Here is a 57671-nt window from a genome sequence, read left to right on the forward strand (position 1 = left end):
GATTGCAGAGATCAAATTGTCAAATTTAGACCCGTGTATGCCAAATCCGGGACAGACCTCTCCACCGCCCCGGTGTACCTATGAGTCCTGTATAATGATTACCGTTCCTCCAGGCAGTTATTCCACTGTACTCAGCGGGGTAAGTAACGGCACAGGAGTAGGGCTTGCAGAGGTTTTTGATATTGACGGCGGCACAATGCCAAAGCTAGTCAATATATCCACACGTGCCCAGGTGTTGACAGGATTCAACAGGATGATAGGCGGTTTCATCGTCGGTGCAGGGTCCGGGGACAAAAAGATCCTTATCCGTGCGCGGGGTCCCTCTATGAGCGGAGCGCCGTTTAACATAAGCAGCACTTTATCAAATCCAAATATAAGGCTCTATTCTTCGGGGGCTGAGGCCTATATAGCCCAGAATGACAACTGGGGAGATCAGAGCGATACGCTCTGTTCAGGCAGCGGATTTGTCTGCGGCACAGCGGCAGATATCACGGCAACGGGAATGGACCCATGTGTCCCGAATCCTGGTGAGACATCCGCACCACCAGGCTGTACAGATGAGTCTGCAATCCTGATAACAGTCCCGCCAGGCGCTTATTCAGCCGTTGTAAGCGGAGTAAACGACGGGACTGGTGTAGGATTGGTAGAAATATTTGACATAACTGAATAAAAAGAGAGAAAAGGGGCGTATCTCTTTCCCCTTTTCTCTCTTCCAATACGCATGTATGTGAACTTGATTTCCTTGTCCATCTCAGTGGATGATGGACGGATATATCCTTGCGGCGATTGCAATCAGCAGGACCAGGACGACCGACTGGATGCCAAAATCGGCGCCGAGTCCGAGGGCGCTCTCAGAACCTCTTATCATAAAAAATCTCAGCGCATCTACCTGATAACTGAGGGGGTTAACCCTGGAGACTGCATGCAGCCAGCCTGGCATGATGCTAAGCGGATAGATCGCATTGCTCGCAAAGAAAAGCGGCATGGTCAGCACCTGCCCGATACCCATGAATCGCTCACGTGTCTTTACGATGCAGGCGACTATCAGCGAGAACGTCGAAAAGACGGCAGAACCAAGTAGTACTGTCGCCAGTACACCGGCTATGGCCCCTGCGTCAAGACGCAGCTGCACGCCAAGGATAAGGGCCAGTATATAGATGGCGATTGCCTGTGTAGATGCCCTGATACCGGATGCCAGGGCGCGGCCAAGCACTAAGGCGACCCGGGAGGCAGGGCTGACCAGGTATTTGTGCACCACCCCGAGGTCCCTTTCCCATATCAGTGATATTCCATAAAAGATGGAGATGAACAGCATGCTCTGTGCCAGTATCCCAGGCGTGATAAAGTCAATATAACCCATTGAGCCAGTCGGGATGGTGCGGGCCCGTGCGAGCACCTGTCCAAAGATCATGAGCCACAGTGTGGGCTGTACGAGCCTGGTCAGAAGTTCTACCGGGTCATGCTTCAGCTTTCTAACGTCGGCTTCGGCTACAGCCAGGGTCTGTCTTAAGAACCCGGCGAGTCTTGTAACCTTATCCAAGCCTTTCAGCGGTCCTGCGGGTCCTGACTGCATCCTTAAAATCTCCTCTATCGGCAGCAACTGACACGCCGGTGTAATGAATGAATACGTCATCGAGGCTCTTATCCGGCCCCAGCTCCTTCTTTAACTCATCCGGTCTTCCAATTGCAACAATCCGTCCGGCATGCATGAAGGCAACGATGTCGCACAACTCATCTGCCTCATCCATGTCATGTGTGGTCATCAGCACGGTTGTCCCGAACTCCTCCCGGAGCAGCCGGACGCGTTGCCATACGGCACGCTTGGCGCCAGGGTCCAGCCCAACAGAGGGCTCGTCAAGGAACAGTATCTCAGGCCGGTGAAGCATCGCCTGTGCGATCTCAAGCCTCCGTATCATCCCGCCTGAATACTGATTGACCATCCTGTCCGCGTGTTCACTCAACTCCATCAACTCAAGGGCATCCTCTATCCTCTTTTTCCGCTGCACGCGCGGGATGCCGTAGAGCTTGGCAGAGATGAGCAGGTTTTCACGGCCAGTCAGCTCGCCGTCCGCAGATAGCATCTGGGCGACATATCCTATATGCCGCCTGACCTCTTCCGGCATCCGTATAATGTCAAACCCGACCACACGGGCTGTCCCGGATGTAGGCGGCAGCAGGGTAGTTATCATCTTGATGGTGGTGCTCTTTCCTGCACCGTTTGTCCCCAGGAGGCCGAATATAGCCCTGTCCTTAACTGCAAAACTGATCTGGTCCACTGCCACAAGCCCGTTGAAGCGGCGTGTCAGCAGCGTAGCCTCTACTACAGTGCGATCTGTTGGGATTGTATATCTCTCATCTGTTGTTGACGTTGCATTCAAGAAATGATCTTTCTGCCTGAGTAAACAATTATTACTTAGTTAAGCTGTAGAGTCAAGGAGAACAGGTCAACACAAACCTATTCCAGCGTATTGACAGCCGAAACTTATACTGCTAATTTGTAAATTAACCATATTTGTATTTTATATATCAGCCATCCTGTTGAATAGAAAGAAGAGGGTCCTATGTTATTAGAATATATTCAGGCAGCAATGGGTGAAACAGAATTTAAAAAATTAGAAGATGGAAGTGACAACTTCCTATGCATGTCATCAACCGTCACAAGAAGAGAGCTGATCAGATCCCGAATCCTCATGGAAGTGGGGACATAAGTATAAATCTTGTTAAAGAAATGCTACGGCAGGCAGGTATCAGTAGTGAAGCGTGGGAAAAGGCTTAACGGGATATTCGCAGATGACACAATATAACTTTACCCTCATAAGGGAGAGGCAGAATAAAAGCAGGTTTCAGAGGGCGCGGCGTGTTACAGAAAAACTCGTAAGAATCCTTTCTGAGAAATATAAGGTAAGCAAGATTGTTCTAATCGGCTCATGTCTTGACGAAGGACATTTTCATTCACGTTCAGACATAGACCTGTGCGTTGAAGGACTCTCTGATTCGGACTATTTTCGTGCGCTTGGGGACTTGATTGCAGAGTCTGAAGAGTTTGGTGTTGACCTGATACCTATGGAAGACGCCACTGAAAGGATGCGGGCCTACTGTGGGGAAGGAGAGATAGTCTATGAGCGGAAATGAAATACTTGTCAGGCGCATCGTATCGGAAATCAACGCGGAATTATCGAATATTCAGAGATTACTCAATGAATATAGTGAGTTTCTTAGTCAATATAAGTTGGTTAATAAGTATCTATTGAGGGCAAAGGCTTCATATTTGACTGACTTTTATATGGGAATAGAAAGAATCTTCCAGATAATTGCGACAGAGATTGACGGCGGTATTCCGCGAGGGGAAGAGTGGCACAAAAGGCTTTTGCTAAATATGACATTAGAGATTGAGGGGGTCCGTCCTGCAGTAATCTCCCCGGGCCTATGTAATAGTCTAAAGCCTTTTCTTGGTTTCAGGCATGTCGTTAGACAGGCATATGGTTTCCAACTTGAAGAGGCAAAACTTGAGGACCTTGCTGCGCAACTTGAAAAGACATCCAAGGGCCTTTCGTCTGAAATAGCGAACTTCTGCGAGACACTGAAGAGGCAGGTATCAGGTGAGCCGTCAAAGTAGACATCATGATTCACATCTTGCCAGCAATACCATAGTGCTGGTATAATTCTTGCTGTAATATTCCGTGTGATATTTTCACGGCCGCCCGCTGTTTGCGGCTTTTATTATGCCATGAGCGTTCATAATTTGAACGACGCAACTTCTGCAAGCCAAATGGCGGCAGCCTGCCTGACCCCTTAAACATTGTCAAGACGTAACATAGAATCCCGCCTTCTTACAGCATGAATTGTGAAATTCTTAATACTCTTTATGTAAAAAGTAATGGAGATATTCCGTGTAATTGTGATTTTGGTGAACAAATATTATTGGGAAAGGTTGCTCCTGATGAACCGTCATGGAACATTTTAAATGTCTTAACAAATGAGAAATATGCGCATATTAGAAAAACCCTTGCTTCAGGCACAATGCCATGGGGGGATATTTGCGGAAAGTGTGCTTTTATACGGGGAAATGAGTCGCTTACGGATTATTTGGCTCAAAAGAAAATCAGAAAAATTCAAATAGAACCTTCGCTTGCTTGTAATCTCAGATGTCCTTGCTGTAGTAACCAAACCCACAGGAAAACACGGCCAAAACAGCATTTGATGACTTTAGAAGTATTTAAGGTTTTAATGAGCAGTCTCACACAAAATTCATATCTAACTGAGTCAATCGAATATTGTGGCCAAGGCGATCCTTTGATGCATCCAAAATTTGTGGAATTTGTAAAAATTGCACGGTTATATTATCCGTCTGCTATTCAACGGTTGATTACAAATGGTAATTTTGATTATTGCAAGACTATGAATAACGAATTGATTGAACAACTATATGTATCTTGCGATGGAGTTTTCCAAGGCAGTTATGAGAAGTACAGAATTGGCGGAAGTGTTGATAAAGCGATTAAGTTTATGAAAGATGCAAAGAAGTCAGGAAATGTGCGGAAATTAATATGGAAATATATTTTATTTGAATTCAATGATAGTAATGAAGAGCTCATTGCTGCCCAGCATTTGGCAAATTCCATTGGTGTCGATCTATTAATGTTTGTGTTTACTCACTCTCAGTTTAAGTCAATAAAATACAAACCTGAAACGATCAGCGAGCTGCCGATCATATATCCAATTGTGACGACGAACCATACGAGCCAGATTGAGGAAAAAAATAGAAATAAAAGACAAAAAGCCTCTTTGAATTATGCTATCCGCTGTTATAAACGATTATTAGGGCTTGTTAAATAAACTGTTTCTGGAATTCACCCACATGAATTTTAATATTATGCCTTTAAAATATTTCAAAATGCTAATGCATTTCCTCCGACTTATTTTTCGCAGCAGCTACATGATCCGGAGCATGGTCATCCGTGACATCCGGCGGCGCTATGTCGGGTCATTACTTGGGATATTCTGGTCTGTAATACAGCCGCTTACACAACTATTAATCTATTATTTTATCTTCTCCGTCGTCTTTAAAATGAGGCTGGGGCCGGAATATGGGGAAACACATTATGCTGTATGGCTGATCTCGGGTCTATTGCCGTGGCTACTCTTTGCTGACGTGCTGAACCGTTCGCCCAATTCCGTTCTGGAGCAATCAAGCCTCATCAAGAAAATGGTATTCCCCTCTGAGATCCTGCCTATCGTGACCCTGTCTTCTGCCATTATCAGCCATCTCATTGGCATGGCCATACTAATCGGTCTGCTCGTGGCACTCGGAGGGGCGATTACTATAAAGATAATCCTGATCATCCCTTATCTTTTTGCACTCGGGCTTTTTAGCCTCGGTATCTCATGGATACTGTCATCCCTGAATGTCTATCTCAGGGATATAGGTCAGGTAATCAGCGTGTTTGTCACTATCTGGTTCTATTTAACACCGGTAGTATATTCACGCCAGTTCGTCCCGTTACGTCTTCAGAAAATATATGCCCTAAACCCAATGCTCCATATCATCGAGGGCTACCGGATGGCCCTTCTGGGAAAGACAGATATGGATATTGGAGGATTTGGTTATGCCCTGGCAGCAGGGGTGATACTTCTTGTCATCGGTGCGTTTACCTTCAGGAGACTTAAACCCGCATTTGCAGATGTACTGTAAGATAGATGGTTTTAAACAGAACGACGGATTTGCGCGAAGTGGCCGCAATCTGCTACGGATATGATATAATAATATGCAATATACCTTTAATGAAAAGGGAGGGAACGGTAATGGAAACTTTAAAGCAAGAGGCAATCAGAGTGATATCACAATTGCCTGACACGGCCAATATTGAAGATATTATGTATGAGCTTTACGTGATTGATAAAGTCAAAAAGGGAAGAGAGGCAGCAGAGCGGGGGGACAAGCCCCTCAACTGCAGTTCACCGGGAATTGCTGATCATGGCTTCTTAGAATAATTGATATCACAGAACTTGCTTTGCTAAAATTGGCTTGTTTTCCCCATGAAGATAATAGACCAGCACAAAATAACCGCGGTTGTAAAAGAAGGAAGCCTGGGTCTTATGAAAGAGAGGTTTTTATGTTGATTGAATATATTTATGCAGTAATGGAAAAGGCAGAATACAAAAAATTAGATGATGAGAGCTGGTTTGCAGAGATACCAGGATTTGATGGTGTCTGGGCAAATAGTAAGACAGTTGAAGAATGCAGGAAAGAACTTATAGAAGTACTGGAAGAATGGATTATTATAAAACTAAAAGATAAAGATACATTACCATTGGTAAAAGATATAGATATTAATATTAAGGAAGTGATTGCCACTTAATTATGTCGTCCACTATCTCTCGAAGAGAGCTGATCCGAAAATTCAGATCATTAGGATACGAAGGACCTTATTCCGGAGGGAAACATCAATTTATGAAAAAAGGGCAAAAGAAGATTCGCATCCCTAATCCCCATGGAACTGGAGATATAAATATAACTCTTGCTAAGGAGATACTTAGACAGGCCGGCATAGGTAAGGAAGAGTGGGACAAGGCTTAAGGCTTTTATCAGCTATGACTCGTAACCTTATATGAACGCCATTGAAGTAAACAATCTGACCAAGATCTACCGTCTGTATAAATCCCACAAAGACCGTGTGAAGGAAATCATCAGCCTGAATACGAAGAAATATCATCATGACTTCCATGCGTTAAATGACGTCTCATTTACAATTAATCAAGGAGAGACTGTAGGTATCATAGGACAAAATGGAAGCGGCAAAAGCACGCTTCTTAAAATCATATGCGGTGTTACTAAACCTACCAGTGGAAACCTAAAGGTAAACGGCCGTATTTCGTCTCTACTTGAACTGGGCGCCGGCTTCCATCCGGATTTTACCGGACGCGAAAATGTTTACATGAATGGCGCCTTGATGGGATTCTCTAAGGAGGAGATGGAGATGCGGCTTCCGGAGATTGAGGCATTTGCAGAAATTGGAGAGTTTATAGAGCAACCCGTAAAACATTATTCAAGTGGAATGTATGTGCGCCTTGCCTTTGCTGCTGCAATTAATGTAAATCCGGATATATTAATTGTTGATGAGGCGTTGGCCGTTGGGGATGCTGGTTTTCAATTTAAATGCTTTTTTAAGCTCCAGGAACTCCAATCCAAACAAAAAACAATATTATTTGTATCTCATGATATGAATACTATAAAAAAATATTGTTCTAAAGTTGTTCTACTTGATAAGGGGCAAATAAATTTTAATGGTAACCCTAACGAGGCAGTAAATATATATTCGAAAATACTATTTAACAGCGACAAGAAGAGCTATAGCCAGAATGACATAATTAATGAAGGAGCACAACTATCGTATTCTTCAACAGAAAATAAGGAATTCAGATATGGTTCCCGAGAAGGTGAAATCACAGATATCATGTTGTTTAATTCGAAGGACGAATCCGTTAATGTGTTTACATCGGGAGAGAAAATGACTGTCAGATTCCAGGTTTTTGCAAAACAGGATATTTCGAACCCGGTAGTAGCAATGACGTTTAAGGATATTAAAGGACAGGAGATTTATAGCACGAACAGTCATTTCAAGGGAGTGGATTTACCGAGTCTGAGGGAAGGAAGTGAGGTGGAGGTATCATTTTCCCAGGTGCTTAATTTAATTCCTAATACATATTTCATTTCTCTTGGTTTTGTACGCATGGAAAACGGCAAGATTATACCTATGGACCGCAGATATGATGTTATAGAAATAAAAGTAGTATCAAAAGATAATGATTTTAGCATTGGTATTGCAAATCTTGACAGCCAGATTGAAGTAAAAAGGATTAAAAAATGTGTTGATTAGCTGTCAGAGTCGTGTAGGTATTGCAGTAAAGTTTTGTTTGCAGGGTTGCTAATGTCGGAAATAGATAGGATGTTGAAAATAAATAGGAACAATATAAGCCGAGTTGAGAAGACTGGACAGGATTTATGGATTGAATCAGACTCTAACATTGAATATTCCGATGTAGGAACAGAACAAGAATCTAAAATCCTTGATGAACTGAAACGGACTTCATGGAGAAATGTTGTTGCACAAAGATTTGAACAAAAATCTCCATGGCTTTATAGAATTATTACTGACAAGGGAAGGAGTCTATTTCTGGATGTTCTTCCTATAAAAAAGGACGGATGTTTCCTTGATGTTGGTTCAGGCTGGGGGCAGGTAGCAATTCCCTTATCTCGGTATGGCAAAGTGTACTGTATGGATGTGACACAAACCAGGCTGAATATTTTGCGGGAGATTGCAAAACAGGAGAATTCAGGGCTCAATTATATTTGCGGTAATTTCTGCACCTTTCCTTTTGACGATGAACAATTTGATCTGGTGATCTTTAATGGGACATTCGAATGGCTTCCTTTGGGTGCCCCTCAAAAGGGCAATAAGGAAGCTCAGGAAGCTGCATTAGAAAAGACTTGTCGTATTTTAAATCCCGATGGAATAGTCTATATAGGAATTGAGAATTCTTTGGGTTTAAAATATATAATGGGTGCACCAGATGATCATACTGGCATCCAGCATATTACATTTCTTAATGAGTCCGATGCGGATGCAGCATACAAAAAAGTTACCGGCAAGAAAAGTTTGAGAGTTAGAACCTGGTCATTGGCGGAATATACTCAAATGCTTGTTGAAGCAGGTTTTGTGATTTTGGAGACATATGCGTGTTTTCCTGATTACAAGTTAATACGGCAAATGATCCCAATTCAGGAAGTCAATTCATATATTCTGGGAAATGGAGTGTGTGCACCAGAATATTCCGGCGTAGATGGTGCCCACCTCCCATTCATAGGGAAAATGGATTCTATATACCGGCTGTTAGCTAAGAACGGAGTTGCACAACTATTTTGTCCTTCGTATTCCTTTGTGGCAAAAAAACCAAAATGACCCTTATCAATCAACTTAAAGATTATCTTTTACATGAACGAGTTATTTCTGTTAAAGATAAGGACAGAATTAGCATTTCGTTATTGGTGGGTGATGCCCCCAAAAGAGAGGATGCACTTTCAAGACGCTATATTATATCGAAAGATTACAAACCGGTACTTTCCGTTAAGTTTCTTCCGGCGCCGTGGAGATTTTCTTATGATGATATATTGCAAACACGGGCGCTATATTCAAAACTCGAGTCGTTTAGGGTTCCTCAACTTGTAGGTCATTTTTCCAACACGGATGGTATTTTCTTCGTTGAAGAATATATTAATTCCGCTGTTACATTGGCGGACCTTATAAAAATCGGAGACCTTAATAGCAAGAAGGCAATTGAAGTAATTAGAAGTATTCTGTTTGAAATATGGTCGGTGTCTGAACCTGCAGGAAAGGAATTTATCATAAAGGAGATAAAAAATTATAAGAGTTACCTGCAATACTTAATTCAGGAAAGTTATCTGTTAGACAACATAATGGAGAGTATAGAAAGGTTAATTGAGGCTAATGCTGAGAACTTCCGGCAAGCCTGGTCTACAGGCGACATTATGGATAGAAATATTTTATTATCAGATAAAAACTGGTATCTTATAGATTTCGACTATTGTCATCAGACGTTATTCTTGTTCAAAGAGGCGTATAGAAATATTCTATATGCTAACTGGGCTGAGAATACTACAGTACATGAGATTGCCCCCTGGCTCGGGAAATTTCCAGAGGAGTTGGCCACAATACTTTCTCTTGCATGGGAAAAACACTTATATGCTGAAATATTAGACAAGCAGGCTAATAAAGTGTATGAAAGTTATTTAAGAAAGCTGGCATGGGATATTCTGTACCCACAAATAAATAAGATTGAGGAATCTTTGAAAGAGAAAGAACACGAAGTTGTGAAACTGCAAAAAGAGATAGGCCATATTAAGGAAAGTCCGGCCTGGAGATTGTTAAAAAAAACCAAGAGCATCAAAGATAAGATATTTTAACTAACCTGAAGATTTATGTGATCTTCAGTATTTAGTTCTGTTGCATGTATGCAGCAATAAAGGCACCTTATGTTGTTTCATAAACTTATTAATAAAATCGGAAATACCATATTGCCGGCTGGCTCTAATAAAAATCCATATGACTTGTGGATAGCTAAGAATGAGCCGGATGGGGTTAAGTTAAAGGCTATGCGGAGTGATTCACAGTCCTGGACGTACAGGCCGCTGGTAAGCATAGTAACACCGGTCTATAATCCCCAGCAATATGATTTAACGAAATGCATCAAATCTGTTCTCCATCAGGTCTACGATAACTGGGAACTTTGTCTGGTTGATGGCGGATCGGATAAGCCTTATGTCAGAAAGACGTTTGAAAGATTTGCGGCTGAGGACAGCCGGATAAAGTCGCAGTTTCTAACTAAGAACCTTGGCATTGCCGGAAATTCCAACGCGGCGCTGAAGCTTGCCACAGGGGAGTATGTCGCATTCCTGGACCATGACGATATGCTTTCGCCGTCTGCCCTTTATGAGGTGGTGAAACGGCTCAACGATGACCGGTCTGTGGATTTCTTCTACTCTGATGAAGATAAGGTACCGGCTGATAGTGGTGACAGATATTCTCCGTTTTTTAAGCCGGAATGGTCGCCTGATACCTTCATGTCATATAATTATCTCTGTCACTTCGCCGTCATAAGAAAGACGATTATAGAAAAGGCCGGCGGTTTCAGGGAGGGCTATGATGGGGCACAGGACTATGATTTGTTTCTTCGTGTTGTTCAAAATACGAACAGGATCAGACGGATTCCCAAAGTGCTGTATCACTGGAGGGCTGCCAAAGGCTCTGCTGCATCAGAGCTGATGGCAAAGCCCTATGCGCTCGATGCGGCGAAGAGGGCGATTAGCGGATATCTGACGCTAAAGGGCATGGAAGGGGAGGTCACTGACGGCCTATTTCCAACTTCATACAGGGTGAAGTACAGGATACGTCCGGGGCGGAAGGTCGCCTTTATTATTCCCACGAGGGATAGAGTGGACCTCCTGAAGAGATGTGTGAATTCGATCATCGGGAGAACGGATTACCGGGACTATGAGATCGTGGTCGTGGATAACGGGAGCGAAGAGCGTGATGCTATTGAATATCTGAAATCGCTTACCGATGTCCCCAGTCTGGATTCACGCTTGCGCGGGAATGACGTAAAAGTCCTCTCCTATGCCAGGCCCTTTAATTTCTCTGCGATCAATAATTTTGCAGCAAAGTCAACGGATGCAGAAGTTCTCCTCTTCCTCAATAACGACACCGAGGTCATCAGCGGTGAATGGCTTTCAGCCATGCTCGAGTTTGCCCAGCGTGATGATGTCGGAGCGGTGGGTGCAAAGCTGTACTATCCGAACGATACGATCCAGCATGCAGGTGTATTTATCGGTGTTCGTGGTCTGGCGGCCCATTGCCACAAAGACTTCCCCAGGTCAAGCAGCGGTTATTTCGGCAGGTTGAAGATCATCCAGAATGTGAGTGCTGTGACGGCCGCCTGTCTGATGGTGCGCAGAAAAGTGTTTGAGGAGGTGGGCGGATTTGAGGAGAGGCTGTCTCACGCCTTCAACGATGTTGACCTGTGTCTCAAAATAAGAGAGAAGGGCTATCACATCGTTTTTACCCCCTATGCTGAACTCTATCACCACGACTCAGCAAGCGGCGCAAGCAAGGGGCATGAAGTGGCGCCCACACCTGAGGGACAGGAGAGATTTTCAAGGGAAAAGGAGTTTATGAGGAGCAAGTGGAAGGATGTCCTGGCCGCTGGTGATCCCTACTACAACCCCAACCTGACACTTGAGAGATTGGATTTCAGTATTAAACTATAATTCATTATCCCTTGACAGGCAAGTTCAGCCCACATATAATACACATATATATACACATACTATAAGGATATTCTTAACATGAAAAGAACCAATATCTTGCTCACTGAAGACCAGCACAATATATTGAAGCGCTATGCCCGGAAGGAGACAAAGACAATGGGGGAATTAATCCGTGAGGCCGTAGACCACATTTATCAGGAAGAAGATGTGCTGGAGAAGAGGAGACGCATTGCTTTAGAGGCATATCAAGAGGGATTTCTCAGTATGGGAAGATTGTCCGAAATCCTGGGAATGTCTCCTGTGTCTGCAAGGGAATATCTGAATCAAAAAAAAATCCCATTACAGACACAAGATCAGGAGGAAATCCTGAGAGATGCCCGGAATGCCTGATATTATTCTTGATGCCTGTGTGCTTTCCAATTTTGCCTTGAGCCATTCTCTCCACATCCTGAGGTCCTGTTATAAAGACCATGCCTACGTATCTTCATTCGTGACAGTTGAAAATCTAAAGGGGATTCTGAGTGGATACCGTGAACTGGGAGAGATCAGAAAAGCTTTAGCTGATGAATGGCTCATTGAAGTTTCTCTCGATGATACGAAAGAGAAAGCGTTCTTCGAGAACTTGTCTGTTTCTCTTGGGGCAGGGGAGGCCTCCAGCATTGCGATTGCGAAAGTCCGGGGATTTGTGTTCGCCTCAGATGACCGGGTTGCCCGAAGAGAGGCTGAGCTTCTCGGAGTCCCTGTTACTGGCACAGTGGGTATCCTTTATAAAGCAGCAAAGATGAAATTAATCACGTTACGCAAAGCTGACAATATCCTGAACCGGATGATAGAAAAAGGTATTTATTCCCCTGTGAAATCGCTTAGAGAGCTAACTGAGTACTGATTATTTATGTAATCCAGTCATAGATAAGATTGAAGTAAGTCCTGTAGTGTATTTATTAAACAGGACTTCATAAAAGTCTTGACTATTCTTAAGTACTATTCATAATAGTCACATGGAAAGGTACTTAAATCCCTATATAAAAAATGACCTTAAAGACAAGATAATTATGCTTTCCGGGCCTAGGCAAGTGGGGAAGACAACTATTTCAAAGAGTTTAGTGTCCTCCTTCATGTATTTAAATTATGATTCAGCCGCAGATCGTAAGATTATAAGTGAAGGTGAGTGGCAAAGGGATGTTGAGCTTGTCTTCTTTGATGAGCTTCATAAGATGAAGGGCTGGAAATCATGGATTAAGGGAGTGTACGACACAGAAGGATTAAAACCTGAAATTTTAGTTACAGGTTCTGCGCGACTTGAGGTATTAAAAAAAGGCGGAGATTCACTTGCAGGAAGGTTTTTCCAATACCGCCTTCATCCATTGACGGTAAATGAACTTTGCAGCCTTTTGAATGAAGATCCCAAACAGGCCCTCGATAATCTTATGTTATTTGGGGGATTTCCGGAGCCATATTTAAAAGGTAATCAGACTTTTGCAAAAAGATGGAGACGATCTCACATTGATACCATCGTTCGGGAGGACCTCCTGGACATTGAAAAGGTCAGGGACATAAAATCCATTGAGATACTGATAGATTTACTCAGGGCAAGGGTCGGGTCACAGACTTCCTACAGTGCGCTGGCAAATGATTTACAGGTCTCGATACCTACAGTTAAGCACTGGCTGCAGATACTTGAAAATCTTTACGTGATATTTCCTGTCAGACCGTATCATAGAAATATCACCCGCAGTTTATTGAAAGAACCTAAATATTACTTTTATGATACAGGGGCAGTAGAAGGAGACATATCCGCTAAACTGGAGAATGTAATTGCCCTTGCGCTCATGCGTGAACTTCATTTATTGGAAGACACGACAGGAAGCAAGGTGGCCTTGCATTATTTGAGGGACAAGGACAAGAACGAAGTGGATTTCCTGACCCTGATTGATAATAAACCATCACTTATGATTGAAGTTAAAGTTAGTGATGATGAATTTTCAAAGGCCCTTTACAAATTTCATAGTTACCTTCCGGATGTAAAGCCGTTGCAGCTTGTATACAAACTGAATAAGAAAAAGGCAACTCCCAGGATGAAAATGTTGCCGGTGCATGAATTCCTCGCAAATATTGAGATGGATTAAATGGATAATTTCTTGAAATAGCACAGATTCCATCAGTCCAAAAACAAAGAATTTCTGGCTCCTTATTTTAAAACACCAAAATCACATATCTTCTCGTCAAGTAAATTCTGTATGATCAATCTGTAAAATGGAATTATCAATTCTAATTGTCAATTGGAACACAAAAGAGTTTTTAGAAGGTTGCTTGCAATCCATATATGGCTCTGTAAAAAACATCTCCTTTGAAGTCATTGTGGTGGATAATAATTCCGGTGACGGCAGCGCAGAGATGGTCAGAAAGAATTTTCCTGAGGCACGTCTTATCGAGAATAAAGATAATGCAGGATTTGCAAGAGGGAATAATCAGGCATATGCATTCTCAAAGGGGAAGACGATAGGTGTCCTGAATCCTGATACGATTATTTATCCGGGCACTTTTGAGAAAATGGTGGCCTACCTGAATAGCCACGCAGGTGTTGGGGCTGTAAGCTGTAAGTTCTTAAACCCAGACGGCTCCCTGCAACGGCAATACTACAGGCGATTTCCCACAATATCCACGGTCTTCTTCCGTTATACAGGGCTTGGCCAGAGGATAGACACGCGCTTTTTCCGTGGCAAGGCTTTAAGCTCCTTCTTCTACAGTGACAAGACATTTGAACAGACTGAAAAGATTGAACAGCCCGGAGCTACGTGTCTCGTGATGAGGCGCTCTCTCATTGAAAAGACCGGCCTATTTGACGAGCAGTTCCCGATACTGTTTAACGATGTAGACCTCTGCAAGAGGATATGGGATGCCGGCTATGAGATCCACGTCCTGTCAGACGCGCATATCACACATTATGGCGGGGCTAACATCGGGAAGATGCCCGGCGAAGAATTCTCCCGGATTGCCTTTGATGGGGTCTTGAATTATTTCAGGAAACATCGGGGATGGATACGATCCGCAATTGTTTACATTCTTATCAAGATGAATTATTGGGCAAAGATGTAGGCTCGCTTCCGTTTGGTCATAATTCTGCTATAGTGGCTTTAATATCAGATTAAACGTTATGAGCCTTGACTCACAGAGATTCATGGAAACGTCATTCCCGCGTAAGCGGGAATCCAGACCGAGGGCCTGGTTCTGGATTCCCACTTACGTGGGAATGACGGGTTAAAAATCTTGCGGGGACAGGTTCCGTGGGAATTACACGTACACAGGAGTATTTTCAGTTGAATATATGACATTGTTGAATACTAAGAGGTTATAAGTTATAATTGCCATGTAAAATTAACCTATCAGGTAATCCAAATGTTTAACCGTCTTATAAATCTTCCCGTTGGAAAACACAGCCTGTTTTTATTTGGGCCTCGTCAGACTGGTAAGACAACATTGGTTCAAACTCTTTTGTCTGCCGGCATTCCTCATTTTGCCATCAATTTGCTTGATACAGAAACGTTAATAAAATACAGTCGTGAGCCGGCCCTTTTTCTAAAGGAAATCGAATATTGGGTTAAGAAGCATCCCCGGGGGGTTGTGTTTGTTGACGAGATCCAAAAGATTCCCATCCTTCTGGATCAGATCCATACTATGATTGAAGCCTATAAAGGCCGTCTAACATTTATAATGACTGGTTCAAGTGCGAGAAAGATTAAACGGGCTCCCGCAAACCTTCTGGCAGGCCGGGCATGGACGTATAAACTGTTTCCGCTGACTTATCCTGAGATAGGCGATTACTTCCGCATCGAAGATGTATTGAGATATGGTTCGCTTCCTGTTATTTTTACAATGGAAGATGAAGATCGTGTAAGAACACTCAAGGCTTATGCGGATACCTATTTGAAGGAAGAGATACTTGCTGAATCTCTTATCCGTAATGTTCCAGCCTTCAGTCGTTTCCTGGAACTGGCTGCAGACCAAAGCGGCATGTCTGTTAATTACAATAACTTTGCGAGGGAGACAGGTGTTGCTTCAAAGACTATAAGGGAATACTACCAGGTGCTTGAAGATACCCTTCTTGCTTTTTCCCTTCAGCCATATTTGAAAAGTGCGCGTAAACGCCTTGTTTCCCACCCAATCTTCTACCTGTTTGATCTCGGGGTTATTAATACACTCTGCCGCCGTCTCACGGTTGAACCTGTAAAGGGGACTGAGTTATATGGCCGGTTATTCGAGCATTTCATTATTCTTGAGATTTACCGGCTGAATCACTACTCAGAAAAAGACTGGCCAATGTACTACTGGCGCACAGGGCAGGGAGCTGAGGTTGACCTTGTTCTTGAGACAGACAAAGGATTATTGGGAGTGGAAATTAAAAGCAAAGGCCGTGTTCGCCAGTCCGACCTTCGCGGGCTATTTAATTTTCTTGGAGATTATAAGGGTTCACGTGGGCTTTGCATCACTACCTCTGACCGTCCCTATGAAGCCGGTGGTATTGAATGCCTCCCATGGCAGAACTTTCTCCAGGAGTATTTTTTTACTCGATAAGCCAAAAGCCGGATAAATTAATTCCCGAAGGCCCTTCAAGTTTAAAGATGAATTTATCCATCAGCAAGTGGATCCGGGATGAAGGCTATTAGATTTGCGTCCTGACAAATGCGCATATCACACATTATGGCGGGGCTAACATCGGGCCACTGTCGCAGGAACGATTCTCCCAGATCGCCTTTGACGGCGTCCTGAATTATTTCAGGAAACATCAGGGATGGATACGATCCGCAATTGTTTACCTTCTTATCAAGATGAATTATTGGGCAAAGATGTAGGCTCGCTTCCGTTTGATCATAATTCTGCTATAGTGGCTTTAATATCAGATAAAACGTTATGAGCCTGGGCTCACAGAGATTCATGGAAACGTCATTCCCGCGTAAGCGGGAATCCAGACCGAGGCCTGATTCTGGATTCCCACTTACGTGGGAATGACGGGTTAAAAATCTTGCGGGGACAGGTTCCGTGGGAATGACGGGTGCGTAGGAGCGTTTTCAGGTGAATAAATAGTGACATGAAGTCTATTTGGCGGAATGATTCAGCAGATAAATTCTCTGGCTATAACCTCTGGATGAATAATTTTGCCTTCACAGATAAAAAGCGCAAGCACGTCCTGTCTGAGATCGAAGGATTTTCCTATAAGCCCTTAATCAGCATTGCAACGCCTGTCTACAATATTGAGGAGGTCTGGCTGGAGAAGTGCATTCAATCCGTTCTTGAGCAGACTTATGCGAACTGGGAACTCTGTATCGTGGATGACGCATCAACAAGGGGAGGTCTCCTGGAGACACTCCAGGGATATGCAGATAGGGATGCAAGAATCAGGCTGAAGTATCTTCCAAAGAATCTTCACATATCAGGCGCCACCAATGAGGCAGTCGGTATGGCCTCAGGAGAGTTCATAGCCCTTCTGGACCACGATGATGAGCTTCATCCTAATGCGCTGTTTGAGGTCGTAAATCTTCTTCAGTCCGAAAGGGATGCTGACATTATCTATACGGATAACGATATGATCAATACGGACGGTAAAAGATTCAACCCGAAATTCAAACCGGACTGGAGTCCGGAGCTCTTGCTGTCGTATATGTATATCAGCCATCTGATGGTCTGCAGGACAGCACTTTTAAGAGATGCGGGCGGCTACAGAAAAGGGTATGAAGGCTCGCAGGATCATGACCTTGCGCTGAGGCTGAGTGAGAAGACGGATAGGATACATCATATCCCAAAGATCCTCTATCATGCGCGTACCCTGCCGGCGTCTGTATCCGGTTCCGGTGATGCCAAGCCGTATAGCTTTTTATCTGGAATTAAGGCGGTTCAGGATGCTGTTGCCCGCCGTGGGCTCAATGCAACCGTTGAACGTCCTGATTTTGCAGTAAAGGCAGGCTATGGCATCTATAAGTTGAATTTTAATGATATTGGAAAAGAAAGGGTCGCGATAATAATCCCTACCAGGGACAAGGCGGATATGCTTAAGAGGTGTATTACAAGTATAGAGGAGAAGACCACGTATAAAAACTACGAGATTGTCATTGCTGATGATCAGAGCAGGGAAGAGGCGACCTTGAATTATTTTGGTGCAATCCGTCATAAGGTAATAAATACCGGCGATAGCGGGCATTTTAATTTCTCGAAGATTATCAACCGTGCTGTCAGAGGATTAGATGGCGATATTGAATACATCCTGTTCTTAAACAATGACACGGAAGTGCTTTCAGGGAACTGGCTTGAAGAGATGCTGGGCTGGATGCGGACCTCACGGATTGGGGCTGTGGGTACACGGCTCCTGTATCCGGACAATACGGTTCAGCATGCAGGCATAATCGCCCCGTTGCACGAGGGGCTCCCAGGGCATGCCTTTAAAACTCTTCCGGCATCTTCGATGGGGTATCTATCCTACGCTAAGGTGGTCAGGAACTATTCTGCTGTGACCGGCGCCTGTATGCTGACTCGGCGGAGTTATTTCGAAGAGGTGGGAGGATTCGACGAGGAGAAACTGTCTGAGTCTTATAACGATGTGGATTACTGTCTGAAGCTAAGAGAGAAGGGGTACAGGATCGTATTTACCCCTTATGCGGAGCTCTATCACTATGAAGGAAAGACGCGCGGCAGGAGGGTGCCTGTCAGGAATGAATATCATTTCAGGAAGCGGTGGGGCCATATCAGGATAGATCCTTATTACAATCCGAATCTTGAGGGTTGGCTATTCGATGTCAGGAAGGATATCCGGGAAGTCCTGCCTGTCAGCCGTAAGATCAGGGTCTTACTGATAACCAATAACCTGAACAGTGAGGGGGCGCCGCTCTCCCTCTTGTCCATTGCAAAGGGATTGGATAGGGAGAGATACGAAGTCCTTCTGTTTTCACCTGTAGATGGGGTGCTGAAGGAGGCCTGGCGGAATGAAGGGATAGAGGTACTGATCAGAGAATCAAAGGTGAAAGGGATTGCGGCCGACGAATTTGAGTCTGATATGAAGGGGCTTGCCGGTATGCTCCGCGAACAGGGGATTGATGTCATCTTCTGCAATACCCTCGACACATACTACGGGCATCATGTCGCAAGGGCACTGAACATCCCTTCTATATGGTGCATCCGCGAGAGTGTCAATATCAGGAAATATTTCAGGGAGTATTGCAAGAGCAGGACACTGTCAGGACTGGCTGTCAGGACATATGAGGTTCCGTCTCACCTGATCTTCGTCTCACGTGAGACAGCAAAACTGTACGGGGATCTGCAAACAAAGGGTTCAGTGAATGTGATCTACAATGGCCTTGAGATGGATGAGATAGAAAAGTACAAGATCGCCTGCTCAAGATCCCAGCTCCTGAGGGATTATGCGGTACCGGAGGGGAAAAAGGTTATAACAACCGTAGGCCAGACGATCCCGCGCAAGGGGCAGCATATCTTCATCGGGGCTGCTATTTCCCTCTTAAAGAAGAGGGACGATCTGCTGTTTCTAATTGTCGGAGGCAGAGATTACGATTACCGTGACAGGCTGGAAGAGATGATAAGGCAATCAAAGACGGGTGACTGTATCAGGATTATCCCTGAGACACAGGATGTCTATCCCTATTACAGGCTATCCGATATCTTCGTCTGCTCTTCCTTTGAGGAATCATTTCCCAGGGTGGTGCTCGAGGCGATGGCATTTGGCCTCCCGATTGTGGCGACGAATGTCTTTGGTATCAGGGAACAGATTGGAGATAAGAGAGAAGGGCTCCTGGTGCCGCCTGGCAATCCAGTGCTTCTTTCGAATGCCATAGAATCATTGCTGAATGACGAGGCCAGTGCCATTGAGATGGCAGAGAATGCCTATTACCGGGTTGTGAACCGCTTTACGTACCAGGACATGATTGCATCTTATGAGAGGTGTATCACAGAATGCATGTTTTTGACTCCAGAGCCTTATGACTTAAGGATCAATAGTAGAAAGACGTGGATAGCGATTGACAAGTCTCTCATGCTCCTTGATCAGTATGTGCGATCAGCAGGGAGAAACGGTTACAGGGAGGCGAGCAAGAGGGCGTTGAGACGGCTTTACCGTTCACTAAAAAAGGCGTGATGCAGGGTCCTGACATATCAATCGTGCTCCTTACGAGGAATGGAGGGAGACAATTCAGAGATTGCCTGCGTCAGATCTTCAGTCAGGAAATCCATGATTCAGTGGAGGTCGTGGTTGTTGATTCAGGATCCACTGACTCGACACTCGATGAAATAGAGAAATATCCGGTCAGACTGTTTCAGATCGAGCCAGGGGATTTTAGATTCGGGTTGACCCGTGATTACGGGTTTTCCCAGGCGCAGGGGCGTATCATCGTTACATTGTCTCAGGATGCGGTTCCATGCGATAAGTACTGGCTTAGGAACCTGATTGCGCCTTTTAAGAATTCAGACATCGCCGCTGTGCAGGGGGTGGATGTGGAACCAGATTCTCCTGATGTCTTCTTCTGGGAGAGAAAGGGGCGCTTCTATTTTACCCGGGAGACTAAAAGATGGTTGGATGCGCATGATGGGATAGGGCTCTCTTTTGTGAATGTCGCAATCAGGAGAGAGGTCTGGGAACGGCATCACTTCGGCGATGTGCCTATGAGCGAAGACAAGGTGTTTCAGAAGATGCTGAAGGAAAATAGGTACAGAGTCTATCTGGCAAGAGATGCAAGGGTCTATCACGGACATACGTATACTGTCCGGACACTGATCAACAGGTGTGAGAACGAAGGCCTCGGCTGGCGATATGCCGGAGTGGATTATCGCTTCTCTGATATGCTCCTGGATCTTCTGTCACCGGGAAAATTCAAGACACTTGCACGCGCGGTCATTCAGGGGGAATCACTGAATGCCTCCGGGCTCTTATTCCCGTTGATCCGCCCCCTCTGGCTGTTTAAAGGAAACCACTTCACAAAGGGATACAGGTTCTATTCATGAATATCAGCGCCATTGTCTGCACTCATAACCGCAGTGAATTGCTGGGAAGGACGCTTAAGAGCCTGGCAGAGCAGGAATACCCGTCCTCCGGCTACGAGATACTGGTGGTGGATAATCTGTCTACGGACAAGACTAAGGATGTTGTCCTTGAGTTTATGGCGAGGTTTAGAGGAAAGGTAATGATCCGGTATATTGTTGAGGATAAGATCGGACTGTCTCACGCGAGAAACCGCGGGATTGAGGAGTCAACCGGCGAGATTGTAGCATTTATAGATGATGATGCGAGGGCAGAGAAAAGGTGGTTATCGGCCTTGCGGAAGGTCTATGAGGATAAGGAGGATGCCATGTGTGTCGGGGGAAAGGTCATCCTTGAGTGGTCATCGCCAGGTCCATCCTGGTGGAGCAGTGAGATGGACACGCATCTAAGCGCTGTAGATTACGGGGATGCACTAAAGCGCCTCTCATATCCGGAATATCCTTTCGGGACAAATATCTCTTTCAGTCGCTCTGCAGTAAAGGGCGTCGGGATGTTTAACCCCGGGCTGGGGAGGATTGGAAAGATGCTACTGGCCGGTGAGGAAATAGATATCTGCCTCAATATCGAGAAGAAGGGCGGAGTGATCTACTACTGCCCGGACATGGTGGTGTATCACCTGGCTCAACCCGAACGTCTCAATAAAGGGGTAATCAACAAAAGGGCTTACTGGCATGGAAGGTCCTGCGCCCTTGTCGAGAAGCGGCACTTCGGGGCAAGGAGGGTATTTAATTCAGCAAGGTACATGCTCCGTAAGGCTGCCTTGTCTATGACAAGAATTTCCGGTGACCCTCAATCAGTTAGCTCCTTATATTACTGCCTCGGCTATCTGCAGCAGGCATGCCTCTTCTGGAAAGGCAACATCAGGAAAAATGCCTAAGGTCAGCGTCATCATCCCTGCTTACAACCGTGCAGGCTACATCATCCAGACACTGCAGAGTGTCTTTGCCCAGACGTTTACTGATTATGAGGTGATAGTGATAGATGACGGGTCTACTGATGATACTGAGGATGCGCTAAAGCCCTATTCTGGCAGGATTACCTATATCCGAAAGGCGAATGGCGGTCAGGGGAGCGCGCGGAATGTTGGGATCAGGATGGCGAAGGGAGAGTATATCGCTTTTCTCGATTCCGATGATCTCTGGCTGCCGGAAAAGCTTAAGACACAGGTGACATTTATGGATAACCATCCTGAATACGGGCTGACCTTTTCTGGATGTGAATTTATTGATGATGCCGGTAAGGTGATCGGGGAGTGGTCCAGTCCACTCGATTTCAGCTTTGACTCCATCCTCCTCCGCGGGAATTACATCATGATCCCTACTGTGATGGTGAGGAGGGATGTCTTTGATCAGGCAGGGCTCTTTAATGAGGCGAGAGAACTTATTAGTGTCGAGGATTATGACATGTGGCTTAGGATTGGCCTCACGTACAAGATTGGTTATGTGGACCCGGTCATGGCGAGGTACCGGTTTCACAGCGGGAATATAAGCCTGTCAAAGAAAAAGATGCATGGTAAATCAGTGAGCGTGCTCGAAAAGTTTGCGTTGTCGGATGCCATGCCCGACAGGGATATGCGGACAAGGGCGCTTAGGTCAGTTGCGATGTGGCTCTTTGAGCAGGGCTGCATGACAGGGGACAGGGCAAGCATGGAGAGGTCAAGGGATATGTTTTTAAGGGTGCTCAGGATGAGACCCTCATTTCTCTTGGGATACCTTTACGTATTCATGTCATTCCTTAATCTGAGATTTGTCAGGTTTCTCAAAGAGTGTGAATACAGGCTGAGGGGACGCCAGTCCGTCTTTAGATCATGAAAATCACATTTCTCCTTCCTGCATGGTGCGACTCTCCTATCGGGGGTTACCGCGTTGTCTATGAATACTCCAACAGGCTGGCAATGAAGGGGCATTCAGTCACTATAATCCACCCGGCAGGATATGACCCAAGGGTGATAAGCATAGGGCAGGTTGTGGCCCTGTTTATTGCCGGCGCAGGCAGGCGTCCGGCCCGGGTCAGACCCTCATGGTTTCCATTGGACAGTTCCGTTAATTCTCTGATAACCCCGGGATGGGAGGAGAAGTATATACCGGACAACGATGCTGTAATTGCTACGGGCTGGCAGACAGCGGAATGGATGAGCCGCTATCCGGACAGGAAGGGAAAAAAGTTCTACCTGATTCAGAGCTATGAGACATGGAGCGGGCCTGAAGACAGGGTGAGGGCAACATGGTCTCTCCCATATCACAAGATTGTAATCGCCAAGTGGCTTCTGGAGCTTGCAGAGGAGATGGGGGTAAAGGGGTTGTCCTATATACCGAACGGGATAGATTTTACAGTTTACAGGGAGACATCTCCAGTCAGAGAGAGGAATCCCCACAGGTTGTGCATGATCTATCACGTCAATCCGTGCAAGGGGTTTTCCTACGGGCTTGAGGCATTGGAGATGGTCAGGAGGAAATATCCGGAGTTAGAGGTGGATCTATTCAGCATCCACAGGAAGAGGAAGGAAGTCCCGGAATGGATGCGATATCATTTTAATCCTCCCCAGGGGCGGATCGTTGATATCTACAATTCCAGCAGCATCTATGTGAGCCCGAGCCTGATCGAGGGATGGGCCCTGCCGCCGGCAGAGGCAATGTCCTGCGGTTGCGCCCTGGTATCTACGGATATAGGCGGTGTCAGGGATTACGCCATTGATAAAGAGACGGCGCTACTCTCGCCGCCGCAGGATGCAGGGGCTATGGCAGAAAACATCATGGCCCTGATCAGTGACAATTCACTCAGGATCAGGATGGCCGAGAATGGTAAGAGGCATATCCGCAGGTATACGTGGGAGGCTGCCGCAGACCTGCTGGAGGCGTGTGTCAAATCAATGATATGAACAACAGGCAAGGTCAGAATAAACTGCCGAAGGTTTCTGTAATTGTCCTTAACTGGAACGGATACAGTGACACTGCGGAGTGTCTCCGCTCCCTTGAACGGCTTACCTACCCATCGTGTGAGGTTATTCTTGTTGACAATGGATCAACGGACGGTTCCGTGGCCCGCCTCCGGCAGGAATTTGAAAAGGTGTTTTATATCGAAAATGACGAGAATCTCGGATTTGCAGAGGGGAATAATATCGGTATCCGTTATGCCTTGCAGCATGGGGCAGGTTATGTATTTCTCCTGAACAATGATACTGTTATCTCCCCAGGGGCGCTTGATGAGCTGGTACGTGTTGCAGAAGGGGATAGGGCTATCGGTATGGCTGGGCCTGTCATCTATGATTATTATGATCCGTCAAGGGTCTGGTTTGCAGGTTCCCATATAGATTACAGGACAGGGCTTACGCCGCACTGGCACGAGGGTGAGAAGAGGGAGAAGGAGTGGCCTGAGAGCTGGGATGTAGAGCGTCTGAGCGGATGCGCCATGCTGGTAAAGAAAGAGGTGATTGAATCGGTCGGCATGCTCGATGCCGGCTACTTCCTGTATTACGAGGATACGGACTGGTGTGCGAGGGCAAGACAACATGGCTTCAGGATTGTATGTGCGGGCCATGCACGCGTATTGCACAAGCAGCAGGGCTCAACTGACCGCGGCGGCTCGCCACTGGTCCATTATTACTGCCAGAGAAACAGGCTACTATTTCTAAAGAAGAATGCAAACATACCGGTGCGCGTCCGGCTCCACAATGGCTATATCACTGGAGGATACATTTTGCACGCGCTTGGTAAATTACTGGGGATGCGGAATGTACAGTATGAGATCCGGAAGGCGAAATTTCAGGGGGTAAGGGATTTCTATCTGGGAAGGACAGGCAAACAGCGGGAGGACGCTAAATGAAATCCCTCCGTCGCCAGCGGATAATCATCATTCTGCTATGTGCAGGCGTAGTGCTGCTCAATTTAACTCAAATTGATAGTCTGTGGCAGGATGCCAGCCAGCACCGGGACTTTGCAACTTTTGCCATGAAACAACTCCGGCCGTTACAGGGCAGGCTTACTGCCGGACATTCAATCTCATACGTTGATAAATATTTTGGCGGAACAGCCGGCTCTTCACGTGAGCGTGAATTGGCGGAAATCAGATTCCGCGCTGTCCAGTATGCACTCTCACCGGTGGTCGTGAACTATAATGAACGTTCACGCCTCATGATAGGCTATTTTGCAAACGGCGAAATCCCTATGACACTAATAGTTGGACACAGGATAGGCAGGCTGGGCAATGGCCTGTATATCCTGTCAGGGCAGGAGGGCGGGTGACAGGGAGGACTTTGTGTCTTGTGGTAGATGACAGGGTTTTCAGTTGAATCATGTCTGCAGCATTACTCATATTGTCGCTTTTGTCTCTGTGGGGCGCAGGCAGGCTTGCTGTCTGTGCCCTTGACGGCGGATTCCGGACCGGTGCAGGCAGCGGAAGCCTGTCGCTTTCTCTGTCACTTGGACTTGGCTGCGGGATCACCTCCGCTGTATTTTTCTTAAGCCTCATTCTTGGCGGTCGTATTCCGCTTCTTCCAACTGATATTGCTGTGACCACCGTGACTGCCGCCGGCTTCTATCTCTTTTCCCGCTTCTCTGCTGCAAGTCGTCCCTTACCTGTTTCAGCAGAGCGGACACGCAGCGATCGGTGGATCATGGCCCTTGCTGTAATTATCATCGCGTCAGCGCCACTTCAATTTATGCTGCGTTCAATATCGAGTCAGGCCGGGGATGTTGATGCCTTTGTCATTTGGAATATGCGTGCACGGACCCTTTTTTCGGATGGCATGCTTTCGATGTCGGCTTTCGGCCCCCGGTTTAACCATGTTGACTATCCGCTTCTGCTCCCGCTCTCTATTGCGCGCCTTTGGAGTTATTATGGTAATGCGACGCCGCTGGTTCCCATTGGCGTTGCACTCTTTTTCACCGGATCAACTCTCCTGTTGCTCTATGGGGCAATCGGGTATTTACGCGATAAGGGCCATGCTGCGCTTGCCCTTTGCATGCTTCTTGCTGTGCCTTTTTTTATTTACCAGGGGGCGTCACAGTATGCTGATACAGCGCTCGGCTTCTATTTTCTCCTTACAATTGTCCTGCTGGCGATTGCTGAAAGGAATACCAGTATTCGGTACAGGTGTCTTTTTTTTGCAGGGATGGCCGCTTCGTTCTCAGCCTGGACGAAAAATGAAGGGTTGATGTTTTTAGTCCTGCTGGTGCTCTCGCGGTTGCCTGTATTTTCAGGCAGGGACGCCATGAGAAAGGCCTTGCGGGAAACGCTGGTAATTGTCTGTGGCGGTCTTCCGGTGCTGGCCGTGTTGTTTTACTTTAAGATATTTGTGGGTACGTCTAATGATGTGGTAACCCTGGCCCATGTCGCATCGTCGGGGATGCTTGTACTAAACCATGAGCGCCACATCTCGGTCTTAAAGGCGCTCGCCAGCCGGGTCTATGCCGGATGGTTTATTGCCGGAGCAGGGCTACTGTTTTACGCCTTATTCGCCAGGATATCCTTCGGGAACGAGAGGACGCTGATTTACTTCATGATACGGCTTCTTTGCCTCATTTTTTTGGGCTATTATACAATCTACCTGATCACACCTCATGAGATCCCGTGGCATGTTGCATCATCTGTTAACCGGTTGATTGTGCAGTTGTGGCCGATGATCATTTTCCTGTATTTCCTTATGATCGCACCCTATGGTTATGCTGAAGCTGATCCGGAGCAGGGACGCCCTGTCTGTACCATGAACGAAGGGAAAGACGTATAATGTATTCCCCCAGGAATATAGTTGTCCTGCTGTCTTTTTCAATCATCACTATTATCATGACCTATCCGCTGGTCCGCAACACCGGCAGCTCCATTCCCAATGACCTCGGAGATCCATTGTTAAATACATGGACACTCTCATGGGGGGCCCATAAGATTCTTGAGGGAGACATAAAAGGCCTTTTTAATGCAAATATCTTCCATCCCTATCACAATACTCTGGCTTATTCAGAGTCTTTACTCGGGAATCAGATCTTTTTCCTGCCTGCTACAGTGTTGTCCGGGAATCCTGTCTTCGCATACAATATTGTCTTTTTGGCTGGCTTCACCATTTCAGCTTTTGGAATGTACCTGCTGGCATATTATCTGACGGGATCCTGTCTGGCGGCTGTTGTGGCAGGGATGATATTTGGATTCTCGCCATGGAGGTTTGCACACCTTGGACATTTACAACTACAGGTGGCCCAGTGGATACCATTTTCATTTCTCTACCTCCATAAATTTATAGATACCAGAAGCTACAGGCATCTTATGCTGTTTACCGCCTTTTTCCTGCTTCAGTTTCTATCATGCGGATATTATGGCCTGTTCCTTTCCCTTTTCATCGGCCTTTTTCTGTTGATAGAATTTTATAAAGGACATCTGAGGGACAGGGATTCTTTAAATAAGCTGGGATTGTTCCTTCTGACCTCATCGGTTGTCTTACTGCCTGTGCTCTATCCATATATCAGGGCAAGACATGAGATGGGATTTACAAGATCAGTAAGAGATGCGATATTTCTATCAGCCGACATATTCAGCTATTTTAAACCCCATATACAGAATCATGTCTGGGGGTGGATTGGAAGATTACTGCCGCAAAGAGGTGAAAGCGAATTATTTACCGGTGTTACAGCAACTGTACTTGCCATAACCGGGATCACAAAAAATATACGGTTGATTTATCACGGGAAAGGTGACACCGGCAAATCATGGAAAAAATATTTGTGGTTAACCGGTTTCCTGACAGCGATCGGATTTGACATCCTTCTATATTTATTCCTGAACGGTGATGTTGACAATAACTTTTTTGGTATCAGTTTCAGGGTCAGGCGCCTTTATCTGCCCGTTATATTTACCTTTCACTATACCCTTATATGGCTTCTGGTGAAAACCAGGATCAGGTCATATGTTCGCCCTATAGTTTCAGGTATGACAAATGTCAGGGAAGGATTTTATCTCCTCGTACTTTTATTATCCATCTTATTATCACTGGGCCCCATAATCCATGTGTATGGCGGTGACAAGGTCATCCTGATAGGTTTAGGGCCTTATAGCATCCTTCATCAATTCTTTCCCGGCTTTGACGGACTCAGGGTGCCTTCAAGGTTTGCAGTCATGGTCGTTTTTGCAGTCAGCGTCCTTGCCTCATTTGGGGTGCTGAAGATACTCGGCTGTGTCAGAAGCTGCTCAGGAAAGGTTGTCTCGGTCGTCGTGCTCTCAATATTCATACTAATTGAATCAGCCTCATTCCCCATACCAGCGTCCCCGGTTGCCGCAGGCAGCAATATCCCAGGTGTCTATAAGTGGCTTGCCAATCAGAAAGGTGATTTTGCGATACTGGAACTGCCATTGCCCGGACAAACGACGGATCTCTGGAAGGAGACCCAATATATGTACTACTCGATCTATCACTGGAAGAGGCTCGTAAACGGATACAGCGGCTACTTCCCGCCGTCCTATAACTACCTCTATTCAGAAGGGATGAAAGACTTTCCGTCTGATGCCTCAATAGGGTTGCTCAGGCAGCTTGGAATAAAATATATTATCCTGCATTCCGCTGCATACGGGAATGATTGGGAGCCCATAAAAAGGGGCCTTAAGGTCTATTCCGGGACAGTGAGGCCCGTTAACCATTTTGATGAGGCCTATGTCTATCAGCTGGCCGAAGGAGAAGGGCGATGAGGATCCTTCACGTCTGTCCCCTCTATTATCCGGTTGTGGGAGGGGTTGAGAATGTGTTCCGGGCGGTCTCTGAAGGTATGGCAGAGCGGGGCGATGATGTGACGGTGTTTACCACCACCGGGCGGTCGCTCGGCGCCTTCATGAACCCGATGACAGAGCCGCTACCCTCGGGTGAAGAGATGATACACGGTGTCAGGGTGCGACGGTTTCCATACCGGCGTGTGTCGAGGCTTGCGGCCCGTGGCCTTGCAGAGGGGTGGTCAGCGCTGCGCCTTCCAAAGGGGGATCTGCTGAAGCGCTGGTCTTCCCTCCCATGGGTACCTAACCTCTCCGGGGAGATTGTATCGTATAAACCGGATATCGTGCTGGCCGGACATTTCCCGGCGCAGATCGTATTTGACGCCATGAAGGCAAAAGACGCGGCCGGCTTCCCACTCATCTTTCACACGGCCCTTCACCTCGACATGAGGGATCTGTCGCATGACGCTGTTGAGTTCCTAGACAGGGCAGATGCCCTGTGGGTAAACACTGTCCATGAAAGGGATACCCTTGTGAAGAGGGGGATTGCAGGAGATAAGCTGCATGAGTTTGGTGTTGGGGTGGATCCGGTGCAATTTCAGGGTGCCTGTGGGAAGAGGGTGCGTGAAAGATATGCTATAGGCGACAGACCTGTTGTCCTGTTTGCTGGCAGGAGGGAGAGGGATAAGGGGGTCTTTACATTGCTGGAGGCTATGGAGCGGGTCTGGCAGCATATCCCGGAGGCCGTGCTGATACTGGCCGGGCCGGTCGTGAGATATACTGACAAGCGGTCACTTGATCCGTGGCTGAAGAAATATCAGGGGGCAATAATCCCAATTGAGGGGTTTAACGATGATGAGAAGAAAGACCTCTTTGATGCCTGTGATCTCTTTGTTCTACCATCACGGGTGGAGAGTTTCGGCATTGTCTATCTTGAGGCATGGATCAGCGGCAAACCTGTAATCGGCGCTGACATCGGATCAACTCGTTCCATAATAGAGGATGGCAGGGATGGATTCCTTGTGGGGTTCGGGGATTCGGGATCTCTCGCAAGCAGGATCACCCATCTCCTGGAACATCCGGGTGTCGGAAGGGAGATGGGGATGAGTGGCAGGGAGAAGGTTTTATCAAGGTATACGTGGGGCTCTATCCTCGATCGTCTCCATTGGTTCTACAGGCATCTTTCAGGAAAGTAGTATGGTATCAAAATGGAGATAATATGGTGAATGTCCCGGAATATAGCATCGTGGTGCCTGACCTTCATTCGCGCCGTATCGGCGAGGTGCTCGGGGCTCTGCGGTGCCAGGAGGGGGTGGACATTGCGAGCTATGAGATACTGGTCGTTGGGAGGGACAGGTACGGGCTTGTCCGTGGGCACATGGCAGAGGATCAACGGATCCTGTTTCTCGAATCAGAGAGGGACCTCAATCCTGCGGAGGCGAGAAACAGGGGGATCAGGGCAGCACAGGGAAGGTTGATCTTTTTTATAGATGCGGACTGCATAGCAGAGCCGCAATGGATGGCAACCCTATTGAAGGCATATCACGAGGGTAACCCTGTAGTTGGTGGTCCGATGTGGTTCCGAAAGGATACCTATTGGATACTCTCCGATAACGTGGCCCATTTCCATGACCTCCTGCCGGATATCGGCCGCGGCCCAAACCGGCATTACATGCTGGCGTCGGCCAATCTTATGGCAGAGAAGGTGATACTTGAGAAGGTTGGGATGTTTGATGAGGACCTTTCCACCGGGGAGGATTTCAATCTGTCGCTTAAAATCAGAAGGTCCGGTTATTCACTTTATTTTGAACCAGATGCGCGGATCATCCACCGCCCTGTGCGGGACTCACCTGGCGCTGTGGTGCGCCACTCGGCAAGCTGGGCAAGGAGTTCCATCAGGATAAGGGCCGCATACAGGGAAGAGCTAAAGTCTCCGTGGTTTCTGTTCCATCCAATGGCCTTGCGGACCCTATCGCCCCTGATAGCAGGTTTGGTCACCACGAAGATCTTTCTAAAACACCCCTGTGTGCGGCGCTACTGGTACACAGCGCCGGTTGTTTTCCTGACAAAGATGGTGTGGTGCTGGTCAGCAGCACGAGAGGTGTCTGCAGGCAGCCATGGGAGGCCTATTTAGATGAAGTTAATAAGATTATCAAGAATTGCGTGGCACTATAAGCTTGGTCATACAAGGCTGCCATATGGTCCGTTGCGTCTCTGGATTGAACCCACTTCATTCTGCAATCTAAAGTGTCCCATGTGCACGAGCAGGGATATACCTGATGATAAGATTGGCTATATGGACTGGGGGCTTTATAAGAAGATCATTGCTGAGGCAAGGGGATTCGTGCATGACATAAATCTCTTTATTGGAGGAGAATCACTGTTTCATAAAAGATTGCCGGATATGATACGGCACGCAAGGGAAAATGGGATTGGGACAAGACTCTCTACCAATGCCACTGTCCTGACTAAGGAGAAGACCAATGCACTGCTCGATGCAGGGCTTGATTTTATCATATTTTCATTTGACGGTTATGATAAGGATACTTACGAGAGGATAAGGGTAAACGCCAATTTTGAAAAGACGCTGAAGAATATCAGGAGTTTCCTTGAAGAGAAGAAGAGGCGCGGGAGCCGGAAGCCCTATGTCGTGTTTCAGGTTATAGAGGGATTAAATCACAGGGAAAATGACGTTGAAGCCCGGCAGTCCTTTTTAAGTCAGTTCAGGAACCTGCCGGTTAACAGGTTCTCATTTATTAAGCCTCATACCTTTGGCGGGAAGATCCCGCGTGATGATAAAAAGGGATTCCGGGCACTGAGCGCAAAATATGTACCCTGTACATTCCTCTGGTATTCCATGTCAATAAAATGGGACGGGACTGTTGTTCCTTGTTGTGTTGACCTTTCAGGTGACATGCCTCTTGGCGATGTACGAAAGGAATCCCTGTCTGATATATGGAATGGCCAGAGGTTGATTGACCTGAGGGAGAAGATAGCCTCCGGAAGATACGAAGATGTTCCGCTGTGCAAAGGGTGCGATATCCTCTGGAAAGAGCAGTTGTTTGGCATACCCCTGAAGAGTATAAGAGAGTTGAGATATTTCCTGCTGCGGCTGAAGTAGCTGCTGGCAGTTGTGGACACTCATAATCCATCAAAAAAAAGGACGGACAACATGGACGACGAATCGCTAAAGACATTGGAAATCCTTGAGGAATTATCCACGAATAGTCAGGTAACCCAGAGGGAACTGAGCCGGAAGGTCGGCATAGCCCTGGGACTCGCAAACTTCTACATAAAAAGGCTCGTGCAAAAGGGTTATGTTGAGGTGGTTTATCTTGAACGAAACCGCCTTGGCTACCTTATCACTCCTCAGGGCATTGCGGAAAAGTCCCGCCTGACTTATAGCTATATACACCGTTCATATGGCTATGTCCGCAAGGTGCGTATAAGCATCCGCGAGAGGCTAAAGGCATTATCCCGTGAGGGTGTGCACAGTGTGGTGATATACGGAGGAGGAGACATGGCAGAGGTAACGTATCTTGCAGTCCAGGAAGCCGGTCTGAAACTTGCGGGAGTTGCAGATGCCTCGCGTGCAGGCAGGCCATTCCTGGGCTATACGATCCAGCCGATAAGTGCCCTGCCGGGCTTATCATTCGACAGGATGATCATTACAGAGCCTGTGACGATACAGGATATGGGCATTATACTTAATGAATATGGAATTGACGAGGGGAAGCTGGTTCGGGTGGAGTAGATGCCTGCTATTTCTTATGATGCTTACCCTTACGCTCAGAGAGTATAACCAGGATGAGGGCAATCAGAGACAGGCCAAACATGATGGAAAAGGTTGTTTCAAGTTGTGTCACCTGTAGTCACCTCCTTCTGGTCCATCAAATAGCCTGCAAAGATTAGCAGGAAAGCAGATGCAATTCCGATTACCATGGCCTTCCAGGACGGCTTATCAGAAAGTATGTTTCCCACTACAGCAAAACCCATTAAAAGTTTACTTATATCATAGCAGTATTTGGAAAGGTTGTCTATTTGCTTCCTCTTCATATTAATAAGGTAATCAGCAAAGTCTATGCCGGAAGCTGTTTTGCCATGATATGTTGATTTAGCTTACGTTTATTTGATATGATGCTAACAACATTATAAGAATGTGCACATGGAATTGTGCAGAAAGGCACATATATGAAGGCACTTATTACGAGCGGTGGTAAAGGTACAAGGTTGAGGCCGATTACGCACACGAGCAACAAGCACCTCATTCCCATTGCGAATAAGCCTATGATTCATTTTGCTATTGAGGCGGTGTTAGAGGCTGGAATTAAGGATGCCGGGATTGTCTATAATCCGGACACAGGTGATGAAATAAAAAAAGCTCTTGGAGACGGAAGTCAGTGGGGGATGAGTTTTACATATATACTTCAGGAAGCCCCGCTTGGACTGGCCCATGTGGTGAAGGTATCGCAGGACTTTCTTGGTGATGAGCCGTTCGTATTCTACCTCGGGGATAACGTAGTCGTGGGAGGAATTAAGCGGTTCATTGATGACTTTAAGCAGAATGGTTCCAATTGCCATCTCGTACTGTCCAGAGTCCAGGACCCTGAGCGGTTTGGTGTGCCGGAAATTAGAGACGGAAAGATTGTCCGTGTGGAAGAAAAACCTTCGAATCCAAAGAGTCAATATGCCGTAACAGGCATCTATATTTATGATTCCACTATCTTTGAGGCTGTAAACAACATAAAGCCGAGTGCACGCGGGGAGCTTGAAATCTCTGATGCCCACGACTATCTCATTAATCACGGTTATAAGGTTGGATATTCCGAGATTACGGGCTGGTGGAAGGATACCGGAAAGCCTGAGGACCTGCTCGAGGCGAACAGATTGACACTGGACAGGATCATCGGCAACCATGACTCGATCGTAAATGGCAAGATTGACGATGCATCTGACATTGCAGGCAAGGTGATTATTGAAAACGGAGCGCAGATAATCAGGAGCAGTATCAGGGGACCTGTGATAATAGGTGAAAACACGGTAATTGAAGACAGCTACATAGGTCCGTTCACATCCATTTACTATGGGTGCCAGATAAAAAACAGTGAGGTTGAGTATAGTATTATCCTTGAGAAGTGTAAGATAATTGATGCTGATACAAGGATTGAGAGAAGCCTTCTGGGACGTGAGGCCGAGATAATCAAGTGCCGGACAAAACCAAAGACCCAGAAGTTTATCATAGGTGATCAGAGCATAGTTGAGTTGATATAGCTGGAGAGGAAAAGGGAGGAGCAATGAAATTACTTGTAACGGGCGGGGCCGGTTTTATCGGGAGCAATTTTATCAGGTATATACTCAGGAAGTATCCTGACTATCATGTGGTTAATCTTGATAAACTGACCTATGCCGGAAATCTCGACAATCTTGAAGATGTTGAGGGTCACAGGAACTACACCTTCATTAAGGGTGACATATGCGATGTCAATGCAGTGTCTGGTGCGGCTGATGGCGTTGATGCTATCGTCAATTTTGCTGCAGAGACCCATGTGGACCGTTCAATCCTTGAGCCGGGCAGTTTTATCCAGACGGATGTGTACGGGACATATGTCCTGCTTGAGGCAGTAAAGGCAAAAGGTATCAGGCGGTATATACAGATTTCCACGGATGAGGTTTATGGAAGCATAGAGAAAGGATCTTTTACTGAAGAAAGTCCGCTGACACCGAGCAGTCCTTATTCTGCGTCAAAGGCCGGATCTGACATGCTTGTTTATGCCTACTGGACTACGTATCACCTGCCGGTTATTATCACGAGGAGTTCAAATAACTTTGGCCCGTATCAGTATCCGGAGAAACTTATACCGCTCTTTATCACGAATGCGCTTGAGGACAGGCAGCTTCCGCTTTATGGAGACGGCATGAATGTCCGCGACTGGATTTATGTTGAAGACAATTGTGCGGCTATAGATGTTGTGCTGCATAAAGGTGCAGAGGGGGAGGTCTATAATATTGGCGGCGGGAATGAGAGGACTAATGCAGAGATTACTGATATTATCCTGAGAGAAACAGGCAAGCCTGATTCTCTGATCAAACGCGTAAAAGACAGGCCTGGTCACGACCGCAGATATTCCATAGATTCATCAAAGGTTGGGTCCCTCGGTTTTGCATCGAATCACAGTTTTGAGGATGCTATGAAGAATACCGTTAAATGGTACACGGACAATGAGTCGTGGTGGAAGAAGATCAAGTCTGAGGATTTCAAGAAATATTACAGGAAGGCATATGGTGAAGTCGAATGGTAGGACTGTCTTTATCAAATGGGGTAGTGGTGAGATTGGCGGACCCCGTCATGACTACAGGGAATCCCTGCTGCTTGATCTTGTAAGAGGGAGTTTGCAAAAAGGGAATTTGGTCCTTGACGCCGGGTGCGGCAGTGGAAGCCTCCTCTATAAATTGTCAAAATCAGGTTGTACTGTTTATGGTATAGAGCAGTCAATGGAGTATGTTGATGCCATTGTCAGGACTTCCGGGGAGCTTGATTCGTTAAAAAATACTCAGGTGAAACATGGCAGTGTAACGGACATCCCCTTCCGGGACAATATGTTCAATCTCGTTGTGTCAGGCGATGTATTAGAGCATGTGAAGGATGATGAAAAAGCTGTCAGGGAATTTCACAGAGTGCTCAGGAAAGGTGGTGTTTGTGCCGTCTCTGTTCCTGCAATACAATCATTGTGGGATTTTTCAGATGAGTGGGCAGGTCATCTCCGCAGATATTCAAAGGAGGGCATATCCGGATTATTTGAAAGAAATGGTTTTGTCGTAGATGACGTGCGATTCTGGGGATTCCCCTTTGTTTTGCTTTATCACAGATTTATATACCTCCCATATGTAAGGAAAAAGATCTCCGGCGGGGTGCAGCATGATTCAGAGAGGCCCCCTGATGCAGGCAGACATAAATTTCTGGCCTGGATTCTGGGAAATGTATTCAGGATTGATTCATTATTCAGATGGGTTCCTTACGGTATTGGGCTGACGTTAAGGGCGAGAAAGTCAGGATGACAAGATTGTGAAATGGAAAATCATCCTCTTTATAGCGGTAATATCTGTTGCAGTTTACTCCAATTCCTTCCGTAATTCCTTTCATTTTGATGACCAGCACTATATAGTAGAGAATCCTTACATACGGGATGTAAGGAATATCCCATCGTTCTTCCTATCGCCTGAGTATTCCAGTTTTGAGAAGGTTTTCACAAGTCACTACAGGCCTCTGCTTGTTTCATCCTATGCAATAAATTATGCGATCGGAGGCCTAAGACCTGAAGGCTACCACGCAGTTAACCTGTTGTTTCACATCGGTTCTGCGTTTCTGGTGTATCTCATCCTCGGGGCCATGATGTCCCTGAACGAATCTCCGGCCTTTATGGCAGGCCCCAGGGACTGGGGCAGAGTGGGGATTGGTTTAGTCCCTCCTGCATCGGCCGTTATCTTTGCTGTCCATCCCTTTAATTCAGAGGTTGTCAACTACATCACGGCACGTTCAAGCGTGATGTGCACGTTCTTCTATCTCCTGTCTTTCTATTTCTGGATTAGATTCAGGCAGAGCATGATGCCGGCTATAAGGCCTGCTGCAGTGAACTGGTTGCCGTATTACATTATATCTGTCATTGCCTTCATTTTTGCCCTGCTTACAAAAGAGATTGCCGTTACCCTTCCGCTTATCCTGGTGCTCTATGATTTCTATTTCCTGAAACAGCCAACCCGGGGAAGCGGGCAAAATTCATCCTCCATCTGCCCTCTGTCAGCTATCCGGTGTCTCGCATATTTACCCTATATATTTCTTATTATTATCCCCTACCTTGCATACCGCATCTATGTTTATGGCAGCATCACGGGTGGCGGTGCACGCAATTATGCTGCAAACATCCTGACTCAGCCATATGTCTTGCTTAAATACCTTCAGCTTATGTTTGTGCCATATGGGCTTACCATTGAGCACGATTTAAGGTTGTCAGAAACTATTTATGACTGGAAGGTTATTCTGTCATTTGCAGCCATTCTCATTATATTGGTCATAGCGTATCTCCTGTTCAAAAGGGGGGGGGATCGGAGGTTAGTCTCATTCTTCATGCTCTGGTTTTTTATTACCATGCTGCCGACTGCGATCATACCGCTTAATGCCATATTACAGGAGAACAGGGGGTATCTTGCAGGGGTAATGTTTGCAGCAGTCCCGGGGATTGTTATAGGCAGGTTTAAGAAGAAATTAATATTGCCATGGGTTGCGGTCCTTGTGGCAGTATTATTTATAATTACTTTTCAGCGTAATCCTGTCTGGAGAGATGACCTCGCTCTATGGAGTGATGCAGTGGCCAAGTCCCCTGTGTCGGCACGGGCGCATGATAATCTGGGACTGGCATACCTTGTTGCCGGCAAATATGATTTGGCGCTGGATGAGTTCAATAAGACCATAGGATTAAACCGGCAGTATTATCTCGCCTGGTATAATGCAGGTGTAGCATATCAGCTTCAAGGTGATCTTGAAAAGGCAAGGCTGGCGTATGAGGAAAGTCTGAAAATAAATCCGGCATATTTTCGTTCTTATTATAATGCAGGGATAGTCTACAAAAAACTTGGTGAGCTCGACATGGCGATATCTTCTTATGAAAAGGCTATTGCGCTGGACCCTCGTCATCCATTTGTGTATAACAATCTTGGTGTTGCCTTAACGGAAAAGGGTGATCTGAAAAAAGCGGAAGATATATTCATGAGGATTATTGCTATTAGTCCTCGTTATGAGAAAGCATACTATAACCTTGGAAATGTCTATTTCAGGGAGAAGGAATATGGAAAGGCAGTGGCGGCATACAGCGCAGCCGTCAGGATAAAGCCTGATTACAAGGAGGCTGATCAGATGCTGAGAGAGGCCAAAGCAAGACAGTAGCGGTCACATGAAAATCTCCGTTCAAATCCCCCTCGCCCTCCTTTACAAAAGAGGGGAACTGAATTCCCCCTTTGGGAAAGGGGGACTAAGGGGGATTTTCATCTACCTTTGTGAGCCATAGGCTCATGACGGTTCATCCAAAAACCCCCAAACTCATTGCTGCGGTCTTAACGGAGTTTCAGTTTTCGCCATGCTAAAAACAGGACAACTGTCATGGATATTGCCATTAAGAGCTTATGCTGAAGAGTAGTCTTTAAGGTTATAAATGCAAGACCGACGAAAGGCAGCAGGACGACTCTCACAACTGGCTTCAGATACGGATGTCCTGAAATAAATTGAGCGGCAGGCGGGCTTAATCTGTAGTACTCGTCTACGAACCATGCGCCATACCTGTTTGTCAGAAGAAACCTGTCTCTGAAATTTCGCAGTAAAACCACATGTCTTTCAAACGGACTCCCATATGCAGCTGTGGCGATAAAGCATGCCTCCCCAAGCCGCTGGCCGGATAATAATATTTTCTCAATATCAAGAAAACCGCTGATAGAGTATATATTAAAGTTTCCATCAACAACTGCGCTCCTGTCATCCTGCCAGGCAATATAGACGTGGCCTGAGGAATCCACGCTCATAACAGGTTCATATGAATTGCCGGGAGGGGTGTTGTTGTCCAGCCTGGCATCAACGTTTTGCCAACTGCCGTCTTTGCCCTTGTTAATGGAGAAGTTAAAGAATATATCCGACTTGCTGGAGCGTTTATCAACCCACACGACATACACATTCCCAAAATCATCTGTCCTGACCCTGGGTCTTGATGCCTCGGTTGTTCCCCTTGCTACATTGTCTACCATCCAGTTTAAATTCACAGGCAGAAATGATATTCCGAAATTATCTGAACGATTCAGGAAGATATTGTATATGTCTGATAACCCTGAAACATCTTCATGATAAAGATTGCTTGCCCACACTATGTAAACATTACCTCTTTCATCATTAGCGATATCTATATCTTTTGCATTAATCTTCTGCACGGGAAGATCTATGCGTGTATCCTCCTCGGCAAATGAGGCGCCAAAATTTGCAGACACGTTAAAATAGACGTCATATAAGCTGTCTGCAGCATATTCATTGCCCCTTTCAACCCTTCCTGCGTTATCAAGCCATACGACATACACATGACCGCTGTTGTCACTGCGTATAACCGGCGGTTGGAATGCAATATTGCCTGGCTTGGCTGAATCAATCCGGGTTGAATTGGAGTTCCAAGTGGCCCCCTTATTATGTGACACATTAAAATATATCCCGGGATAAATCTCATTCTCCGGAACAAGACGTCTGTCGTACCATGCAGCGAATACGTTCCCATTCTTATCTATAGATATAGCGGGTTTAAATGCGTTGAATAACCCGGCTGTCTCACCTGTGTTAATTCGTATTTCAGGGGTCTGATATGGCACGATGAAATCAACAGGCCTGGAGAACTGGACCTGTAGTGATCTGAAATATATCTCGTAAATACCTGGCTGGTTCCTGTCATCCTCCCATGCGATGAATACTTCACCATTCTCATTGCAGGCTATACTTGGATTTCTTGAATCTCCTGTAGACGGGTTGTCTGAATCTATCCTGTAATCTGTAAATTGGTCGGGGGCGTACCATGTCGTGCCATAATCCTTTGAATACCTGAAATATATATCCTTCTTCCCTGTTCCTGATTTGACTGCCCTGTCATCAACCCAAACAACATAGACATGACCTGACTCGTCAGAACAGACCTGAGGCATCGTGGCGTCACCGTCCTGTATTGCACTCTGCGCCTTTGGGAATCCTGTGGTGATCGGTACAGGGCGGGGAGCCCATCCTATGTCCCCGAACTTTGTGTTGATATAGATTTTGTATGGCCCGCCCCTGTTATCACTATATACTATATATGCATGCCCGTTGTTGTCTGAGTCAATCCTGGGGGTGACAGCATTATTGGCTGTGGTCAGTTGTGGAAGGTCAATTTTCCTATCACTGCTGTCAAATTGGACTGCGTGGGAGACATTACTATGAGAAACATATGCCATCAGCATGATGGCAGAAAATGTTATACAAGCTATTTTTTTCACCCGAAAATGCTCCTGTATACCCGTCATTACCACGCAAGCGGGAATCCAGAATCAGGCCCCGGTCTGGATTCCCGCTTACGCAGTAATGACATTTTCATATTCGGCAGGCGCTGTCCGCGAAATGCTTCCTTGCCGCTTTAAACAAAGCAATATACTCACCACTCCTGTAGTCTGGATAAGTGTGAGGCAGCGCCTGAAAGGTCTTATGCTGATAAAGAAGTGTTGTCTCTGCATATATCCCTTTGCCAATGTATATCCTGTGAGAATAGTCTTTGGTTGATGCAAGGACTACCTTTGCCAGAGTAACATAACCAGGGTCTATATTAATTGGCCTTTCAGGTAATCTTCCGGCGCTTATGCAGCACTTTGCTTCAATCTCATTCGTGATAATTTTAATATCTGCAAGCCGGTCAGGCATGATGAGGTGTTCAAAAAACAGGAATATCCTTTTAAGGTCAGCGCCCATTTCCTTTTCATAGTAATTTGAATAAGACCATGTCCGGACAGGACTCTCCATATCAACCGGACCGAAAGCTGACGCCAGGCTTTCCCGTGCGGTATTATAGACAGCTTCATTCCCAAACAATATTGCCGTAAACAATTTAACCTGTTCAACAGGCCTTATAATTCCCATAACAATGTGTTACTATATCTTAATGCTATTGCAATTATCATGCAAGATCCATAAGCAAAGCATTGTTTTGCAGGCGCTACAATAATACTTGACAAGAACCCAATAAATCAATACAATAACGTGTTTGTTTAAGGGGGTTTTTATACATGAAGACGATTTCGGCAAAAAAAGAGGATGTAAAGAGGGACTGGTTTGTGGTGGATGCAGAGGGTAAGGTGCTCGGCAGGCTTGCATCCCAGGTGGCGGCAGTGCTGAGGGGAAAGCATAAACCTATTTATACGCCGCATGTGGATACAGGTGATTTTGTCGTTGTGGTCAATGCCGCAAAAGTGAAGATCACCGGGACAAAGGTTGCGGATAAGGTATTCTACCACCATTCAGGGTATCCTGATGGTTTAAAGCAAGAGAGCCTGCGCGAGTATTGTGAAGATAAACCAGATGAGCTTATCAAAAAAACTGTCTGGGGGATGCTTCCCAAGAACAAACTGGGCAAGGCTATGTTAAAGAAACTGAAGGTATATGCCAGCGGAGTGCACCCGCACGATTCACAGATGCCTAAGGCGTTGGAAATAAAGGAGTAATTCATGAATACAACAGCACAACATTCTGCTACCGGTAAGAGAAAGAACGCTATTGCACGCGTAAGATTAGTCCCTGGAGAAGGCAAGATTATAGTCAACGACAGGACCGCAGAAGAATATTTTCCGGGTCAGACCCTGGTCAGGCTTATCAGGCAGCCGCTTGAGGTCCTCTCACTGATAGGAAAGTTTGACGTCTATGCCAATATAGCAGGCGGCGGGATAGCAGGTCAGGCAGGAGCTTTAAGGCATGGCATCGCCAGGAGCCTTCTCGAGGTCAGTCCTGAATACAGACGTGCCTTGAAAAGCAAAGGTTTTCTTACAAGGGACTCACGTGAAAAAGAGAGAAAGAAGTATGGGCAGAAAGGAGCCCGTAAGAAGTTCCAGTACTCTAAGAGATAGTTTTTATTCATATAATGTTAAAGGTAGCTGTTGCAGGAGCGAGTGGATATACCGGATGTGAGCTTCTAAGGCTCCTTGCACTGCACCCTTATGTCAAAGTCGTAGCAGTTACCTCAGAAAAATCATCAGGAAAACCAATAACACAACTGTTCCCGGGCCTGTCGGGATTCTATGACCTGACCCTCGAACCCCTTTCATCAGAGATTGTCGCAGGTGAGGCTGACTTAGTCTTCACTGCACTCCCTCACGGGACATCTATTGAAGCCGTTTCAGAGTTCGTTAAGATGGGCAAGATGGTCGTGGATTTGAGTGCGGATTTCAGGTTAAAAGATCCACTCGTCTATGAGGAATGGTATGGTGTAAAGCACACTGCCACGCCGCTGCTGGAGGGGGCTGTGTATGGTTTGCCTGAACTCTATAGAAGCAGGATAAAGGGGGCGTCGCTGATTGCAAATCCGGGATGCTATCCAACCGCAAGCATCCTTGGCATAGCGCCGCTCATCAAAAACAGGCTGTACAATGGCGGGAAGATTATTATAGATGCAAAGTCGGCAATTTCCGGCGCAGGGCGCTCGCCGTCCCTTGCATTTCATTTCCCGGAGGCAAATGAGGGTATGGAGGCATACAAGGTCGGTACGCACAGGCATACGCCGGAGATAGAACAGGTGCTTTCGGATGTCGCCGGCAGTACTGTAACTGCCTGTTTTGTACCGCACCTGATCCCTGCAAACAGGGGTTTGCTGAGCACCTGCTATGTGCCGTCTGATTTCAGCGGCGGTCTGTCTGATATCGTTTCGCTTTACATGGAATTCTATAAAGGCGAGCCTTTCGTGAGGGTGCTCGATGCAGGGAGGCAGCCAAATATAAGGGAAGTAAGGGGCGCAAACTTCTGCGATATAGGCATAGCGCTTGATAAACGAAATGGATGTATAATAGTTACGTCAGCCATAGACAATCTTGTAAAGGGCGCCTCGGGCGCAGCGGTTCAGAATATGAATTTAATGAAAGGTTATGAGGAGACAACAGGTCTGATGCACCCAGGCCTGTTTCCGTAAATATGAAAGAAATACCAGGTGGAATAACATCCCCGAAAGGGTTTTTTGCAAGTGGAATTTACGCCGGCATCAAACGCACGACGAAATTAGACCTTGCCTTGATCTACAGCGAGAGGGATGCGGTTGTTACAGGGACATTTACCACAAACAAAGTAAAGGCCCCTCCGGTCATCTATACAGAGAAAATCGTTAAAAAGGGAAAGGCGAGGGCAGTCATTGTTAACAGCGGCAATGCAAATGCCTGTACAGGCGGGCAGGGGATGAAAGATGCCAGGGAGATGGCCGAACTTGCAGCGGATGCCCTGCTTATTGACAGGGATCTCGTATGTGTTTCTTCGACAGGTGTTATTGGCGAACTGCTCCCCATGGCCAGGATAAAGTCTTCCATAAAGCTCGCAGCTGAATCCATAAGCCCGGACGGCGGCAGGGATGCTGCTGTTGCAATTATGACTACAGACACATTTCCCAAGGAGATTGCTGTAAGGGGACGCATCAATGGAAAGACGATAACTGTCGGCGGGATAGCGAAGGGATCAGGGATGATTCACCCTGATATGGCCACTATGCTGGCGTTTATCTCTACAGATGCCGCGATAGACAGAAACACCCTTAAGAGGATAGTGAGCGCTGAGGTAAACAGGTCTTTCAATAAGATAACTGTAGATGGGGACACGAGCACCAACGACATGGTATTGTGTATGGCAAATGGCATGGCTGGAAATGACCTTCTTGACAGGAAGGGGCTTCTCCAGTTTCAGATGATGATTGGACATGTCTGCCGCAGTCTTGCGCTGATGATTGTCAGGGATGGGGAAGGTGCTACCAGGTTTGTCGAGATACGGGTTAAAAGGGCAAAGAGTGACAAGGATGCTGAAAAGGTGGCTTTTGCAGTGGCCAATTCGAGCCTGGTCAAGACAGCCCTTTTTGCAGGTGATCCGAACTGGGGGCGAATCATGGCTGCTATTGGCTATGCAGGGGCGGACATCCGCGGGGAGCGCATATCTGTTTCATTTGATAAGGTAAAGATGGTTGGCAATGGCATTGGACTGGGCAAGGAGGCTGAGCAGAAGGTGGCTGAGGTAATGAAGAACAGGGAATATGTCATGACTATTGATTTGAATGTCGGACGTTCTGATGCCACTGTCTGGACGACTGACCTGTCCTATGACTATGTAAAGATAAATGTGGCCTACAGATCATAGCCCTGATTTTGTTATTGCAAGTTTGACTGATTTGTGTTAAATTTTCCTGCTGGACTAACAAACTCAATTTTCACAACAGTTACTGGAGGGTAGTTTATTATGGGAGTGGCAATTAAAGAATTACTTGAGGCAGGCGTACATTTCGGACACCAGACCAAGCGATGGAATCCAAAGATGAAGAAATTCATATTTGGTGAGAGAAATGGCATCTATATTATTGATCTGCAAAAGACTATGGCAAACTTTGATTCAGCCAGTGAGTATCTGAAGGAAGTGGCCTCCCAGGGGAGACCGGTGCTTTTCATCGGGACAAAGAGACAGGCGCAGGAGATAGTTGAGGCTGAGGCCAGGAGATGCGGCATGTATTTTGTAAATCAAAGGTGGCTTGGAGGTATGCTTACAAACTTTGCCACAATCAGGAAGAGTATAGATCAGTACAAAAAGTATGAGAAGATGCATGAGGATGGAACCATTAATCAGTTGCCCAAAAAAGAGATTATAGGCATTGAAAAGAAGATGGCACAGATGGACAAGATTTTTGGCGGGATAAAGGGTATGAGCGTTCTCCCCGGGGTTATTTTCGTGATAGACACCAGGAAGGAGGCCATAGCAGTACATGAGGCAAACAGGCTTGGCATACCGGTCATTGGCGTTGTTGATACAAATTGCAATCCTGACAATATAGATTATGTAATACCAGGGAATGACGACGCCATAAAGGCTATAAAACTCATCTGTTCCAAGGTGGCAGAAGCTGTTCTTGAGGGAAGGGCTGTCTATGATGCAAAGGGCGGTGTTAAACAGGAGATAGCGGCTAAGGCGGCGGAACAGCAGGCAGAGGTGGAAGTGACCGGCGGAGATGATGAAGCGGCTGCAGGGGAGGCATAAACGATAATGGCGACGATAAGCAGTGATACTGTAAAAGAGCTCAGGGAAAAGACCGGCGCAGGCATTATGGACTGCAAGAGGGCATTGGCAGATTCCGGCGGCGACCTTGAGAAGGCGATAGATTTGTTAAGGCAGAAGGGGTTGTCAGCGGCAGCCAAAAAGGCGTCGCGTGAGACCAAAGAGGGGCTGGTCAGCAGCTACATTCACGGCGGCGGCAAGATCGGCGTGCTTGTAGAGGTGAATTGCGAGACCGATTTTGTGGCGAGGAACTCAGAGTTTCAGGAACTGGTAAAGGACATCGCTATGCAGATAGCAGCATCCAATCCGTCATTTGTAAGGCGCGAGGATGTTCCTTCTGATGTCCTTGAAAGGGAGCGTAATATCTACAGGATACAGGCTAAGGAATCAGGCAAGCCTGATCATGTGCTCGATAAGATAGTTGAGGGTAAAGTGGACAAGTTCTATATTGAATCATGTTTGCTTGAACAGTCATTCATTAAGGATCCCTCGGTTACGATAAAAGACATGGTACAGCAAAAGATCGCAAAAATAGGCGAAAACATTTCAGTTAAGCGTTTTACAAGATACCAGTTAGGGGAGTAAGACGGACAGACCTGTAATGGCGCAAAGAAAAGGATTTAAGAGAGTGCTTCTCAAGGTCAGTGGCGAGGCACTAATGGGTGAAAAGGGGTATGGAATAGACCCGTTAGTTATTGATTCCATAGCCGATGAGATTAAGAGTGTCTGTGATGCCGGGGTTGATATTGCGATCGTCATAGGCGGCGGCAACATATTCCGCGGGCTTGGCGCTACGGCCACCGGAATGGAACGGGCGTCTGCGGATTATATGGGTATGCTGGCAACAGTTATCAATGCCCTCGCATTGCAGGATGCCCTTGAGAAAAAGGGCGTTGTCACACGGGTGCAGTCTGCTATTGAGATGAGGGCGCTTGCAGAACCGTATATAAGACGCAGGGCCATAAGGCATCTTGAGAAAAAAAGGGTTGTAATATTCGCGGCAGGCACAGGAAATCCATATTTCAGTACAGATACAGCCGCCTCACTTCGTGCGATGGAAACAGGCGCTGATGTCATCCTCAAAGGCACAAAGGTTGACGGGGTCTATGATTCGGACCCTGTGGTCAATAAAGATGCAAAAAAATTCACTACACTCTCTTACCTCGATGTCCTTAAGCTGGGGCTCAAGGTTATGGATGCAACCGCAATATCCCTGTGCAAGGATAACAGCCTCCCGATAATAGTGTTTAATCTGAGGCAGAAGGGGAATGTGAAGAGGGTGGTTATGGGTGAAGATATAGGCACGGTTATTAGTTGACAATTTGATATGATTGGCAATATTAAGAATAAGGCGACAGAAAAAATGGAGCAGACGCTGAGTGTCTTCAGGAAAGATCTTGCTGCCATGCGTACAGGCAGGGCCTCTGTCTCAATAGTGGAAGGCATAATGGTTGACTATTACGGCACGCCTACGCCTGTCTCACAGGTGGCGGCCATAACAGTCCCTGAGAGCAGGACGATAGTTATACAGCCGTGGGAGCAGCGTTTGATACCTGAGATTGAGAAGGCAATCATGACATCTTCTCTTGGACTTACACCCGCCAATGACGGAAAGATCGTAAGGGTGCCGATTCCACCGCTGACTGAAGAGAGAAGGCGGGATATTGTAAAGACTGTAAAGAAGATGGCTGAGGATGCCCGTGTTGCAGTGCGCAATGTGCGCAGGGATGCCAATGACGATATAAAGAAGGCCGGCAAGGAGGCAAGCATCTCAGAAGACGAAATCAGAAAATCTCAGGATGAGCTTCAGAAGCTGACAGATCAGTATATTCATAAGGTGGATGAGGTATTAAAAAAGAAAGAACAGGAAATAATGGAAGTGTAGTTAATTAGGGACAGCGACTATTTATTTCCTGTCAGGAAATAAATAGTCGCTGTCCCTAATTAACTGCATAAAAGTAGCGCCGACCTTCATGGTCGGCTTCATATTAATATCAGACAAGGAGGCTCAAATGGCTAAGAAACTTGGTATCTTGTTAGGTCGTTCAATCACGTTTTATCTTGTTGCTGCAATGCTGCTGATTGCTTCTATACCATCCCAGTCTGCGGCCATGTTTATATCATCTGATGTTGTCAGCACGGCAGCCGTCAGTCCTGTCGTTGACTCAGCTTCGGACATAGCAAAGGTTAGTACATTTCTTGAGTCAAAGATTGTTAAACAGAGGCTTGCTGATTTCGGGCTTACCTCTGAAGAGATATCATCAAGGCTCAGCCGTATGTCTGCTGACCAGTTGCATCAGATAGCATCTCACATAGATCAGGTGGATTCAGGCGGTGACAGTGCGCTTGGCATCATCATGGCCCTGCTGGTTATTGCCATCCTCGTTATAATCGTGATGAAACTGATGGGACGCGAGATTATAATAAAATAATACTGATTAATGATCATAGTTAAAAAATCAATTAAGACCCCACGGCTAACGGCCGCTGGGGTCTTAATTTTTTCAGTAGTATTGCTGGTTCTTGCGCTATGTGCAGGTTGTTCAGTTGTCCCCGCTGGTCATGATAAAATTGTTTCAGGATATCTGGCAGAAACAATTCCGCCGTTATACTATATACAGGAGGTCCCTTTCTACCCGGGGGATGACTTTCAGTGTGGTCCATCCGTACTTGCCGGTGCATTAAATTTTATCGGGTATGACGTAAAGCCGGAGGATATCTCAAAAGAGATTTATATTGGCGGCGTAAGGGGGACCCTTAATATTGACATGGTGAGTTATGCACAAAGATTTGAGGGTGTGTCTGTCTCAGAATTCAGGGGTGACATTGAGTCATTAAAGGAAAATCTGCTTTCGGAACATCCGATGATAGTCTTTGTTGACCTCGGTATATGGAGTATAAGAAAAGGGCATTACATGCTGGTTGTCGGTTATGATGACAGCAGGGAAGGCGTGGTTGTCTATTCAGGCGCAGAGAAAGACAAATTCATCAGCTATGAAGACTTTCTGCGGATATGGAAACGCGGCGGCTACTGGACATTGCTGATAAAAAGAGGGATTTCCAAGTGAACCGTCATGAGCTTCGACTGTTCGGCAGGCTCACCAGGGTTCATGAAAACGTCATTCCCGCGTAAGCGGGAATCCAGACCTCGGCCTGATTCTGGATTCCCACTCCCCGCTTAAATCATGCTGGGACAGGTTCCGTGGGAATGACATGTACTTAGGAGTATTTTCGAGTGAAGATCATCTTTATTGCAGTTATAATGATATTTACTGTCTCTGCCTGCGGCTCCTTGCCCAGACTGATCGTCCTGCATGACCCGCTGACTCTGGATGAGCACATCACCCTGGGCCTGAGTTATGAAAAAAAGGGAGAGGATGACCTTGCACTTGAGGAGTATGGCACGGCAATCAAGATGTCAAAGAAGGACTTCAGGCCCTATTTCAGTACAGGTAATGTATATTACAAGAAAAGAGAGTATAATCTTGCAGAAAAATACTATAATAAGGCGTTAAAGATTGCGCCGGATAACGGAGATGTGCATAATAATCTTGCCTGGACGTACATGGAAACCGGCAGGTATGATGAGGCAGTCACTGAGGCTGAACATGCAGTCAAAATAAAGAAGAGTCCGTATTATCTGAACACGCTGGCGCATGTATATTATCGCATGGGAAGATACCGTGAAGCCCATGATGTTTTAAAAGAGGCCATGACGCTTACCGAGCCAGAGGATAAGATGCTGTGGGATGACGAAAACAGTTTGCTTGAAGATATTCAAAACGCTGCGGGTTTGTAAAGTCTGAGCAAAGGTTCATGAAAACGTCAATCCAGCTTCAGTGGTAATGATGGGTGTATAGGAGCATTTTCAGGTGAACCGTCATGAGCCTCAGGCTCACCAAGGTTCATGAAAACGTCATTCCCGCGTAAGCGGGAATCCAGACCGGGGCCTGGTTCTGGATTCCCTCGTCCATTGGAATGACGGGTACTTAGGAGTATTTTCGAGTGAACCTGACGATAGCTGAAATTAACCTGTCTAACCTGATTCACAACCTGAACCAGGTCAGGGCAAATATTCCGTCTGGCTGTAAGATCCTTGCCGTTGTCAAGGCGAATGCCTATGGCCATGGCAGCATCGAGGTGTCACGTGAGCTTGTTAATGCCGGGGTTGATATGCTTGGAGTTGCCACACTAAATGAGGGCGTTCGTCTGAGAGAGGCAGGCATTGATAAGGATATCCTTGTGCTTGGGGTCATAAATGAAGATTGTGTGCCGGATATCATCAGGATGCGGCTGACCCCTGTTGTCTTCACACTCCAGCTCACAGAGTTATTGTCAGATGCTGCTGTCCGTGCCGGAGTTACATTGCCGGTTCATGTGAAAATTGATACTGGCATGAAGAGGATTGGTGTGGACTCTGATGATGCACTGGACTTTGTCTCAGCGATATCGAACCTGAAGGGGATCAGGATAGAGGGTGTGATGACCCATTTTGCAGAGGCAGATCTCGATGATAAGAATTTTGTAATTGAGCAGTTTGGCAGGTTTATGTCATCATGCAGGGGGATGGAACAGGCCGGGATCCGCATACCTTTGAAACATGTCGCAAACAGCGCCGCAATCATAGATATGAAGGAGACTCATCTTGATATGGTAAGGCCGGGCCTGATGCTTTACGGATATTCCCCATCGCCACGTCTTGAAAAGAAGGTTGAACTGAGACAGGTCATGGCAGTAAAAAGCAGGATTATTTATCTGAAACGTGTGCCTGCCAAAACCGGCATCAGTTATGGCAGAACCTTTACGACATCACGAGATACGGTTGTTGCCACCCTCCCTGTAGGATATGCCGACGGATATAGCCGCAGTCTTTCCAATACCGGTGAGGTTATTGTAAGGGGGGTGAGGGCCCCTGTTATTGGCAGGGTATGTATGGATATGACGATGGTGGATGTGACCGATATTCCCGGGGTGTCCGCAGGGGATGAGGTTTCGGTTATCGGAGGGAGAGACGGCAAAGGGACCACTATATCAGCCAATGAAATAGCGGGCTGGACAAATACCATTTCCTACGAGGTATTATGCAGGATAGGGGAGCGGGTGGAAAGGGTGTATGTCAGATAAACCGTCATGGTGGTTTTGCAAATTCAAATGATTACAAGATTATTGACATACTTGGGTGCGACTACACTCAGGATTAGCGAAGATATCGGCCGTGGTTTTATAATGTTCTGGCAGACAATCTTATGGTGTTTCAGGCGCCCGTATAATTTTCGCATCATCTTTCAGCAGATGGAGGCGATTGGCTTTAATTCCCTCCCTGTTGTCATAATCATGGCGTTGTTTACCGGAATGGTCCTTGCGATCCAGACATACACAGGTTTTAAGAGATTTAATGCAGAGAATTTTGTGGGTACAGTAGTGGCTCTGTCAGTTGCAAGGGAACTTGGCCCTGTGCTGACAGGGCTCATTGTCTCAGGCCGGGCCGGAGCTGCTATGGCGGCAGAGCTCGGAACGATGCGCGTTACAGAGCAGATAGACGCACTCGTTACACTGGCGACTAATCCGATAAAATATCTCGTAGTCCCGAGGTTTATTGCAGGGTTAATTGTTCTCCCCCTGCTGGTAATTATTGCCGATATTATTGCCGTAATAGGCGGTTATCTGATAGCTGTTTATGTGTTGGGCGCCAATTCTGTTATATATATACGCATGACTACGGAATATGTAGAATTAAACGATATATACGGAGGGTTGCTTAAATCGTGTGTTTTTGGTGTAATTATCTCTACTGTCAGTTGTTATAAGGGGTTTTATACGCAGGGCGGGGCAGAGGGCGTTGGCAGGGCGACTACAGGCGCTGTGGTGTTGTCCATGATGTTTGTCCTGATTGCAAATTACTTTATGGCAGCCCTGCTGTTCAGGTAGCCTTCGTCCCCATTTACAAAGGGGGAAATAAGTCCCCCCCTTTAGTAAAGGGGGGAGAGGGGGGATTTGAACGGAGATTTTCGGATGATAGATATAGCGAATTTGCATAAGTCCTTTAACTCCAAGCGTGTCCTGCGTGGTGTTGATCTCCATATTGAACGTGGGGAAACGATGGTTATTATCGGTGGCAGCGGGTCCGGAAAGAGTGTACTGATCAAACATATTATTGGTCTTCTGACGCCGGATCAGGGGAGTGTCAGAATAGACGGGATTGACATTTTCGGATTGTCTGAAGGAGAATTAAACAACACGAGGAAGAAATTCGGCATGTTGTTTCAGGGGGCGGCCCTGTTTGACTCACTTTCTGTGTGGGAGAATGTCGGTTTTGCCCTGAAACAGCACACACATTTTCCAAATGACAGGATCCGTGAAATTACAGGAAGAAAGCTTGAGATGGTAGGCCTGAAGGGGATCGGGGACCTGATGCCATCTGAACTATCCGGTGGGATGAGAAAGAGGGTAGGGCTTGCAAGGGCTATAGCAATGGAACCTGAGATACTTTTATATGACGAGCCCACAACAGGGCTTGACCCTATTATGGCTGATGCCATAAATGACCTTATTATTGATATGAAGAACAAGATTAATGTAACCAGTGTGGCAATCACGCATGATATGACCAGCGCCTACAAGATAGGCGACAGGATAGCCATGCTTTATGAGGGAAGAATACATGGAGTCGGCACTCCTGAGGATATGAAGAAATCTGATGACCCTGTAATCAGGCAGTTCATCACAGGGAGCTCTGTTGGACCTATAAGGGCCGTATAAGAGGGGGAGGGTGAGGGTGCAGTCGTTCACGACTGAAGTAAAGGTTGGCATTTTTGTGGTTATCGCGATTGTCTTTCTTGGCTACATGACTGTCAGGATAGGAGACCTTACCTTTGGTCGTGATAAAGGCTATCTTGTCTATGGTGTGTTTGATTCTGTGGCCGGCCTTGACGTCAAGGCCCCTGTAAAGATGGCTGGTGTTGCAATAGGCAGTGTTGAGACTATAGGGCTTGACGACAGCAGGGCCAGGGTTGGCATGAGGATTGAACCAGGGGTTAAGATTAAGAAGGGGGCAGTTGCAGCGATGAAGACTGAGAGCCTCCTTGGAGAGAGGTATGTCGAATTGATTCAGGGAGACCAGAAAGTCACGTTAAATGACGGAGATGTTATTTACAAGTCTGTCAGCGTGGCTGATATTGACAGCCTGATTACACGCATAGACAGTGTTGCCCAGGACATCAAATCAATCAGCAGTTTCTTTAGCGAGACACTTGGCGCTCCCGAGACAAAAAAGTCTATTAATGAAATTATTGTGAATATGAGAAATCTGACTGCAAGTCTTTCCAATATTGCAAAGCGTGACAGTGGATCTATCGAAAAGGTTATAAGTGACCTGAACGAGCTTATTGCTGTAGTAAAGGAAATGGCAGTGGAGAACAGGGAACCCCTTAGAAATGCCATAGCAAATCTCGATGGCATATCAAGGGATATGAGTGACATCGCAAAGGATAACAAGGCTCCGCTAAGGGACACCATTGCCAATCTGCATCAGGTCTCGGAAGACCTCAGGGTGCGCGCGCCAGGGATAATAGAAAGGGTAGACAAACTTGTTGAAAGGGTGGAGAAGGGTGAGGGCACGGTAGGAAAGCTGATGAAAGAGGACGGCCTGTATAATAAGCTTGATTCGGCATTAACCGGAGTTGAGAAGTATATATCCGCCACTGACAGATTCAGGCTCAATCTTGGATTCAGGGGAGAGTACCTCTTTGATGAAGGTGATACCAAGGGTTATTTTTCCCTGAAATTACAGCCTCGGGATGACAAGTATTATCTGTTTGAGGTGATAGATGACCCGAATGGCCGGATTAAAGTTACTGATACAGAAGTTACCACCACACCCGGGACTACTGTGAAAACCCATGAGATCAGAAAGGATGATAAATTAAAGTTCAGCGCCCAGTTTGCCAGAAGATTCGGTGATGTAACCTTCCGCGGCGGGCTGATGGAAGATACGTTTGGAGTTGGGGCAGATTATCACGTCATCAATGATAAGGTAAAGGCATCATTTGATGCATGGAATTTTGATGGCAATGTTGATGCAGAGAATCCGCATGTCAAATTGACGGCAAGTTACACTGTATTTAAAACGCTCTTTATAAATGCCGGTGTTGATGATGCTGCAAACAAGAAGTCATCGAGCACGTTTACAGGAGTCGGTCTGACGTTTGACGATGAAGACCTGAAATACATCATGACACGCCTGCCTGTTTCAATGCCGTAATTTACTCCTCCTCCATTAGTCTTGCCAGTACGGAGTAGTCCTCGAGTGTTGTTGTATCACCGACTTTTTCCTTACCATAGGCGATATCCCGCAGAAGCCTTCTCATAATCTTGCCGCTTCGCGTCTTTGGCAGGGCATCACTAAAGCGAATGTCATCAGGTTTTGCGATGGGGCCTATCTCCTTTGCCACATGCTCGCGCAATTCCTTTTTAAGATCATCTGACGGCATAAAGCCCATATCAAGGGTTACGAATGCCGATATCCCCTGTCCCTTCAGTTCATCAGGCCTTCCGACTACAGCAGCCTCCGCAACCTTTGGGTGGCTTACCAGGGCGCTCTCGATCTCCATTGTGCTCAGTCTGTGTCCTGCTACATTGATTACGTCATCAACCCTTCCCATTACCCAGAAGTATCCATCCTCGTCACATCGTGCTCCGTCGCCTGTAAAATAGACGCCGTCAATCTCCTGCCAGTACTGCTTTTTGTATCTCTCAGGATCACCGTAAATAGTCCTTAGCATCGCAGGCCAGGGCTTCTTAATCACAAGGAATCCGCCCTGATTCGCTGCAACAGATTTCCCGTCTCTTGAGACGACGTCTGCAGCAATTCCAGGGAGCGGTTTTGTGGCTGAACCCGGTTTGGTTGGGGTTGCGCCAGGGAGCGGGGAAATCAGTATTGCTCCTGTCTCAGTCTGCCACCATGTGTCAACGATTGGGCACTTCTCCTTACCTATAAACTTGTGATACCAGATCCATGCCTCAGGGTTGATAGGCTCGCCAACAGTGCCGAGAAGGCGAAGGCTGCCAAGGTCATTCTGCTGAGGCCACTTGTCGCCATACTTTATGAGTGTCCTTATGGCTGTTGGCGCGGTATAAAATATATTTACCCTGTATTTATCTATGATCTTCCAGAATCTGTCGGGCTGTGGGTGCAGAGGCGCACCTTCATACATAAGACTGGTAGCGCCGTTTGAAAGGGGGCCGTATATGATGTAACTGTGGCCTGTAACCCAGCCTATGTCCGCGGTGCACCAGTATGTATCCTCGTCTTTCAGGTCAAAGACCCATTTTGTCGTAATGTGAACACCCAGCAGGTATCCGCCGGTCGTGTGCACTACCCCCTTTGGTTTTCCAGTTGTCCCGCTCGTATAGAGAATAAAGAGCGGATGTTCGGAGTCCAACGGTTCTGCCTCGCATTTGTCTGATGCATCCTTCATCAGGTCATTCCACCACAGGTCGCGTCCGGCAGTCATCTCTATATCCTGTCCTGTGCGTCTGCAGACTATTACCCTTTCAACAGACGGCGCATATTTTACAGATTCGTCTACCTTTTCCTTGAGGGTCACGACTTCCCCACGTCTGTAGCCGCCGTCAGCAGTGATTATGAGCTTTGCCTGGGCGTCGTTTACACGGTCTTTCAGCGCCTCACTGCTGAAGCCGCCAAAGACAACGCTGTGGATGGCCCCTATCCTTGCGCATGCGAGCATGGCAATGGGGAGCTCCGGTATCATAGGCATGTATATGGCGACCCTGTCTCCCTTGTTTATGCCAAGCGACTTTAATACATTCGCAAATTTGGACACCTCCCGGTGCAGTTCCTGATACGTCAGGGTCCTCGAATCACCTGGTTCGCCTTCCCATATTATGGCCGCCTTATTCTTCCGCCATGTGGTCAGGTGCCTGTCAAGGCAGTTATATGAGAGGTTGATTTCACCCCCCACAAACCACTTCGCAAACGGAGGGTTCCACTCAAGAACCTTATCCCACTTCTTAAACCAGTGCAATTCGGCTGAAAGTCTCCCCCAGAATGCATCATGGTTATCCTCAGCCTCTTTCCTCAGCCGCTCATAATCCTCCATGTTTTTTATGAGTGAATTTTCGCTGAATTTTCTGTCTGGCGGAAAAATCCTTTTTTCCCTGAGAATTGACTCAATATCTGCTCCTGGCATGAGGCACCTCCATATTGAAATGATAGCTGATTTTATTATACAGGTGTGCAACCTGTCAATTGAAATGAACTAATCATGAGGAGGCGCTTGCAAAGGATGATTAAAATCCCCCTCAGTCCCCCTTTACAAAGGGGGAAATTAATTCCCCCCTTTACTAAAGGGGGGATGGGGGGATTTGATTGGGGATTTTCAGATGAACCGTCATGAGCCTCAGGCTCACCAAGGTTTACGAACACGTCATTCCCGCGTAAGCGGGAATCCAGACCGATGGCTTGATTCTGGATTCCCACCCCCCGTTTAAATCCTGCGGGGACAGGTTCCGTGGGAATGACGGGTGAATAGGAGCATTTTCAGGTGAACCGTCATAAGCCTCAGGCTCACCAAGGTTTATGAAAACGTCATTCCCGCGTAAGCGGGAATCCAGACCGCGGCCTGGTTCTGGATTCCTACTCCCCGCTTAAATCCTGCGGGGACAGGTTCCGTGGGAATGACGGGTACTTAGGAGTATTTTCGAGTGAACCAGTTGTGGATTTTGTAATCTCGAATATGATAAGCTGAACCGCATGACAAGCTGGCTTCTGTCAATACTGATTGCCCTGACGCTTTTCTCACCTGTGTTTGCCGGGGGTGCTCAGCAGCCAAACATGTCTGGCAGGGTGGACGGCAATGGGATTGTTGTCCTCGAAGATAAAAAGTACGTTGACACCCTTCTTGAACAGATAAGAAAGTCGCAATCCAAAATACTCATCAGTATGTACATTTTCAAGACAACGGGAAATAAGACAAGCGCAGCAAATAAGGTGAAAGATGCGCTGATAAAGGCCGCAAAGAGGGGAGTAATAGTTAAAGTAGTACTTGAAGTGGAGGGCGGAACTGGCTCAACTTTGAATGAAGAAAACCGTATTACAGCGAAGAAACTAAAAAATGGCGGAGTAAAGGTCTACTTTGATTCACCCCGGAGGCGTACCCATGTCAAGGCTATTGTAATAGATGACAGGTATACATTTATAGGAAGTCACAACCTTACGGCAAGCGCCCTGCAGTATAACAAGGAACTTTCTATTATGATTGATTCAGTTGAAGTGGCGGGTGAGACTGCAGGGTATATTGAAGAAATGCTGGATAGAAACAGACACTAAAATCCCCTTGACAGAAGTTGATGTTATAGGATAGCTTAAATTGTACACGGAGGTTATTGTGTCACGGGAAATGCTTGATAAGATATTAAATGCGGTCGTTGATCTTAAGATCAACATGGAGACAAAGTTTGAGCATATGGAAGTAAGATTTCGTGGAGTTGACCGCAGGCTGGACATGGTTGGTGAGAGACTCACAAGTGTAGAAACGAGACTCGGCAGTGTAGAACGAAGACTTGACAGAGTAGAGGGTGAGTTGGGTCATATCAGGACAGCGGTGCTTAAGACCGGCAGGACAGTCAAGGGACATGAAGAAAGGATTGTTGCCATGGAGGGGAGGGGCTGATGAAAAGGATAGTTATATTGACTGTATTTTCAATACTTGGTTTATTTTTGTTTGGTTTTTCTGTTTCAGGCGCTTATGCCGGAGGCAATGATATACAACTGCAGGCAATGGCTCAAAGTGAATTTAAGGATCTTAGTACAGAGGTTGGTCTATTGATAAGCTATGTACCGCTTGCCCCAGCTGAACCGCTTGGAGTGCTGGGTTTTGATATTGGCATTGAAATGACAGGAGCAAAGATAAGCGCAGGTTCTTCCTTCTGGAAGGCTGCTGTTTCTGACGGCAACCCACCTGACTATATCGTTTTGCCAAGGCTTCATGTCCAGAAAGGGCTTCCGTTTGGGATTGATGTCGGAGCAGTCTATTCAACTGTCCCCGGATCAAATATTTCGCTGTATGGCGGAGAGCTTAAATGGGCTGTCATGAAAGGGAGCATAGTGTCACCTGCTGTTGCAGTCAGGGGTACTTATACGGCCCTCAGCGGAGTTCATGACCTGGATGCATCTACCTATGGCCTTGATGCATCGGTAAGCAAGGGGTTTGGTCCGTTTACCCCATATGGTGGAATAGGTCAGGTTTGGATAAATACTGCTGAGAACGCAGGTCTCGGTCTTGATGACGTCAGTACAAGCGCAACCAAGGTGTTTGCAGGCGCAAAGTTCAAGATACTTGTCCTCAGCATCGCCCTGCAGGCAGACTTCTCAGATGTGAATATGTACAGCGCCAGGGCAAATTTCAGCTTTTAACACATTGCTGAAAGACGCATAAAAAGACACATCTGGAAAGTTGGACTTGTTTCAGCGTCGCATAGAATGTTTGACCGCCGTAACTACGGGCTGCCAAATACTATCTGAAGCCAAATCTCATTATTCTGAAAATCCCTGTCAGATGAGAAGTCAAGGTTTTCTGCTTCCTGAAACGTATATGTTGCAGTTAACTCTGTGCTTTGCCTCAGTGTCAGGTTAATCCCTGCGGAGTAGTTACGGAGTTCACTCTTAACGGGGTTGAATAATCCAATACGGTTTCGTTCAAAGCTTAAATTGCCTTTAACATATTCTGAAAAATAATTCTCCCACTGTATGAAAAAGTCATCAGCATCCGGGCCCATGCCATGACCCATTATCCTTCCACGGTAAGTATAACCGTCAGTATAGATATGATGTGTATACCAGACACCCTGTCTCTTCCTGGGCCAGCCTGTGGTACTGGCATATTCAGCGCGCAGAGAATTACCCGTCAGACCGGCTATGTCAGGCAAATGAAAACCTGCAAGGTATGCATATCTCGAAGGGAACAGGCCGGCCTCATCTTCTCCATATAGTTCTGCATAGATTTTAAAATGCTGTTGCCTTAAATGACCTGTGAAATTTGTATCGAACCCCCCAATCTGATTTCCTGCCTCGGACGGGGTGTTCTCCCCCGAACCGGTAAACGATTTTGCAAATGTTTTCAGGTTAACAGGTCTGTCCCCGCCACCCAACATTGCTGTCCTTGCAATGCCGATTTCCCACGAAGGAACCGGCTTGAACCCGATACGCAGTCCCCAGAATAAAGGGCGCGGCAATTCGCGGTCAGCATCCAGTTTTGTGATAAAGAAGT

General features: G+C 46.5%; 60 protein-coding genes (2 of these 60 cut by a window edge). 53 read left to right on the top strand and 7 right to left on the bottom strand.

Translation table 11 applies throughout. The features are described 5' to 3' along the window. Nucleotides 1-670: the end of a DUF11 domain-containing protein gene (locus tag IT393_00620; GenBank protein MCC7201161.1), read on the top strand. The gene continues 2021 nt to the left of window position 1, outside the view; the window shows 670 of its 2691 coding nt (coding positions 2022-2691); its start codon lies beyond the left edge, outside the window; its stop codon occupies nucleotides 668-670. Between the two features lie 81 nt (nucleotides 671-751). Here the strand turns inward: IT393_00620 and IT393_00625 are convergent, their stop codons facing one another. Further along, the gene (locus IT393_00625; GenBank protein MCC7201162.1) at nucleotides 752-1573 is read right to left on the bottom strand and encodes an ABC transporter permease; all 822 of its coding nucleotides are present in this window, start codon (nucleotides 1571-1573) and stop codon (nucleotides 752-754) included. Next, nucleotides 1533-2342 (bottom strand): ATP-binding cassette domain-containing protein, encoded by an 810-nt coding sequence (locus IT393_00630; GenBank protein MCC7201163.1) that lies wholly within the window; start codon nucleotides 2340-2342, stop codon nucleotides 1533-1535. The genes IT393_00625 and IT393_00630 overlap by 41 nt, the downstream gene beginning before the upstream one ends. 219 nt (nucleotides 2343-2561) lie before the next feature. On the opposite strand from IT393_00630, the gene IT393_00635 reads away from it, so the two are divergent. From IT393_00635 to IT393_00780, 30 genes are all read left to right on the top strand, one after another. Further along, nucleotides 2562-2708 carry a hypothetical protein gene (locus tag IT393_00635; protein MCC7201164.1) on the top strand — a complete coding sequence of 49 codons (147 nt, stop codon included), beginning with the start codon at nucleotides 2562-2564 and terminating at the stop codon, nucleotides 2706-2708. Between the two features lie 82 nt (nucleotides 2709-2790). Beyond that, nucleotides 2791-3132 (top strand): nucleotidyltransferase domain-containing protein, encoded by a 342-nt coding sequence (locus tag IT393_00640; GenBank protein ID MCC7201165.1) that lies wholly within the window; start codon nucleotides 2791-2793, stop codon nucleotides 3130-3132. Then, nucleotides 3119-3616 carry a hypothetical protein gene (locus tag IT393_00645; GenBank protein ID MCC7201166.1) on the top strand — a complete coding sequence of 166 codons (498 nt, stop codon included), beginning with the start codon at nucleotides 3119-3121 and terminating at the stop codon, nucleotides 3614-3616. Before IT393_00640 ends, IT393_00645 begins: the two co-directional genes overlap by 14 nt. 221 nt (nucleotides 3617-3837) lie before the next feature. Beyond that, the gene (locus IT393_00650) at nucleotides 3838-4836 is read left to right on the top strand and encodes a radical SAM protein (GenBank protein ID MCC7201167.1); all 999 of its coding nucleotides are present in this window, start codon (nucleotides 3838-3840) and stop codon (nucleotides 4834-4836) included. A gap of 58 nt (nucleotides 4837-4894) precedes the next feature. Then, nucleotides 4895-5692 carry an ABC transporter permease gene (locus IT393_00655; GenBank protein MCC7201168.1) on the top strand — a complete coding sequence of 266 codons (798 nt, stop codon included), beginning with the start codon at nucleotides 4895-4897 and terminating at the stop codon, nucleotides 5690-5692. Nucleotides 5693-5802: 110 nt separating this feature from the next. After that, complete coding sequence (locus IT393_00660; protein MCC7201169.1) at nucleotides 5803-5991, top strand: hypothetical protein; 189 nt, start codon at nucleotides 5803-5805, stop codon at nucleotides 5989-5991. Nucleotides 5992-6113: 122 nt separating this feature from the next. Beyond that, complete coding sequence (locus IT393_00665) at nucleotides 6114-6359, top strand: type II toxin-antitoxin system HicB family antitoxin (GenBank protein MCC7201170.1); 246 nt, start codon at nucleotides 6114-6116, stop codon at nucleotides 6357-6359. 2 nt (nucleotides 6360-6361) lie between these two features. Continuing rightward, on the top strand, nucleotides 6362-6577 hold the full coding sequence (locus IT393_00670; protein ID MCC7201171.1) for a type II toxin-antitoxin system HicA family toxin: 216 nt from the start codon (nucleotides 6362-6364) through the stop codon (nucleotides 6575-6577). A 31-nt stretch (nucleotides 6578-6608) separates the two neighbouring features. Beyond that, a complete protein-coding gene (locus IT393_00675) occupies nucleotides 6609-7877 on the top strand; it encodes an ABC transporter ATP-binding protein (protein MCC7201172.1) in 1269 nt (422 codons plus the stop codon). Nucleotides 7878-7928: 51 nt separating this feature from the next. Next, nucleotides 7929-8960, top strand: coding sequence for a class I SAM-dependent methyltransferase (locus IT393_00680; GenBank protein ID MCC7201173.1), 1032 nt, complete (start codon nucleotides 7929-7931; stop codon nucleotides 8958-8960). Next, nucleotides 8957-9982, top strand: a complete 1026-nt coding sequence (locus tag IT393_00685; protein MCC7201174.1) for a hypothetical protein — start codon at nucleotides 8957-8959, stop codon at nucleotides 9980-9982. The genes IT393_00680 and IT393_00685 overlap by 4 nt, the downstream gene beginning before the upstream one ends. A gap of 69 nt (nucleotides 9983-10051) precedes the next feature. Continuing rightward, nucleotides 10052-11842 (top strand): glycosyltransferase family 2 protein, encoded by a 1791-nt coding sequence (locus tag IT393_00690; GenBank protein MCC7201175.1) that lies wholly within the window; start codon nucleotides 10052-10054, stop codon nucleotides 11840-11842. Between the two features lie 78 nt (nucleotides 11843-11920). After that, entirely contained in the window at nucleotides 11921-12232 is a 312-nt protein-coding gene (locus IT393_00695; protein MCC7201176.1) for a UPF0175 family protein, read from the top strand. Continuing rightward, nucleotides 12225-12728, top strand: coding sequence for a DUF3368 domain-containing protein (locus tag IT393_00700; GenBank protein MCC7201177.1), 504 nt, complete (start codon nucleotides 12225-12227; stop codon nucleotides 12726-12728). The genes IT393_00695 and IT393_00700 overlap by 8 nt, the downstream gene beginning before the upstream one ends. Nucleotides 12729-12840: 112 nt before the next feature. Then, complete coding sequence (locus IT393_00705; GenBank protein ID MCC7201178.1) at nucleotides 12841-13968, top strand: ATP-binding protein; 1128 nt, start codon at nucleotides 12841-12843, stop codon at nucleotides 13966-13968. 127 nt (nucleotides 13969-14095) lie between these two features. After that, entirely contained in the window at nucleotides 14096-14938 is an 843-nt protein-coding gene (locus IT393_00710) for a glycosyltransferase family 2 protein (GenBank protein MCC7201179.1), read from the top strand. Nucleotides 14939-15238: 300 nt separating this feature from the next. Then, the gene (locus IT393_00715; protein MCC7201180.1) at nucleotides 15239-16414 is read left to right on the top strand and encodes an ATP-binding protein; all 1176 of its coding nucleotides are present in this window, start codon (nucleotides 15239-15241) and stop codon (nucleotides 16412-16414) included. Nucleotides 16415-16928: 514 nt separating this feature from the next. After that, nucleotides 16929-19976, top strand: coding sequence for a glycosyltransferase (locus tag IT393_00720; protein ID MCC7201181.1), 3048 nt, complete (start codon nucleotides 16929-16931; stop codon nucleotides 19974-19976). A gap of 23 nt (nucleotides 19977-19999) precedes the next feature. Further along, nucleotides 20000-20839, top strand: a complete 840-nt coding sequence (locus tag IT393_00725) for a glycosyltransferase (protein MCC7201182.1) — start codon at nucleotides 20000-20002, stop codon at nucleotides 20837-20839. Continuing rightward, nucleotides 20836-21753, top strand: coding sequence for a glycosyltransferase (locus IT393_00730; protein ID MCC7201183.1), 918 nt, complete (start codon nucleotides 20836-20838; stop codon nucleotides 21751-21753). The genes IT393_00725 and IT393_00730 overlap by 4 nt, the downstream gene beginning before the upstream one ends. Beyond that, nucleotides 21746-22687: a glycosyltransferase gene (locus IT393_00735; GenBank protein MCC7201184.1), complete on the top strand. Its 942-nt coding sequence runs from the start codon at nucleotides 21746-21748 to the stop codon at nucleotides 22685-22687. Before IT393_00730 ends, IT393_00735 begins: the two co-directional genes overlap by 8 nt. After that, a complete protein-coding gene (locus IT393_00740; protein ID MCC7201185.1) occupies nucleotides 22684-23754 on the top strand; it encodes a glycosyltransferase family 4 protein in 1071 nt (356 codons plus the stop codon). Before IT393_00735 ends, IT393_00740 begins: the two co-directional genes overlap by 4 nt. Continuing rightward, a complete protein-coding gene (locus IT393_00745) occupies nucleotides 23751-24698 on the top strand; it encodes a glycosyltransferase family 2 protein (protein ID MCC7201186.1) in 948 nt (315 codons plus the stop codon). Before IT393_00740 ends, IT393_00745 begins: the two co-directional genes overlap by 4 nt. Next, entirely contained in the window at nucleotides 24695-25117 is a 423-nt protein-coding gene (locus IT393_00750) for a hypothetical protein (GenBank protein MCC7201187.1), read from the top strand. Before IT393_00745 ends, IT393_00750 begins: the two co-directional genes overlap by 4 nt. 50 nt (nucleotides 25118-25167) lie before the next feature. Beyond that, nucleotides 25168-26601 carry a hypothetical protein gene (locus IT393_00755; protein ID MCC7201188.1) on the top strand — a complete coding sequence of 478 codons (1434 nt, stop codon included), beginning with the start codon at nucleotides 25168-25170 and terminating at the stop codon, nucleotides 26599-26601. Continuing rightward, a complete protein-coding gene (locus IT393_00760; GenBank protein MCC7201189.1) occupies nucleotides 26601-28544 on the top strand; it encodes a hypothetical protein in 1944 nt (647 codons plus the stop codon). Before IT393_00755 ends, IT393_00760 begins: the two co-directional genes overlap by 1 nt. Then, the gene (locus IT393_00765) at nucleotides 28541-29758 is read left to right on the top strand and encodes a glycosyltransferase family 4 protein (protein ID MCC7201190.1); all 1218 of its coding nucleotides are present in this window, start codon (nucleotides 28541-28543) and stop codon (nucleotides 29756-29758) included. Before IT393_00760 ends, IT393_00765 begins: the two co-directional genes overlap by 4 nt. 23 nt (nucleotides 29759-29781) lie before the next feature. Further along, nucleotides 29782-30696 (top strand): glycosyltransferase, encoded by a 915-nt coding sequence (locus IT393_00770; GenBank protein ID MCC7201191.1) that lies wholly within the window; start codon nucleotides 29782-29784, stop codon nucleotides 30694-30696. Then, nucleotides 30697-31683: a radical SAM protein gene (locus tag IT393_00775; GenBank protein MCC7201192.1), complete on the top strand. Its 987-nt coding sequence runs from the start codon at nucleotides 30697-30699 to the stop codon at nucleotides 31681-31683. Between the two features lie 51 nt (nucleotides 31684-31734). After that, complete coding sequence (locus IT393_00780) at nucleotides 31735-32316, top strand: winged helix-turn-helix transcriptional regulator (GenBank protein ID MCC7201193.1); 582 nt, start codon at nucleotides 31735-31737, stop codon at nucleotides 32314-32316. Nucleotides 32317-32414: 98 nt separating this feature from the next. On the opposite strand, the gene IT393_00785 is transcribed toward IT393_00780, so the two are convergent. Further along, on the bottom strand, nucleotides 32415-32618 hold the full coding sequence (locus IT393_00785) for a hypothetical protein (GenBank protein MCC7201194.1): 204 nt from the start codon (nucleotides 32616-32618) through the stop codon (nucleotides 32415-32417). Nucleotides 32619-32753: 135 nt separating this feature from the next. On the opposite strand from IT393_00785, the gene IT393_00790 reads away from it, so the two are divergent. Genes IT393_00790 through IT393_00805 form a run of 4 tightly spaced genes read left to right on the top strand, consistent with a single transcriptional unit; the run spans nucleotide 32754 to nucleotide 37500 of the window. Beyond that, complete coding sequence (locus tag IT393_00790; protein MCC7201195.1) at nucleotides 32754-33833, top strand: glucose-1-phosphate thymidylyltransferase; 1080 nt, start codon at nucleotides 32754-32756, stop codon at nucleotides 33831-33833. A gap of 23 nt (nucleotides 33834-33856) precedes the next feature. After that, nucleotides 33857-34861, top strand: a complete 1005-nt coding sequence (rfbB, locus tag IT393_00795) for a dTDP-glucose 4,6-dehydratase (protein MCC7201196.1) — start codon at nucleotides 33857-33859, stop codon at nucleotides 34859-34861. Further along, complete coding sequence (locus tag IT393_00800) at nucleotides 34845-35618, top strand: class I SAM-dependent methyltransferase (GenBank protein MCC7201197.1); 774 nt, start codon at nucleotides 34845-34847, stop codon at nucleotides 35616-35618. The genes rfbB and IT393_00800 overlap by 17 nt, the downstream gene beginning before the upstream one ends. Nucleotides 35619-35625: 7 nt before the next feature. After that, nucleotides 35626-37500, top strand: coding sequence for a tetratricopeptide repeat protein (locus IT393_00805; protein MCC7201198.1), 1875 nt, complete (start codon nucleotides 35626-35628; stop codon nucleotides 37498-37500). A 167-nt stretch (nucleotides 37501-37667) separates the two neighbouring features. On the opposite strand, the gene IT393_00810 is transcribed toward IT393_00805, so the two are convergent. Next, nucleotides 37668-39608: a hypothetical protein gene (locus tag IT393_00810; protein MCC7201199.1), complete on the bottom strand. Its 1941-nt coding sequence runs from the start codon at nucleotides 39606-39608 to the stop codon at nucleotides 37668-37670. Between the two features lie 94 nt (nucleotides 39609-39702). Continuing rightward, on the bottom strand, nucleotides 39703-40242 hold the full coding sequence (locus tag IT393_00815) for a DUF4416 family protein (GenBank protein ID MCC7201200.1): 540 nt from the start codon (nucleotides 40240-40242) through the stop codon (nucleotides 39703-39705). Between the two features lie 146 nt (nucleotides 40243-40388). Between IT393_00815 and rplM the strand changes: the two genes are divergently transcribed. The 15 genes from rplM to IT393_00890 all read left to right on the top strand — a co-directional run bounded on the left by rplM (nucleotide 40389) and on the right by IT393_00890 (nucleotide 52645). Continuing rightward, on the top strand, nucleotides 40389-40823 hold the full coding sequence (gene rplM / locus IT393_00820) for a 50S ribosomal protein L13 (GenBank protein MCC7201201.1): 435 nt from the start codon (nucleotides 40389-40391) through the stop codon (nucleotides 40821-40823). Between the two features lie 3 nt (nucleotides 40824-40826). Then, nucleotides 40827-41222, top strand: a complete 396-nt coding sequence (gene rpsI, locus IT393_00825; protein MCC7201202.1) for a 30S ribosomal protein S9 — start codon at nucleotides 40827-40829, stop codon at nucleotides 41220-41222. Between the two features lie 14 nt (nucleotides 41223-41236). After that, the gene (locus IT393_00830; protein ID MCC7201203.1) at nucleotides 41237-42277 is read left to right on the top strand and encodes an N-acetyl-gamma-glutamyl-phosphate reductase; all 1041 of its coding nucleotides are present in this window, start codon (nucleotides 41237-41239) and stop codon (nucleotides 42275-42277) included. A gap of 2 nt (nucleotides 42278-42279) precedes the next feature. Further along, nucleotides 42280-43479 (top strand): bifunctional glutamate N-acetyltransferase/amino-acid acetyltransferase ArgJ, encoded by a 1200-nt coding sequence (gene argJ, locus IT393_00835; GenBank protein MCC7201204.1) that lies wholly within the window; start codon nucleotides 42280-42282, stop codon nucleotides 43477-43479. 96 nt (nucleotides 43480-43575) lie between these two features. Next, nucleotides 43576-44367, top strand: coding sequence for a 30S ribosomal protein S2 (rpsB, locus tag IT393_00840; GenBank protein ID MCC7201205.1), 792 nt, complete (start codon nucleotides 43576-43578; stop codon nucleotides 44365-44367). A 6-nt stretch (nucleotides 44368-44373) separates the two neighbouring features. Then, on the top strand, nucleotides 44374-44970 hold the full coding sequence (gene tsf, locus IT393_00845) for a translation elongation factor Ts (protein ID MCC7201206.1): 597 nt from the start codon (nucleotides 44374-44376) through the stop codon (nucleotides 44968-44970). Nucleotides 44971-44986: 16 nt separating this feature from the next. Continuing rightward, nucleotides 44987-45703: a UMP kinase gene (locus IT393_00850; GenBank protein ID MCC7201207.1), complete on the top strand. Its 717-nt coding sequence runs from the start codon at nucleotides 44987-44989 to the stop codon at nucleotides 45701-45703. A gap of 9 nt (nucleotides 45704-45712) precedes the next feature. Further along, nucleotides 45713-46270 (top strand): ribosome recycling factor, encoded by a 558-nt coding sequence (gene frr, locus IT393_00855; GenBank protein MCC7201208.1) that lies wholly within the window; start codon nucleotides 45713-45715, stop codon nucleotides 46268-46270. A 127-nt stretch (nucleotides 46271-46397) separates the two neighbouring features. After that, nucleotides 46398-46817, top strand: a complete 420-nt coding sequence (locus IT393_00860; protein ID MCC7201209.1) for a PA2779 family protein — start codon at nucleotides 46398-46400, stop codon at nucleotides 46815-46817. Between the two features lie 9 nt (nucleotides 46818-46826). Continuing rightward, nucleotides 46827-47453: a C39 family peptidase gene (locus IT393_00865; GenBank protein ID MCC7201210.1), complete on the top strand. Its 627-nt coding sequence runs from the start codon at nucleotides 46827-46829 to the stop codon at nucleotides 47451-47453. A 167-nt stretch (nucleotides 47454-47620) separates the two neighbouring features. Beyond that, complete coding sequence (locus IT393_00870; GenBank protein MCC7201211.1) at nucleotides 47621-48184, top strand: tetratricopeptide repeat protein; 564 nt, start codon at nucleotides 47621-47623, stop codon at nucleotides 48182-48184. Nucleotides 48185-48390: 206 nt separating this feature from the next. Then, nucleotides 48391-49509, top strand: coding sequence for an alanine racemase (alr, locus tag IT393_00875; protein MCC7201212.1), 1119 nt, complete (start codon nucleotides 48391-48393; stop codon nucleotides 49507-49509). 27 nt (nucleotides 49510-49536) lie between these two features. Beyond that, nucleotides 49537-50313 carry an ABC transporter permease gene (locus IT393_00880; protein MCC7201213.1) on the top strand — a complete coding sequence of 259 codons (777 nt, stop codon included), beginning with the start codon at nucleotides 49537-49539 and terminating at the stop codon, nucleotides 50311-50313. An 84-nt stretch (nucleotides 50314-50397) separates the two neighbouring features. Further along, nucleotides 50398-51144 (top strand): ABC transporter ATP-binding protein, encoded by a 747-nt coding sequence (locus IT393_00885; GenBank protein MCC7201214.1) that lies wholly within the window; start codon nucleotides 50398-50400, stop codon nucleotides 51142-51144. A 16-nt stretch (nucleotides 51145-51160) separates the two neighbouring features. Beyond that, nucleotides 51161-52645, top strand: coding sequence for an MCE family protein (locus tag IT393_00890; protein ID MCC7201215.1), 1485 nt, complete (start codon nucleotides 51161-51163; stop codon nucleotides 52643-52645). A gap of 1 nt (nucleotide 52646) precedes the next feature. Here IT393_00890 and acs read toward each other — a convergent pair whose 3' ends face one another. After that, nucleotides 52647-54593: an acetate--CoA ligase gene (gene acs / locus IT393_00895; GenBank protein ID MCC7201216.1), complete on the bottom strand. Its 1947-nt coding sequence runs from the start codon at nucleotides 54591-54593 to the stop codon at nucleotides 52647-52649. A gap of 563 nt (nucleotides 54594-55156) precedes the next feature. Here acs and IT393_00900 point away from each other — a divergent pair. From IT393_00900 to IT393_00910, 3 genes are read left to right on the top strand one after another with little or no spacing between them, the layout of a single operon-like run. Continuing rightward, a complete protein-coding gene (locus tag IT393_00900) occupies nucleotides 55157-55732 on the top strand; it encodes a phospholipase (GenBank protein MCC7201217.1) in 576 nt (191 codons plus the stop codon). Nucleotides 55733-55790: 58 nt separating this feature from the next. Beyond that, nucleotides 55791-56075 carry a hypothetical protein gene (locus IT393_00905; GenBank protein MCC7201218.1) on the top strand — a complete coding sequence of 95 codons (285 nt, stop codon included), beginning with the start codon at nucleotides 55791-55793 and terminating at the stop codon, nucleotides 56073-56075. Beyond that, nucleotides 56075-56818: a hypothetical protein gene (locus IT393_00910; protein ID MCC7201219.1), complete on the top strand. Its 744-nt coding sequence runs from the start codon at nucleotides 56075-56077 to the stop codon at nucleotides 56816-56818. The genes IT393_00905 and IT393_00910 overlap by 1 nt, the downstream gene beginning before the upstream one ends. Before the next feature lie 83 nt (nucleotides 56819-56901). On the opposite strand, the gene IT393_00915 is transcribed toward IT393_00910, so the two are convergent. Further along, nucleotides 56902-57671 carry the end of a hypothetical protein gene (locus IT393_00915; protein ID MCC7201220.1) on the bottom strand. It continues 778 nt past the right edge of the window, so 770 of the gene's 1548 nt are visible here — the last part of the coding sequence; its start codon lies off the right edge, out of view — the gene reads right to left on this strand; it ends in the stop codon at nucleotides 56902-56904.

This window comes from Nitrospirota bacterium (assembly GCA_020851375.1).
GTDB lineage: Bacteria > Nitrospirota > 9FT-COMBO-42-15 > HDB-SIOI813 > HDB-SIOI813 > RBG-16-43-11.

Excerpts from the sequence above, each read along its gene's own strand:
- IT393_00625 (MCC7201162.1), bottom strand. The coding sequence starts at position 1,573 with ATGCAGTCAGGACCCGCAGGACCGCTGAAAGGCTTGGATAAGGTTACA.
- IT393_00635 (MCC7201164.1), top strand. The coding sequence starts at position 2,562 with ATGTTATTAGAATATATTCAGGCAGCAATGGGTGAAACAGAATTTAAA.
- IT393_00640 (MCC7201165.1), top strand. The coding sequence starts at position 2,791 with ATGACACAATATAACTTTACCCTCATAAGGGAGAGGCAGAATAAAAGC.
- IT393_00645 (MCC7201166.1), top strand. The coding sequence starts at position 3,119 with ATGAGCGGAAATGAAATACTTGTCAGGCGCATCGTATCGGAAATCAAC.
- IT393_00650 (MCC7201167.1), top strand. The coding sequence starts at position 3,838 with ATGAATTGTGAAATTCTTAATACTCTTTATGTAAAAAGTAATGGAGAT.
- IT393_00655 (MCC7201168.1), top strand. The coding sequence starts at position 4,895 with ATGCTAATGCATTTCCTCCGACTTATTTTTCGCAGCAGCTACATGATC.
- IT393_00660 (MCC7201169.1), top strand. The coding sequence starts at position 5,803 with ATGGAAACTTTAAAGCAAGAGGCAATCAGAGTGATATCACAATTGCCT.
- IT393_00665 (MCC7201170.1), top strand. The coding sequence starts at position 6,114 with ATGTTGATTGAATATATTTATGCAGTAATGGAAAAGGCAGAATACAAA.
- IT393_00670 (MCC7201171.1), top strand. The coding sequence starts at position 6,362 with ATGTCGTCCACTATCTCTCGAAGAGAGCTGATCCGAAAATTCAGATCA.
- IT393_00675 (MCC7201172.1), top strand. The coding sequence starts at position 6,609 with ATGAACGCCATTGAAGTAAACAATCTGACCAAGATCTACCGTCTGTAT.
- IT393_00680 (MCC7201173.1), top strand. The coding sequence starts at position 7,929 with ATGTCGGAAATAGATAGGATGTTGAAAATAAATAGGAACAATATAAGC.
- IT393_00685 (MCC7201174.1), top strand. The coding sequence starts at position 8,957 with ATGACCCTTATCAATCAACTTAAAGATTATCTTTTACATGAACGAGTT.
- IT393_00690 (MCC7201175.1), top strand. The coding sequence starts at position 10,052 with ATGTTGTTTCATAAACTTATTAATAAAATCGGAAATACCATATTGCCG.
- IT393_00695 (MCC7201176.1), top strand. The coding sequence starts at position 11,921 with ATGAAAAGAACCAATATCTTGCTCACTGAAGACCAGCACAATATATTG.
- IT393_00700 (MCC7201177.1), top strand. The coding sequence starts at position 12,225 with ATGCCTGATATTATTCTTGATGCCTGTGTGCTTTCCAATTTTGCCTTG.
- IT393_00705 (MCC7201178.1), top strand. The coding sequence starts at position 12,841 with ATGGAAAGGTACTTAAATCCCTATATAAAAAATGACCTTAAAGACAAG.
- IT393_00710 (MCC7201179.1), top strand. The coding sequence starts at position 14,096 with ATGGAATTATCAATTCTAATTGTCAATTGGAACACAAAAGAGTTTTTA.
- IT393_00715 (MCC7201180.1), top strand. The coding sequence starts at position 15,239 with ATGTTTAACCGTCTTATAAATCTTCCCGTTGGAAAACACAGCCTGTTT.
- IT393_00720 (MCC7201181.1), top strand. The coding sequence starts at position 16,929 with ATGAAGTCTATTTGGCGGAATGATTCAGCAGATAAATTCTCTGGCTAT.
- IT393_00730 (MCC7201183.1), top strand. The coding sequence starts at position 20,836 with ATGAATATCAGCGCCATTGTCTGCACTCATAACCGCAGTGAATTGCTG.
- IT393_00735 (MCC7201184.1), top strand. The coding sequence starts at position 21,746 with ATGCCTAAGGTCAGCGTCATCATCCCTGCTTACAACCGTGCAGGCTAC.
- IT393_00740 (MCC7201185.1), top strand. The coding sequence starts at position 22,684 with ATGAAAATCACATTTCTCCTTCCTGCATGGTGCGACTCTCCTATCGGG.
- IT393_00745 (MCC7201186.1), top strand. The coding sequence starts at position 23,751 with ATGAACAACAGGCAAGGTCAGAATAAACTGCCGAAGGTTTCTGTAATT.
- IT393_00750 (MCC7201187.1), top strand. The coding sequence starts at position 24,695 with ATGAAATCCCTCCGTCGCCAGCGGATAATCATCATTCTGCTATGTGCA.
- IT393_00755 (MCC7201188.1), top strand. The coding sequence starts at position 25,168 with ATGTCTGCAGCATTACTCATATTGTCGCTTTTGTCTCTGTGGGGCGCA.
- IT393_00760 (MCC7201189.1), top strand. The coding sequence starts at position 26,601 with ATGTATTCCCCCAGGAATATAGTTGTCCTGCTGTCTTTTTCAATCATC.
- IT393_00765 (MCC7201190.1), top strand. The coding sequence starts at position 28,541 with ATGAGGATCCTTCACGTCTGTCCCCTCTATTATCCGGTTGTGGGAGGG.
- IT393_00770 (MCC7201191.1), top strand. The coding sequence starts at position 29,782 with ATGGTGAATGTCCCGGAATATAGCATCGTGGTGCCTGACCTTCATTCG.
- IT393_00775 (MCC7201192.1), top strand. The coding sequence starts at position 30,697 with ATGAAGTTAATAAGATTATCAAGAATTGCGTGGCACTATAAGCTTGGT.
- IT393_00780 (MCC7201193.1), top strand. The coding sequence starts at position 31,735 with ATGGACGACGAATCGCTAAAGACATTGGAAATCCTTGAGGAATTATCC.
- IT393_00785 (MCC7201194.1), bottom strand. The coding sequence starts at position 32,618 with ATGAAGAGGAAGCAAATAGACAACCTTTCCAAATACTGCTATGATATA.
- IT393_00790 (MCC7201195.1), top strand. The coding sequence starts at position 32,754 with ATGAAGGCACTTATTACGAGCGGTGGTAAAGGTACAAGGTTGAGGCCG.
- rfbB (MCC7201196.1), top strand. The coding sequence starts at position 33,857 with ATGAAATTACTTGTAACGGGCGGGGCCGGTTTTATCGGGAGCAATTTT.
- IT393_00815 (MCC7201200.1), bottom strand. The coding sequence starts at position 40,242 with ATGGGAATTATAAGGCCTGTTGAACAGGTTAAATTGTTTACGGCAATA.
- rplM (MCC7201201.1), top strand. The coding sequence starts at position 40,389 with ATGAAGACGATTTCGGCAAAAAAAGAGGATGTAAAGAGGGACTGGTTT.
- rpsI (MCC7201202.1), top strand. The coding sequence starts at position 40,827 with ATGAATACAACAGCACAACATTCTGCTACCGGTAAGAGAAAGAACGCT.
- IT393_00830 (MCC7201203.1), top strand. The coding sequence starts at position 41,237 with ATGTTAAAGGTAGCTGTTGCAGGAGCGAGTGGATATACCGGATGTGAG.
- argJ (MCC7201204.1), top strand. The coding sequence starts at position 42,280 with ATGAAAGAAATACCAGGTGGAATAACATCCCCGAAAGGGTTTTTTGCA.
- tsf (MCC7201206.1), top strand. The coding sequence starts at position 44,374 with ATGGCGACGATAAGCAGTGATACTGTAAAAGAGCTCAGGGAAAAGACC.
- IT393_00850 (MCC7201207.1), top strand. The coding sequence starts at position 44,987 with ATGGCGCAAAGAAAAGGATTTAAGAGAGTGCTTCTCAAGGTCAGTGGC.
- frr (MCC7201208.1), top strand. The coding sequence starts at position 45,713 with ATGATTGGCAATATTAAGAATAAGGCGACAGAAAAAATGGAGCAGACG.
- IT393_00860 (MCC7201209.1), top strand. The coding sequence starts at position 46,398 with ATGGCTAAGAAACTTGGTATCTTGTTAGGTCGTTCAATCACGTTTTAT.
- IT393_00865 (MCC7201210.1), top strand. The coding sequence starts at position 46,827 with ATGATCATAGTTAAAAAATCAATTAAGACCCCACGGCTAACGGCCGCT.
- IT393_00880 (MCC7201213.1), top strand. The coding sequence starts at position 49,537 with ATGATTACAAGATTATTGACATACTTGGGTGCGACTACACTCAGGATT.
- IT393_00885 (MCC7201214.1), top strand. The coding sequence starts at position 50,398 with ATGATAGATATAGCGAATTTGCATAAGTCCTTTAACTCCAAGCGTGTC.
- acs (MCC7201216.1), bottom strand. The coding sequence starts at position 54,593 with ATGCCAGGAGCAGATATTGAGTCAATTCTCAGGGAAAAAAGGATTTTT.
- IT393_00900 (MCC7201217.1), top strand. The coding sequence starts at position 55,157 with ATGACAAGCTGGCTTCTGTCAATACTGATTGCCCTGACGCTTTTCTCA.
- IT393_00910 (MCC7201219.1), top strand. The coding sequence starts at position 56,075 with ATGAAAAGGATAGTTATATTGACTGTATTTTCAATACTTGGTTTATTT.